Raw genomic sequence first — 57,671 nt, 5'->3', positions numbered from 1 at the left:
ATCGTCGGTCTGGTGCGTCACGTGCTGCGAAATACGGTGCAGTGGGCATCATGATTCATTCCTTGAGTACGGCTCCGGATAATGCGCCTCATACAGGGGCTATGGTTTATGATGAAGCATATCCAAAAATTCCTGCCCTGGCTGTAGGACCCAATGATGCCAAGATGCTTTATGCATTAGCTAAGAAAGGACCTGTCAAAATGCAGATGCAGACCTATGGCTTTTTCTTGCCAGATGCCGATGAAAATAATGTTGTAGCAGAAATTAAGGGATCTGAATTTCCTAATGAGTATATAACCTTGGGTGGACATTTAGATAGTTGGGACGTTAATGAAGGCGCGCATGATGATGGTGCGGGCGTTGTACATACCATGGAAGTTTTGCGTGTTTTTAAGGCCTTAAATTACAAGCCTAAGCGTAGCATTCGATTTGTGTTATTTGCGAATGAGGAAAATGGTGTACGAGGAGGAAATGAGTATGCGAATCAAGCAAAAAAAAATAATGAGAATCACATCATGGCCCTTGAGAGTGATGAGGGTGGATTTACGCCTCGTTCGATTGGTATGACCGCTTCCAAGGAGGCATTTAAGAAATTCCAAGCCTGGTCTACCCTGTTGAAACCTTACGGATGTGAAGTGACTTTTGGTGGAAGCGGAACGGATATCGGGCCTTTGGCGCGGGTAAATCCAGCAACTGTGATAGCAGGTTTAGTACCCGACAGCCAGCGCTATTTTGATTTACATCATGCGAAAACGGATGTATTTGAAAATGTCAATAAACGCGAATTGCTATTAGGTGCTGTTAACATAGCTGCTATTATTTATTTAGTTGACCAATACGGTGTAAATCCCTAATTCGATGCGAACAATTTGTTTATTTATTTTGGCTAGTTTTTTCTTGGTTCATTCAGGTTTTTCAAAGCCGAATCCAAGGGTATTGGTTTATACCAAAAACGGTCCGGGCTATGTGCATGACAATATTGCGTCAGCGGTGGCTTGTTTCCAAGGGTTAGGCAAGGCGCATCAGATTCAAGTTGATGTGTCGGATGACCCTGCCGTTTTCACGGAAGCAAATTTGGCAAAATACCAGGCCTTGATTTTTACGAGTACCAATAATGACGTCTTTGCTACGGATGCCCAGCGCTTGGCTTTTCGACATTACCTGGAGGCCGGTGGTGGATTTGTGGGCGTGCATTCGGTGACGGGAACGGAGCGTAATTGGCCTTGGTTTAAGATGATGGTTGGGGAAACCTTCTCCTGGCATGCTAAATTTCAGCCATTTCGGATATTAACGATTGCTTCAGAGCATCCTTCGATGCAGGGCGTGCCTTTACGCTGGGAAAAAGAAGATGAATGTTATTTTGGAAAAGAATTATACCCAGGCATTCAGGTATTGATGATGCATGATTTGAGCAGTTTGGATGGGAAACAGTCGGATTTGGTTACTCAACATAGCGGTTCGTATAAAGGATATTTCCCTGCGGTTTGGACCCAAAAATTTCAAGGAGGTCATGTGTGGGTGACGACGCTAGGCCATGATAAATCAAATTACCAAGATTCAGTTTATCAAAATCATCTGTGGCAAGGCTTGAAGTTTATTCTGAATTCGGTTAAGTCCATCGATTTTTCACGAGCGAAGTCCGTACGGCACGACGAGGGAATTTTTCTGCATTAACAATAATTTAAAATTCCCTTTTCTAATCCATTTTTTATTGCTTGCGCCAATTTTTCTGGTTCAATTACGCGTATTTCCTGAGCGAATCGTAGAAAGAAATTTTCTACTTCTTGGTCAATTTCTAATGTCAGTTGGACCAATACACTCGACTCATTTTCTCGACTAATTTGTTGGCTTGCATGAATAGGATATTTTTCAATGTAGTTCAGCATCCAGCTATCTTTCTCCATCCGACAGGATATGTTCATCGCTTTTTGGCTATTACTTCTAAATAACCCGAGGCAATTTTTGAAATAATCAGCAGGACGGAATTCCGGATGAATACGCACACGAGGTTGTTCTTGTATGGAACTTACTGAAACAATGCGGTCTAAGGCGTACAATTGAAGCTTCTCTAGCTCAATTTTTATGTGGGTAGTATCTTTTTCTATGGCTTGGAAAAGTACATACCAACCGGTATACCAGCCATTGTTGTATTCCTTCAACATTAATGGAATACCTCGTGTTTGTTTCAGTTTCGACTGAGCGCTTAAGCCTCGGTGGGAAAATAAAACGACTTTTTTTGCGTGGATATTTTCTAAGATAATTGGGATTAAATCAGCTCCCGAACGTTCGCCATCTTTTACGAGTTCAATCGCCGACCAGGCTAGCATATCGTGGTTTCGCGCCATACTATTTTCCAATGCTATTGCGCGTAGTTTATTGACAAGTCCCTCACCTGCACCTCCACTAAATAAGTGTTTATTCTGTTCAATTGTCGAGGCGATTTGGCTTAATTCTTTATCGGAGATGCTCGGAAAGGCCGAAATATCATCTCTGATTAGGTAGAATCGATTCTGCGCGCGAGAAAATTTAATCAGTTCTCCGGCCGTATCATGTAATTGTGGATAGCGAATTTGAAGGAGCTCTTTAAGATCTTTTATATCTCGACTAAATGAACGTTCAGCGTAGTTAGCAATATCAAACTGTTCCGACAAATATGCTGAAATCGACGCATAGTTCACCTGAAAGGATTTTTGCAAGAGTAGGCTATTGATTTCGCGAAGGCGTTCGGATGGGTGCATCTTTTTTTTACCAATATCGTAAATTTCTTATAAGTCGCCAAATTTTGGCGGACAACAAATCTAATTTTGGTTCAAGAAAAACAAAAAGATATGAATATGAACAGCATCAAAACCCTTGCCTACAGCTTGTTGATTATTTTCCTTTTCAGTTATGTGAGCGAAGGAATTTTATTGGCCTTTGAATTAAAAAAAACACGTCGGAATAACTGGATAAAAATTGTGTTGATCGGGTTATTATTGGTGAGTACACTAGCCTTGCTTTGGGCACCTTACCAGGTATTCGGTCAAACAGTTGCTGATGGATTATTTACGTTAGCATTTACCGTTTATGCTGCAGTGATGGTGATTGGGGGTGGTTTGCGTGCTTTGGCAAGGTAGTGAAGCTACGTAATACTTTGCGTCTCTACATTAAAGCTTTCATTGCGAAATACAGGACCGAAGGACACATCAAGCAGCCACATCCTGTATAAAATGTCGCTGTCATCGCACCATAAGGTACTAATTTAGGATCTGTTGAGGCGAGACCAGCTGCTACACCACTTGTGGTTCCCATCAATCCGCCAAAAATCATCGCGGATTTGGGATTATTTAATCCGATATACGGTGCTATAAACGGTGTTCCTATCGTTACTAAGATGGATTTAACCACACCAGCAGCTATACTAATGGCGATAATATCGGAGCTTGCTCCAACGGCGGTGCCTGTCACTGGTCCTACCACAAAAGTACATGCGCCTGCGCCTATGGTCGTGAGACTTGCTGCATCAGTAATCCCAAACGCTAAGGCAATGCCTACTCCCGCAATAAATGAGAAGATTACGCCAAGAAAAAGTGATAAAATGCCAACTGATCCCGTTTTTTTGATGACAGCGAAACTAGCTCCCATCGCCGTGGATACAATGGCAAAATCCCGAAACATGGCTCCCCCCATGACTTTGAATCCTGCTAAACCTGCCACATCAGCAATGCCATTTTTTCCTCCTGTTACTACCCCTCCAATGTACGCGATAACCAAACCTAAAAAGATGGCAATTGCTGACCCTGGTAGCTTTTTACGGGTCAATTTGACCGAAATTCCTTCAGAAATATAAACCAAAATACCCGTCACTAAAAACGCTACGATTAATCCATTCTTATCCAATAACTCGATAATATATTCCATGTTATTCTGCTTTTGATTTGGAAAGAATGGGCATAAAGATTAAACACAATGCGACTGGCAAAATACCCGCTAGTAACGCTAAAATGCCATTATGAAACGCTACACGCACATTTTGTACGGCCGACATGGCTACGATTACTGGGATGTACATCTTGCTCCAAAACATAACCCCCTCTCCCATTTCAACATGGAATACATTATGTTTTTCTAATTCGTTTTGAGAAAAAATCAGGAGCAACATGGCAAAACCAACGCCCCCTACATTATTATTGATTCCAATAAAATGCCCGAGGCTTTCTCCTATGATTTGACCGATGATGTAACAACCAGCTAGTAAAGCTACTCCGCGTATTAACATATTATTGAATTAAATGGACAACATCTTTTTTGGTGACTTTCCCCATTGCATTACGAGGTAAATCTGCTAAAATCACATATTTTCGCGGGGTTTTGTAAGCAGGCATTTGTTCGCGCATCCACGCATGCAAAGCTTTATCATCTATCTGATTTTTCGTTACAATGGCCGCCGCAACTAGCTCGCCCCATTCATCATTAGGTAGACCTACAACTGAACAATCGGCGATTCCAGGGTATTGGCGCAATACCTCCTCTATCTCCAAGGCAGATATTTTATAACCTCCTGATTTAATGATATCTACAGAATTTCGGCCCAAAATTCGATAGCCTCCCAATTCATCTATCGTTGCGATATCCCCTGTCATAAACCAGCCATCTGCCGTGAAGGATTCAGCTGTGGATTCAGGTTTATTCCAATATTCCTTAAAAACCGTTGCTCCTTTCACTTGAATTTCCCCTTCATCTGATAAGCGTACGGATACGCCTGGTAAAGGATATCCAACATGTCCTGCTACGCGTGGTCCATCGTAAGGGTTACTCAACGCCATCCCGATTTCCGTCATCCCATAGCGTTCCAATAACAAATGCGTCGATATATTTTTCCATCGCTCCATCACCGAAACAGGCAATGCCGCTGATCCTGAAATCATTAATCGGAGTTTTGCCAAAGAATTTGTTGCCGCATTTTGTTCTACTTTTGGCAAAGCTTCCCAATACGTTATCAGTTTGAAATAGATAGTTGGCACTGCCATGAATACATTGATTCTTTGTGACTCAATAAGGTCGAAAATGGCTTTCTCGCTAAAATTGGGCATGAATTCACAGCTTGCCCCTGCCCACAAGGAACATGAAACTACATTTACCACGCCATGGACATGATGCAAAGGTAAGACACAAACCGTTGAATCATCGGAAGACCATTTCCATGCTTCAATTAATGAGCTTATTTGTGCGTTTAGATTAGCATGAGTACTTACAACTCCTTTGGGTAAATTCGTCGTTCCGCTGGTATATAAGATCATCGCACCGCGCGCATCATCTATTTCAGGTAAAGCTTTTAGCGTTTTTGCTTGGTCATTTTTACCCAATACGACTAGTCTACACGCTAATTCATCGGCTAAGTCCTTCAGCGTTTCTTCAAACTCCGGTGAAACAACTATCACCGATGCCCCTGAATTCTCGATGGTATAGCGCAATGATGGTAATGGATAACTTAAACAAAGTGGAACCACAATTCCTCCTGCTTGCCATATACCCCATTGAACGCGAACATAATCGAATCCCGGGTTAACCATAAATGCCACACGCCCCTCAGCTAAATCATCCGTTTCTTCTAAAAGTAATTGAGCAAAGTTGGCCGATGCTTGATGTAATGCTGCATAGCTATAGGATTTCCCATTGGAAATTATGGCCGTTTTACCGGAGAATGGAAGGGATTTATTAAAAATTTGAATCATGTTTTTTAAGTCGCTAGCCACAAGTCGCTAGTCCATTGTTACTAATTACACCCACCTACTATCTCTATCCTCTTACCTCTTCACTCTCACCTCTTACTTCTTCACTCTATAATCTATTTCCTGCCACTTTTCCACACGCGGTATCCAAACCTCTTGCACAAATCGATTGTGAATGGGATGGTTAGAATAGAGATCATAAGCAGCTTGGTCCTCAAAATCCATACCTAATCCATGCGTGTACGGATTGGTAGCATTGAATTCAAGTAGGACTTCAAGATTCATGACGCCAGGTATTTGAGCTAGCTTCCTTGCTTCCGCAATGAAATAAGCTTGCTCCGTTTCCGAGGTCTCCGACTTGAATTTTAAAAATACACTGTGATGTAACATACCTTGTTTGTTTATCCCCAGATAAAGTCTGGGCTTAACGATTTATTTTTAACTTCAGCCTTTAGCTTGCGGACTAACGTCCAGCGTCTAACGTCCAGCGTCTAACGTCTAGCGTCTAACGTCTAACGTCTAGCGTCTTCCGTCTACCGTCCAGCGTCCAGCGTCTAACGTCTAGCGTCTAACGTCTAAGGTCTAGCGTCTTCCGTCTACCGTCCAGCGTCTAACGTCTAGCGTCTAGCGTCTAACATATTTGCCATTAATCTCCACGCCCCTGGTACCCCAGCAGGCAATTGTCGGAAGAATACAAGTCCCGTGTAAATAAATTGACCTTTTCCGTAACGAGCGATGGCAATATTACCCTTTTGTTCCGATTCACCCGGATCCGTAAACGCTAAAGGAAACGTAAAGTTTGGATCAGATGATTCAGCTAAGTAAATGCTGCGTTCCTGAACCCAATCAGCAAAATCTGATTCCTTTATCTCATTTGGCTTGTGAAAAATAGGAAGATCCACAAGGAATTTTGGTGCCGCTTCCTCTTTGGTAATTCGGTTACGGGTAATGGCCAACGGGTATGGACCCATTTGGCTTTTTAATGGACCTAAATTACTTTGTGTGTTGTACTGAACCACATAATTACCACCATTCTCCACATATTTCATTAATTCCGCATGGGCATTGGATAAGTAATCCACGGTATTATGTGCCCGAACACCCGTCAAAACCACATCATATTGAGCTAAATTAGACGCCTTCAAATCAGATTCAAGCAGGTAATCCACCTGATATCCCATTTGTGTTAAACTCTCAGGAACCTTATCTCCTGCCCCCTTAATGTACCCAATGCGCTTGCCCGTTTTCTTAAAATCAATGTGCAGTAAATTGACCGAAACAGGCGAAAAATAACGCTGTACTGGAATATGTGGGTAATTTATACTTTCCATTTGTAAAGAATCTACCCAATTTCCACGGCTTGTCTCATAGGCCAATTGCAATTTCCAGGTCTCCTTACCATCAAATTTTTGATCCTTCTCACGCACAGTAATGGAAACATTTTGGCTCATTCCCATTGCTAGTCCTTCTGGAAGATCCAATGTTCCCAAACGAGTTCCCGCTTGATTTAACACATCCACTTTCCCTGATGCGATAGCTCCCATCGCCTTAATCTGAATCTCAAATGACTTCGAATCGCCCGAACCCTTCGGTAACAAAATATTGGGATGATTAATTTGAAATATACTACGAGGCGTAATCGCAATCGGTTGGGAATATTCGCCTTTAACCGGATCAACTACGAGTTCTTGGATAGGCCGACTGATCTGTAATTTTTCACCTTCAATGGTTAAAAATGCATGTACCAATAATGCAGGATCTGGTGCTGCTTGGCCAATCTTCTCTTGATCCTTCACCACAAAATGCCCAGTTTCTTTGGTATTAACTAACCAATATGGCTGCGTAATTGATTGACGAATCTGTTGCGTATGGTTCCAATTTACGCGTTTGTAAGGAACAATTGACTCCTTTAATACGGTATCTTTTTCGCCAATAGAAAGTTTTAATGACGTCACATGAACCGGACTACGCACAATAAATTCCGTTTTAATGTTCATGGCATCTCCTTGTGCAATAGTTCCACGATTGGTACTTCCCGCGAAATGTATTCCGGCTGCTTGAACAATCCACTCATCAATCTGCTTAATTTTCTTTGCCTTCAAATACGAATCATCCAATTTATTTAAGGATTTGCGTACTTGAATCATATCTGGTATGCTTAAATAAGGCTTTTCCGTTTGGTAATTGCGAATAATAAGCCCTATCATGCGCTCTATTTCTGCGCCGGCATAACTACTTTGCCAGTGGTTCGTTACCCCCTCTTGAATCGAATTTTTAGGTGCAACACCTCCCAAGGTTTGAAAATATTCGGTCGATTTTCCATGGTCTACCGCAAATCCGAAACCCTGAGATTTATGTTGGCTCCTACTAAACGCAGCCAGCTCCCCCGTGCTTTGTCCTATGCTGGGTAAGAAATTGCCAATTTGAATCTTGAATTGATCGTCTGAAACTGTCGAAGAACTACCAAATCGAAAGGTATTCCAAAGCAAACGAGTCGCTTTCCAAGGTTTAATATCCCCTTTCAATTGCTCTGGAAAGCGTTTTGGATCTGCAGCTGCTTGATAGGCCTCAATCGCTAAGACTGCAGACGCCGAATGGTGCCCATGTCCCGCGCGTGCATCTGGCGGAAAACGGGTGAATATGATGTCTGGACGTAATTTCCGAATGACATACACTAAATTGGAAAGCACCAATTCTTTATTCCAAAAACTCAACGACTCATCCGTTGACTTCGAAAAACCAAAATCGAAGGCCTGCGAAAAGTGTTGATTTGCGCCATCGATTCTTCTTGCAGCCAATAACTCTTGTGTCCGAATGAGTCCTAATGGAATGCCTTGCTCATCGCCAATGAGATTTTGGCCCCCATCGCCACGCGTGAAAGCAAAATAATTGGTTTCCCAATGTTGTTCTTGGGCGAACCAGGCCAACATATGTGTGCTTTCATCATCCGGGTGCGCAGCAATGTGCAAAACAGTGCCAGTTGACTCAATACGCTTAAGGTTTTCTAATAATTGAAGACCATTTTGTGCCCAAACGAAACATGGGGCTAATAATAGGGTTAGAAGTAATTTTTTCATGCGTTTAATTCATTACGTGACCAAGGTTGACGATAGTTTCTTGCTAATAAGGCTGTTGCCTCAGGATCATTGATAACGGTTTTACTGGTAGGATCATAGGAAAGCGGTCGGCCTAATTTCATTGAAACATTCGCCAATATACACGACGCCGTTGAAATATGACCTTCCTGAATATCAGCTATGGGCTTTGTGCCTTTGTCAATGGCAGCTAGGAAGTCCAACATATGTAATCTCGTTGCAGGTGCGGCATTTAATTCGATACGGTCCTCCGTTAAATCTTCGGGGTATTTTTCTTTTTCAAAGACGCATTCCCCATGTAATTTTTGAGCTTTAGGGTCTGTAGGCGTGAAATCATATTTCATCGTACTCATCCGCAAAGTCCCTTTTTCGCCATATATCGTAAGTCCCCATGGATATTCAGGATCTGGGGGTGTTCCCCAAGTACGGTGCTGCCATACACAATTCAGCCCATCATATTCAAAAACAGCCGTTTGCGTATCAGCAATGTTAGATTTGCCTTCTTTTTGCACATAGATTCCACCTTCAGAACTAATGCGCTTAGGCCAACCGAGCCCTAACATCCAGCGAGCTGTATCAAACATGTGAACGCACATATCGCCCATGATGCCGTTTCCGTATTCATTGAATGTTCTCCACCAGCGGGTATGTGGTAAGCCGTCGTAAGGACGAAGCGGTGCTGGACCTGTCCACATCTCATAATCAAAAAAGTCGGGCACCGCTTGAACAGGTGGATTGCCATTATTGCGCATATGGTAATAACAATACATTTCTACATGGGCGATTTTGCCCAACATCCCCGTGTCGACTATATCCCTTTTGGCTTGAATTAAATGGGGAGTTGACTTACGTTGTGTACCTACCTGAACCGTTTTACCATATTTTCTGGCTGCTGCTACCATGGCCTCACCTTCTAACACATCAACTGAAATGGGTTTTTGAACATACACATGTGCGCCTGCTTTCACCGAATCAATCATTTGCAAAGGATGCCAATGATCCGGACTTCCAATGAGTACAATATCAAGCTGATTTTCGGCCAATAGTTTTTTGTAATCCCCGTATAATCGTGGCGTTTTACGGGATTTCTGTCTTGCTGCCACGAGTTGGCCAGCTTGTGTTAACATATTGCGATCGGGATCGCAAAGCGCCACAACCTCAACTGGAACAACTTGCATAAGGCGGAACAAATCACTTTTCCCATACCATCCAGCACCGATTAATCCAACGCGTAATGGTTTGTCAGGATTTACCAAATCAAGTCCATAAGCTCCAAATGATGATAATGCCAAACTGGCCGATGCTCCTTTCAGGAAATGTCGGCGGTTGATGTTGAATGTTTTCATAGGTTATTTATTTGTCAGTTTTCTATTTTTTGTCCTAAGCTTTTGCTTTGGGAACCCTAGGTTAAATACTAGGATATTTTAAGGTTATCCATAAATTTTTCACCTCTTACTTCAAAACGCTTCACGCTTAATTCAATAAAATGCTCACAACCCCCTCTTTCGGAATCTCAATTCCCCATTGTTTATTGCCTAAGCTTATGGCCGTATTGACCATTTGATTTGTTTCATTTTGGAGTAAAACGGCAACTTGATTGTCGGGACGAATGACTGCTACCCCATTTACTCCTTTGGGTAATTCGTTTAATTCTATCCGTTTCGAACCCGTAGGAATAAATTTTGAAGCATGTGCCACGATGTAATAGGCTTGATTTCGAATGAAGCTCCCATCTGCTTGAATGGTTATGGCTCCTTTGCATTCAGTACAGCCACCGGGCGTATGTGGTCCCCATTGTGGATCGTTTGCCAGATTCCATTCCAGCGCCGTTTTAGCATCATGGCTAAGAGAGCCAATGATTACATTTTTAATATGCCAATTAAAATCGCCGGCAAAATCGCCTTTTGCTCCCGTCCATTGTTCTGTAAAATAAACATCCTTATCAGGATGCGCTTTTCTTAGTGTGCTCAAAGCTGATATATCCCCATTATACAAATGGAAAGCAGATCCTGCCACATATTTTCGAGTGATTGGATCATTCAAAATTTCAAGCGGATATTCAGGTTTGTCGCAATTGTGGTCGTAAGCAAGGATTTTAGTTTTCAAACTGGCTTTTTCAAATGCAGGTCCTAAGTGATTTTTGATGAAGTCATTTTGTTGGGAGGCTAACATCAACATACTTGGATTATTTCCGGGGTGTAAGGGTTCATTTTGAGGAGTCAAATAGTCCATAGCAAGTCCAAGGGCTTCCATCGATTTCAGGTATTTGACTAAGTATTGGGCATACACCCCGTAATATTGAGGTAGCAGTGACCCCCCTTTTGAATTTTGATTATCTTTCATCCAAGCAGGTGGTGACCAAGGGGTTGCCATTAACTTTATGCTTGGATTTACTTTTTTGATTGCTCGTAACAAAGGAATTAGGTCGTTTTCTGATGGTTTCAATGAAAACCGGGCTAGCTTTTCATCTTTTTGACCATCGGGAACATCAGCATAAGAAAATACTGATGCATCCAAATCACTGGCTCCCACAGCTACACGTAAAACCGATATACCAATGCTATTGTCTCCTGTTCCGAATAGCTCATTTATTAATTTCTTTCTATTATCTGCTGGTAAAGCCTGAATGAGTTGAGCACTCCCGCCTGTTAACGTGTAACCAAATCCATCGATGGATTGAAAATATTTTTGAAGGTTAATATTAATTCCTTGTTGAGCCGCAGTCTGAGGAGTTAGTGCTTGTTTAACCAGCATTTTTTGGCTAGCAGGATTTGATACCCAAACTTGGCTAAAGCCCGTAAATGAAACGAAGGCCAAGACTATGGTATACAGCCAAACAAAAGCTTTCATGGAATAGGTTTAAATTGTCTTCAATATATTCAAAAAAAATGAAAATACTGTAAGGTAATGTTCAGTTCAAACATCAAAGGTCCAACGTCCAAAATCTAAGGTCAAAAAAAAACGCCTCATAAAGGCGTACGATTAAACAAGCAATAAACTCAATAAATTTATCTATTTAACTTTTTTGTGAGCAGCTGCCTTGTGATTTGAAACTGGTTGGTGAGAATCTAGCCCTATGATATGCACTTTTCCACCTTGCCGCTCATAATCATGTTTAAAATGTTCCAAATTTTCCATCACGGAATGATCGACCAAATTGGTTTTAGACAAGTCAATCGTAACTTGGAAGTTGGCAGGGATTGCCTCCAATTTTCTTTTGATACCCAAGAAATTCGTAAATACTGCTGCGTCAGAAATTTCAACTAGGTACGCGTCATTGGTAAAAGAAACCTCCGTAGGAGCTTTAAAAAGGGCGCTTATGGGCTTTCCATTAAAGAGATTAACTAGAATTTCGGTCAAAATACCAGCACCAATCCCTACTAATAAATCTACGCTCAAGGTAAATAATATCGTTACCAATAAAATCAATAATTGTTCTATTCCTTTTTCAAACGTGTTAATGAATTCTTTAGGATGTGTTAATTTAATTCCCACCGTAATTAACATCGCAGCTAATGCCGTATTCGGTATGAATTCTATTAAATCAGATGCCAATAAGACGAAAATTAGAATGAAAAATCCATGAAAGAAATTTGCCCACCGAGTTTTAGCCCCATTGGCTATGTTGGCTGATGAACGTGCTACTTCTGAAATCATGGGTAAGCCACCTAAAAATGCTACGAGGGTATTTCCAATTCCCGTGGCAATTAAATCTTGATTAGCATTCGATTTACGTTTGAATGGATCCAACATATCCATGGCTTTAACCGTTAATAAGGACTCCAATGAACCTACCAAAGCAAACATGATGACAAATTTGATGAAGGTTCCCGTTTGGGCAAAACCATCAAAGCTTGCATTTATCTGGATGCTGTCAAACAAATTTCCTATTTGAACCAATGCCTGTTTAGGTTGAGAGGTTTGGAAGTTCAAAATTAATTCAGCCGGAATCGCAAGTAATAATACGACTAAAGGTGCTGGTATTATCTTAAGTTTATTATGCTTTATAAAGGGCCAACTCAGCATGATAACTAAACTAATGCCTCCGATTAATGTAGCTTTTGGGTCCAAATTAGCTATAAATTCAGGAATAGACGCGAACAATTGCAAGGGCTCTTTGCCTTTTGTTAAGGCTGGATTAACATCCAATAAAACCGGTATTTGCTTTCCAATGATGATTAATCCGATGGATGCCAACATACCATGAATGGCCGATAAAGGAAAGAAATCCATCAATTTCCCAAGTTTAAATACGCCAAAAAGGATTTGTAACAAACCGGCAACAACCATCGCTCCTAATGCCAAATGCCATCCAGTATCTCCACCACCAAATTCGTTAACTGCTCCCGCAACGACAACGATTAATCCCGCGGCAGGTCCTTTGATTGTCAAACGTGAACCGGCAAACATACTAACAACCATTCCGCCTACAATGGCGGTTATTAATCCCATAATGGGCGGAAATTCAGATGCTTTCGCGATACCTAAACTCAGAGGTAAGGCTAATAAAAAGACAATAAACCCCGAACTAGCATCCTGTATGAAATTTTCTTTTAAGCCCGCGAAACCATCTTGAGGATCCGAATTATGATTTTTCATGGGTAAAGAAATTAATTAATAGCAAATTGAAAATGCCGGATGTCTTTTGAACTTGTTTGTACAAAAATACACTGATATGTGCAATTTTAAGCTAATCCTTCCAAAATAAAACTTTATAATAATAGCATTTTGTAGGATTCTTGCCTCTCAACCAATCATGAGTAGCTTACCTGAATCAACTAGATTCCCTCATGCGTATTTTTTCTTAACAATTGAAATGCAAGTTTATGATAAGATATGCACTTGAAAATATAGATTGTAAAACGGTCTTTATTTACATCATTAGCTCGCTAAATATACTTTGCCAAACCTAAGCGGTTTGGCAAAGTATAATCTCACTTGTAAATAGCTTTTATTTTAACGAAGATAAATATTCCACCACATCACGAATTTCACGTTTGCTTAACATCGAGCCCATTGCTGGCATCGATGAAGGATAATTTTCACGTGTTTTAATCCGACTTACCGCTATGCGTAATGGCTCTGCTTCATTCGTTTTCAACTGAATTTCTTTTTCCGTTTCTGAGATTAACGTACCATTCACTTCCTGCCCATCCGTTAATGTCAATGATATCGTTCCGTATCCCGGAGCAATACGCGCACTTGGTTCAACTAAGGCTTGCAATAATTGTTCACGTGTTAAGCGACTTGCAATACCTTTTAAGGTCGGCCCCACATTACCCCCTTCACCTCCTACATTATGGCAACGAACGCATTGTGCGGCTTGATTTCTATTAAATATAAAATTACCAGCTTGTAAATTTCCTCCATACAAAGCATCCTTGTATTCATCTGTCAGAGAACCTTTCACTTTTAATGCGTCTAATTTCGCAATCAACATCTCCGACTTAGTAGCTTCAACGGCCTCCATTAAATCCAATTTAATGCCCGCTGGTAGTTTTCCCTGTGTCATGCGTACAATCAAATCAGCTAATACATCCGATGTATTTGCTGCATCCATTTTAGCCATACTTTGAAGTACTTGTTGCTGCTCATTTACTGTTGCCTTTTCAAAGATTGGATTTACCATAGCCGGTAATTGAGTTTTCGTTATGGCAATTTTATCCAAAGATCCCATCGCTAAACTGCGTACTGAACGACTTGTGTCCTCCATACCCTTTTGAATCAGAAAAGGTAAATTCACATCCTTCAAATTGATCAATGAGGTCAATTGCCCTCCCCGTACTTTTGAATTTGGATGATTCAAGAATAATTGCGTTTGCTCAGCAGAAACATCCTTAATACCCAGTTCAGCCACTAATTGGCCTGTTGCCTGCAAAACTGCCGCATTCTTACTACGAATGAATGACGGAATGATTGGTTGGATTTTAGCGACCACATCTTGCGCGTTGCGGTCCAACTTACCTCTATGCCGTCCATCGACACGGTCTAATACCGATGGGTCTCCCCAGGTACCTAAGGTTGCAATTGCTTCTGCACGCATATCATCTGGTATATCATTACGTTGTACATAACGTACTAATAAATCAATTTCTTTCGCCGTGCCTACGCGCAAACAAGCATTGATTGCCCGGCGAATGATTACTTCCGAAGTAATCGAAGGATTAGCTAATAAACCTGCCAAAGCTGGCAATGCCGCAGGTATTGATAAATCATCATGTACAGCACGTGCCGCTTCTGCCACAATGTACATGTCTGGATCCGTTAGAAAGCGTGCCACCTCTGGACTCGCTAATCGTCTCAATACCAAAACCGCCGCAATACGCAAGGAGCGATTTGAAGAAGTAGCTAAAGCCGCCATAGGCTCCACTTGACCTATCCGACTTAATGCTAATACCGCTGCATGGCGGATGTAGACATCCTCATCTTTATTTTGCTCAATCAAATTTAATAATCCCGGTATAGCTGCAGCCGCTTCCGTACGTCCCAATGCCTGCGCCGCAAAGAATTGAACGCGCGGCGAAGTGGACCCTAAAGCTTTAATAAGCTCTTTTTCGGCACCTTTATACCGCACATCCCCTAACACCTTCAATACTTGTGCCTGAATTTCTACATCTGAATCTGACAAATAGCCCACTAAACCAGCAGCGACGGCATTGTTTTTCGCGGCCAACTGCCCTATTCCCCATATACCATGAATACGCGCAAATTGGTTGTCTTTCTGAGCAATTGCTTTCCATAATTCCATGGCTTGACCGCGTGCGACTAATTCAAATTGTGCCTTTTGGCGAACACGCATATCCTCATACTTTAATAAGCCCGCTAATGTTGGCAAGTCTGCTTTACCATAATCCATTTGAATGTAGGACTTCGTTTTTGCGCGTTCTGCGGCTAAATCATTTGACTTTTCATCTACATCCAACTTCCAAACACGTCCAAAATTCTTGATATCCCAGCCTGTAACCCAATCCGCTGCATATAATGCACCTTCAGGTCCAAAACGAATACCAGTAGGTAAAATACCACTCACGACATCAACCTCTGATTTGAAATCAAAAGATGCTCCCTTCGGCTTTAAATCAAATGACCAAATGTGTGAGTTATTCGCATTACCTACAAATTCAACTAAAAAGAACTTATTTAACCACTTTTTCCCTAAGGCAGTACCTGGATTGTAAATCATTCCCGTAGGTCCATTGTGGTAATTGCGAATAGGTGGAATGATGTAGGCCGCCTGCCCTTCCCAACGCGGGATATACAATTTCTCATCCATCCATACCTTGTACAAATTGTTCTTTGGATCCGTGTACTTGCCGTACTGCCAGTTGGATCGCCACCCAATATCAGCCCCCTCCACAATATGCACTAAACGCTCACTTTCACCTGGGTGATCACCGTCGTTATCCGAACTGATGATGTTTCCATAGTGATCAAATACAAATTCATGTGTATTCCGAATACCGGAAGCCACAATTTCTAAATCGGTACCATCCGCATTCGAACGTACCAAAACACCCGAATTTGGATTGGGTAGGTTACGTCCATCCACTGTCGTTATATTCGCTCCAATGTCTCCAATCTGCCAATATATTTTTCCGTCAGGTCCTTCGATAACACTCGACATCCCATGCCCTCCAAAACCGATATGTACCGCAAATCCCGTTGCTATGGATTTGGGATTGGTCCAAAGCCCCCGCTTATGCAGATTATCTAAACGCCATAAATCGGGACCGATGGCCACAAATGCATCCTTTTTACGAACCAGTAAGCCTCCTGCAACATCCGTAACTTCTTGATTGAATTCATTTAAAATTCGGGTGCTTTGATCCGCGTAACCATCTCCATTTTTATCCTCCAACTTCCAAATTTCATCTTTCTCGATCGTTAGATCATGCCAATCATGGATGCCATCTCCATTTAAGTCTGGTAGCCAGGCATTTTTCTCGGAGTTCTCAGGGGAAAATGTCCGACGCAAGAAGGCTCTTCGATCTTCGACAGTTTGAAAACCAATAGATTCAGTCATCCAATCGCGATGACCGCGAATATCAAACTCAGATACTTTTCCCCGATTTGTACTAATTAAATAGACTGCTCCCTGGTCATCAATATCGATAGCCACAGGATCAGGAGCTAAACTGTCAGATGCCCAGCGTGTGATGTTTAATCCACCAGTAATTTTTATGGGAAGTTTTTCTTTGGCTGTTTGAGCTCTTTCTGCTATCTGATCTTGGTCTTCAAACAATACCTGATACGTTGCTTTTTCTAATGAACTTGTACAGCTAATCGACATAAGCTGCATAAGTCCTGCAGCTATTAAAATCTTTTGTTTCATAGGTCTAAACTTAATTATCTTCATCCATCATGCTTCTACGCTGTTTAGCAGCTTGCTTGGTGGTGTTTAATCGGTAGTTAAAAGTAATATTTATTTGTCTTAATCGTCCCTGCATTTGACGATTTGTATAAAAAGTTTCTCCTAGTGTTTCAGTTCGCATGATTCTTGAGTTAAATACATCCAATACATTTACACTCAATGTCCCCTTTCCTTGCATAATATCTTTTGTTGCCGATAAATCCATCCAAGCTATGTATCCGCGGGTTCCTTGTGCCGTTTCTTGCGGTGCTTCATAGTTCGCCCGAACTTGAGCATCAACCCCTCCTCCCAACTTTATGCGCGACGTGTGCCGAATAAACCATGAATAGGTATCAACTAAATAAGCTGAATTAATATTACTCGCATCAATTTTAGCTCTAAATCCATTGAAGCTTAAATCTGCTTTGTAGTTTTTTGACACGTTAAATGAGCTCGTCAACTCTACTCCCATCGATTGTTGGTCTGCAAAGTTCTCTGGCAGACTTCTCGCAAATCCCTGTGCATCAACCGTTCTTATCTGATCTATTTTACCCGTTGTATATCGATAGTAAATGGATGAACTTAAACTACCCGCGTCAAAATATTTTAAATGTCCCAAGTCAAATGAATTCGTGAATTCAGGGTTCAAATTGGGATTACCCGAAAAGAAGTTTCGATTATCCGAAAAAGTCACAAATGGACTTAACTCATTGTACGTCGGCCTGCGAACGCGTCGAGAATACCCCAATTGAACCGAACTATTGGTATTCATCGTATACGTAAAATGGGCACTGGGGAATAAATTCGCATAGTTCCGCGGGTTTTTTTCTTGGGTCTGTTTCAATTCCGTTTGAATGTCAGTTATCTCCCCTCTTAAACCTATTTGGTAAGAAAACTTATTCTTTTTATTGCCTAAAATTAAATAGGCCGCTGAAATATTTTCTTTGTACTCAAAAAGATTTTGAAGTCCAGGAATCACCGCAAAAGTACCATTGGCCTGCTGCTGGGTCACTACGTAATCATTAATCATATCCCGAAAGCTTGTCCGCAATCCCGTTTCTAGTTTCCCATCTTTTCCCAACGGATTTACATAATCGGCTTGTAAAATCCATTGACGCTCGTATTCATCATTCAGCGCCTTTTGTACCAATGAATTTGCTGTAAATGGCGTTCCGTCGCCGAATTTACTTGTTTGGGTATATATTTGATCTGATTGTTCCCAATAATCCAAATAACGTAGGTCAGCAGTAAATTCCTTTCCTTTTTTTACAAAAGATTTTTTAAAGGTTAATGCGTATTCAGCATTCGGTTCTGTTTCTTTTTCATCTTGTTGGCGATAGGTGTCTGAATATACTTTTGATAAGGTTTTGAGATAGTCTAAATAGTTGAAATCCGTAATTCGGCGAACATGCGTGCTGCGGAATATATAAGAACCAGTTAAAATGGTCTTGTCATTGAAGAAATAATCTGCCCCTCCCCGAATATTGTTGACTAAACCGGTAACATTGTTCTGACTCGTTTGCTGAAGGTAATTGGTTTGATCGCCTACATAAACCTCTTGATATAGTTTACCTTGTCCGGGTGTCCTGCGATAGAAAAGTCCATAATTCAAGAAGAAATTCAATTTGTTCTTTCGGTAATTTATGATAGCAGTTCCTCCGAAGTTTTCAGGATACCCCAACGTACTTTCGATAGCCCCATTAAATCCTTGATTTTGGTTTTTCTTAAGCACGATATTGATAATACCTGCCATTCCTTCAGCCTCATATCTTGCGGAAGGATTGGTGATGATTTCCACCTTATCAATTAAATTGCCTTGCAAGGATTGTAAACCCGATGATCCATTGATTCCAACAAGCGTTGATGGTTTACCATCAATCAAGATTCTAACATTCTCGCTACCCCGTAAACTCACTCCGCCTTCGCCACTCACTTGAACAGAAGGTAAATTACCTAGAATCTCAGCTGCTGTAGCCCCTTTATTTGCTGCATCCGTACCTACATTGAATATGCGTTTATCTAACGCGAGTTCCATGCTGGCTTTTTGGCCTTTAACCGTGACCTCATCTAGCGTTTGGGTACTTACTTTTATTTGAATCTGGCCCAAAGCCGTAGTTTTACTAACCTGAACTTGTTTCAAGGTCTGTGCCTCGTATCCTACACTTTCGATTATCACATCATATACACCTTGATTTACTTCGATGATAAATTCACCTTTTTCATTGGCAATTGCACCCGAAATAAGTTTAACCGGATCCGCTGTTTGTATTCGAATACTTGAAAAGGGAATTGGATTGGAGGTGTTCGCTTCGATTAATTGGCCAGTCAATTTTCCTTTCGGAACATTTTGACTAGCTGCAAGAAATGTGAATCCAAGAAAAAAAACGAGATAAAGATGTTTCAAAGTATAGGTTTAAGTAGGGTTGCAAGTTAAAAAGACATCGGCCAACAATTTATACCTATTTGTCTGTTTATGTTGGAGAATTTCCGCCTTTTGTCGAATTTGTACCTTTAAGCATGGATAAAACCCACATATTTGAAAAAAAATTTAACCCGTATGAAAAACAAAAACCTCATTAGCCTAACCGTATCCATTGCCTTTTTTATTTTGGCGAGTACAGGAATCTTACTTTACGTCAAGCAAAAGGCTCATTTTATTGAAATGACACATACCATTTTTGGAATGCTGTTCATTAGCTTCGCGGTATTTCACATTATGAATAATTGGGATTCCATTAAGGCCTATTCAAAAGATCGTAAAACAGGTTCAATTAAAAAAGAATTAGTAGTTGCCTCATTGATTACGGGAATTATTTTAGTTCTGTCAGTGACTGAAGTATTAGAACCTATCGCTGAATTCGGTAAGATCTTTGCAAGTGGGGATAAACGCCCAAGCACAATTAATTTTGCTGAGAAGAAAACCCAAGATTCTACCAGTGGTCAGCCTGTAGTGTTATTGATTCAAAAAAATAAAGGAGCGTCATCCTCCAGCCTATCCGTTGAAGTAGCAGATACAACAGGAAAAGTCCTTGAAACCTTAGTTGCGCCTGAAAAAGAAATGAAGGGTCCCCCAGCTAATTTATTGCTTCAAACTAAAATTGCCTCTCCAGTCCCATTTGATATTATTTTTACTTTTTCACAGGAAGGAAAAACATCAAAGGTTAGTCGTCGTGTAAAAACGATGGATTCTGGAGTTCAAGGATTAGCAAAAGAAGACGGATTAATAGAAAGAGCCTACTTGGACGTCCAATAATATATACTATTCGGTAATAAAGGCACGCCTCGGCGTGCTTTTTTTGTTTTAAGCCACTTAGAGTTTCAGCTAATTTTCTATTTTTGTTTAAACCGCGTCGACTATGAAAAAAATTCTCCTACTTCTACTGGTTTCTACTAGTCTATTTGCAACCCCCGAGTTAACTCGTTGGAAGGCCCAAGCGAAACGTGTCACTATTTACCGTGATAAATTTGGCGTTCCACATGTTTATGGAAAGTCTGATGCTGACGCTGTTTTTGGTATGCTTTATGCCCAATGTGAAGATGATTTCGGTCGTGTGGAACGAAATTACATAGAGAAGTTGGGCCGCCTTGCCGAAGTTGACGGAGAGAAAGAATTAGCCAATGATTTATATCTGCGTTTAATCATCGATCCCGATGAAGCGAAGGCAGATTACCAAAGCAGTCCTGCTTGGTTGAAGCAATTATTAATTGCCTATGCCGATGGAATTAATTATTACCTATATAAGCATCCCGAAGTAAAGCCTGCGCTTCTTACGCATTTTGAACCTTGGTATCCTTTGTTATGGACGGATGGGTCTATTGGTGCTATATCAACTGGCGATGTTACAGAAGAAGAGGTAGGTCAGTTTTATGGAATCAATACGCCCTTGGCCTTCCGTGTTAAGGAATCTGTTCCTGATGAAGACTTAACAGGTTCAAATGGTTTTGCCGTAGGAAAGTCCTTATCCAAATCTGGAAATGCCATGCTTTACATCAATCCGCATGTAACCTTTTATTTTCGGCCTGAGATACATGTAAATAGCCAAGCTGGCTTACATGTGTATGGAGCAGTAACTTGGGGACAATTCTTCGTTTATCAAGGTTTTAATGAATATGGTGGTTGGATGCATACATCCAGTCAAGTCGATGTCGCAGATTTGTATCAAGAAAAAGTTGAAATGCGTGAAGGAAGCCCTTATTACTTGTTAGATGGCAAATGGCTTCCTATGCGAGTTAAAAAAATCAGTTTACGTGTCAAAGGAGAATCCAATCCTCGAGAAATTACCAGTTACTATACGCATCGTGGTGCCGTAATGGCAAAACGAAATGGGAATTGGATTTCTGTTCAATCGTATAATCGTTCGTTAAAGAGTTTAGAACAAAGTTGGCTTAGAACCAAAACCACCGGTTTAGCCTCCTATCAAAAGGTCATGGACCTGTGTGCGAATACGTCCAATAATACAGTCTTTGCCGATAAAGAGGGTAACATTGCGTATTGGCATGGCAATTTTGTACCTAAGCGTGATCCGGCAAAGGATTGGAGTTTGGTTCAGGATGGCAGTACTTCTGCTACTGATTGGAAAGGATTACATGAACTTAAGGAAATTGTGCAGGTGGTGAATCCGGAGTCGGCTTGGATCCAAAATTGCAATTCTACTCCATTTACGGTTTCGGGTACTTCGAGTCCGAAGCGAGCTGATTACCCCGTTTACATGGCACCTGATGGGGAGAATTTTCGAGACCTTAATGCGGTTCGCTTATTTTCAAATGCGAACAAAATGGATCTTGAGGATTTAATCAAGTTGGGTTATGATCGCAGGTTAACTGCTTTTGAAATACTCATTCCAGCTTTGACGAAAGCCTATCACGCACAACCTCGTCCTGAGCTGAAATCTTTGGTGGATACCCTGTCGGCTTGGAATTATGAGGCTGATGTGAATTCAATCGCACAACACCTTGCGATTCGTTGGGCAAATGCCTTATTACCAGCTATCCCGCGAATAAAGCAATTCGGTGGAGAAACTGACCCTGTGATAAATTTCACAGGTTTTACGGCTAACGCATCGCCAGACGTATTGTTGAATGCATTGGTTCAAGCTAAAACAAGTATCGAAAAACAATTCGGCAGTTGGATTGTGTCTTGGGGGGAAGTAAATCGCTTTCAACGTATTGCCAATACACAACCTGGCGTTTTTGATGATAATAAATCAAGTCTGCCCGTTCCATTTACCTCATCTGCTTGGGGCCAATTGCCTTCATATACCAGTCGATCCATACAAGGATCAAAAAAATGGTATGGAATAAACGGTAACAGTTTTGTTGCAGCGGTTGAGTTTGGTAAAAAAGTGAAAGCTTATAGTTTGTTGGCCGGTGGCCAAAGTGGCAATGTAAATTCTACCCATTTCTTTGACCAGGCACAAATGTATTCGGAAGGGAAATTTAAGCCGGTAGCATTTTATTTTTCAGATGTCAAGAAAGTAGCTGTGGAAGAATATCATCCATGATAAATTTTGCTTGAATAGTTGTAAATTTGTTATTCAATTTTTATCATGTCAGCAACTTCTTTTCCTCTTCCTGCGCATTTTGAAGCCATTTTTCATGAGGCTGCGATTGGAATTATTGTGACAAATTCCGCCTTTAATATGATTCTTTCGAATGAGTATGCGCACCGACTTTTTGGGTATACGGAATCTGAGTTGTTAGGTCAAAACATTTCAATTCTTATTCCCAATCATTTAAAAGGAAGACATGAGGGACATTTAAGTAAAATTAACCATACGCCTGTATCTCGGCCAATGGGTCTCGGTTTAGATTTGAAAGCCAAACGAAAGGATGAATCTCTCTTCCCAATCGAGATTTCATTAAGTCATTTTAAGACAGATGATTACATCTATTACATCGCTTTTGTCAGTGACGTAACGCTCAAGCGTAAAGTGGAAATGGAATTGATTTTACGGAATCAAGAAATTAATCAATTGAATGAATCTTTGGAAGCTGAAGTTGAATCGCGTACATACGCGCTTCAAAACACCTTGGAGAAACTAGAGATTCAAACCAAAGAATTGGAATCGTCTTTACAAAAAGAGATTGAATTAGGGGATTTGAAAACCCGTTTTGTTTCCATGGCTTCGCATGAATTTAGAACACCTTTAACCTCTATCTTATCATCTGCTTCTATCATTGAGAAATATAGCCATACTGATGATCAAGCAAAGCGAAGTCAACATATACAACGAATTAAGTCTTCTGTTGCCCATTTAACGGAAATTTTGGAAGAATTTTTATCAGTAGGAAAATTAGAAGCTGGAAAGGTGGAAGTTCGACCTGATACTTTTAGCGTGGAAGAATTTTTAAATGATCTTGTTACTGAGGTGGATGGTATGCGGAGGCCCGGCCAGCAGATTGTGGTTCAAAGCGTTGGCCATTTGGCAGATTTTGTTTCAGATACTTCCATGTTACGAAAAGTACTTTTGAATGCTTTATCGAATGCACTTAAATTTTCTCAAAAAGATGTTTTCTTAAAAGCGAGGCTAGAGGAAAATAATCTTCTTATGGAGATTATAGACCAAGGAATAGGCATAAGTGAAGCGGATCAGAAGCATTTGTTTGAACGCTTTTTCCGAGGTGGTAATGCGAGCATTATTCCTGGAACAGGTTTAGGTCTCCATTTGATGGATCGGTATATGCGCCTATTGGGAGGAGAATTGAAATTATCGAGCGTACTCGGTCAAGGTACGACACTTCACATTACGTTACCCCGATTATCTTATGCCAACTAAAATCTTAATCATTGAGGACAACATCAATATTCGTGAGAATACGGCTGAATTATTAGCGTTGTCAGGTTATATTGTTGAGACAGCCACTGATGGAATTGAGGGAGTTCGATTAGCTAAAAGCATTTTACCCGATATTGTTATTTGCGATATTATGATGCCCAATCTCGATGGATTTGGGGTATTACAGGTATTTTCAAATCACCCGGAACTAGCTCGTATTCCCTTTATATTTTTAACGGCAAAGACTGATCGAGCTGACATGAGAAAGGGCATGGAAATGGGCGCGGATGATTATTTAACCAAACCTTTTCAAGAAGTTGAGTTGTTAAAAGCCATCGAGTCTAGGTTGAAAAAACAGCGGCCTGCAGTTCTTCCAGTTACCGAAGTGAATCATACTGATGTTGTATTTGCAGAGGAGGCGCTTGAATTTTTGGATTTTGAGCAATATAAAGCGGAGAAGAAGCAACAAAATTTAGGTAAAAAAGCATTGATTTATGCAGAAGGTGATACACCGCATCGTTTGTATTTTCTGGTGAAAGGAAAGGTTAAAACTTATCATACAAATCGTGAGGGCAAATATTTTATCACTTCATTTGTTAAACCGGGTGAATTTTTTGGCTTTGTAGATATCCTAGAAAATCAACCTTACCGTGAATCTGCGGAGGCTTTGGAAGAGGTACAGGTAATAAGCATTCCCGTGCGTGAATTCACTCAGAAATTAAACGAAAATATTCATATAGAAATTCAGTTTAGAAAAGCGCTGACAGGCTATTTGTTGAAAAACGAATCCATTTTATTCTCTATGGCTTATCAATCTTTGCGCAAACGTGTGGCGCTGGCTTTGGTTGAATTAGTGAAAACCTACGGGGATTCACAGTCTAGTCCCATTTCGATGCGCTTGTCTCGTGAGGATTTAGCTTCTCGCGTTGGTACTGCTACTGAATCCGTCATCCGAACCTTAAGTGATTTTAAAAAGGAAGGTCTAATCGATGTCAAAGGTGCAGAAATGACGATTCTAAAACCTGATGCGTTGGCAAATCTAAAATACTAGGAAAAAGGATGACAAATAATCGGACTTAAAGGCGAATGCTGTAAATAAGTTGATTGCGTCATAGCTATTCCCCAGGCACTTCTAAACAACAGAATGAGGGCTATTCCCCATCCCATGAATTGAAAAACGGAGCCTAATCTCGTAATCTTCTCCAATCCCCAGATACTTACTTTCAGAGCTGGTAAAGTGGCTATCCCAAAAGTGACCATACTTAAAGCGCCTAGCCAAGCATTTGATTGCAATAAAGCAATGCTCAATCCTCCCAATACTAGACCACAAGGTACCAATCCATTGCTCATTCCTAAGAAAAAATACCCCATTGCTCCAAGTCTTTTGCCTAGTTGAATAAGTACATGGCCAATCGAACGATGTAGTAATTTAAACAAGTTGTCGCTCAATTTCTTACGTAACACGAGTAGCAATATGATACCCGCAAATAAGTAATATAGATGCCAAAACGTTGGGAAAAGCCAAATAGAGCCCATTTTTGCTACAAAAAAACCCAATATTCCATACATGCTTAATCGCCCCATCGTATAAATCAACATGCGACCTGTTTGATTACTTCTTTGCTCAATTTGTTGCATAATGGGGCCGCACATGATGGCACAATGCCAGCTCCCGGCTAAACCAATAAAAAATGCATAATACCAGGAGTTCATTTGTTTTTAGGAATAACAATTCGATCTTCTTGTAAATAACTTTTTCCTTCAACTGACCATCGTATGGTTCTTTTCCAGGGTCCTTCGACTAAAAAGACCGTTGAAAAAGTCCAGTTTAAATTAGTGTCCTTTTTCCAGGTGAGCGATTTGTCTAGACGCGCATTGGAAGGTCGGAAAAATTGCATGTTGGCGGAATCACACCCTTCAGGCAATTGAATCAACATATAGTGATCATTGGCGATTGATTTTAGCTGAACTTGGTGTTGCTTGGGTATTTCCTGATTCTCTTGGTTCATCTTCTCTTGAAAGGCCTGCCCATCTGCATAATAGTTTTCTCCTACTAATTCGATTTTTTCATTTGACATATTGATGTAAAAATAGGCCATAAATACGCCGAAAAGTATGAAGGTTACCATGATTCCATGACCCCAATGATACCCTTTATTTGCTTGATTATTAATCATTTGGTTGAATAAAGCTTGTTTTTAATGTTTCTTCTTTTCCTTGATTATCTTGGATATGAATGGGGATTTTTTCTCCCTGTTTCCACGATCCTATGGTTGTCCTGATAAAAAATTCGGTTTTTACCTGTTTCCCCTTTTCAATTTTACCTAGCTTCTGTCCTATCCAAATAAGTTCAAGTGGTTTGTCAACACGTACAGTGAAAGTTTGGTCCTCCATAGATTTATTTAGAATCTCCAAATTGTATAGATTACTCACAGTTTGTAACTTTTCATCTACCTGGAAAGTCATTCCTGGCGTTCTCAATAAGGTTGATTCCCAACTTTTTCGTGTGATTAGCAGATAGGTCAAAATGCCAACAATCAATACCAATACACTGGAATAAGCTCCAATTCTGGTTGTGAATTTCAATTTAGTGCCACTATTTACCCCATTATATGAATCATAGCGAATCAAACCGGTAGGTTTGTCAATTTTTTCCATGACGGCATCACAGGCATCGATGCACGAAGTACAACCGATACATTCGAGTTGGTTACTCCCATTTCGAATATCAATGCCCGTTGGGCAAACCCGAACACACCAGTGGCAATCAATACAATCCCCTTTTGTTTCCATTTTGACCGCTTTTCCTCTTGGCTCTCCACGGACATGATCATATTGAACTAGAATGGAATTATTATCGAGTAGAACACCTTGTAAACGTCCATAGGGACATACCACCATGCAAACCATCTCCCGAAAACGAGCGAATACCAAGTAGAATATAGCAGTAAAAATGAGCATGACTATCAGCCCTTTTATGTGTTCCCTGGGATTACCCGTAACGATTTGAAGCCATTCCGGTTTGCCAATGATGTACATGAGAAAGGTATTGGAAATCGCAAAGGCTACTAGTATAAATAACGTATGTTTGCTCCCCTTTTTGGCTATCTTTTCGTTTGTCCATGTGGATTCATTCAATCTCCGTTGAGCTTTATCATCTCCCTCAATCCAATATTCGATTTTTCGAAAGAGCATTTCCATAAATATGGTCTGCGGGCATGCCCAGCCACACCAAATTCTACCAAATAAAACAGTAAAAAGGCTGATAAATATCAAAAAACAAACTAATCCGAGTGCAACCAAGTGGAAATCTTGTGGATAGAATGGTACCCCCCAAAATATAAATTTCCGCTCTATAACATTAAACAAGAAAATAGGCTGGCCTTTGTGTACAATCCAGGGCAATCCAAACAAAAGCGTTAACAACAAATAGGAAAAATAACTTCGTAATTTATACAATTGACCTATAATTCGACCGGGATAAATCCATAGCCGTTTCCCATCTTTGGTCTGATTATAGAGATGATTACGAAAATCATCATTCGCTAAGTTGATTAGTGACATAAAAAAGAAGGTCCGATTTCCTCGGACCTTAAGGGTTAATTAAAACTGAGGAGGTTCTTCCCTTAGGGTGCTCTTATGTAGCATTTTGTATAAAGGGCAAATTCGAACAAAACCAGTAATCGCGATTATCGTTGATACCACATAAACCGCTATTGACAGATTTTGTGGAATCACGTTAGCATAAGCTAAAATGATCAATACGACTGCCAAAGCAATGCGTACAATACGGTCCATTTTTCCAACATTCTTTCTCATAAGTATAAATTTTAAGTTTAGTTAATTTCTTCACCTTGAGGTTCCTTAGCCCCGGGAGGATTTGTACCCTGTAAGGTTAGTACAAAAGATGCGACCTGCTGTATTTGGATTGGATTTAATGATTTTTCCCAAGCTATCATGCCTTTTTCAGGAACGCCATGTTTAATGGTTTTGAAGAGGTCTTTAATTCCTCCTCCATGAATCCAAAATTTATCCGTTAAATTAGGTCCTACGCCCCCTTGGCCTTTGTCTCCATGACAAGCTACGCAATTCATCGAATAAATTTGTGACCCTTTTGTTAAATCTTTTACCGTTGAAAGTACTTTTGCATTTTCCTCATTAATGGTTTGAGCAAATTGTTTCATGTAAGACTCTCTTGCTTTTTCAGCAGCTATAACTTCGGTTTTATATTCGGTCTCCTGGATGTTGCCATCTTGATAAACATGGTAATACGCGCCATAAATAAGCCCGAAGATGATGGATGAATAAAACAAATACATAAACCACGGTGGTGTAGGGTTATCTAATTCGGTAATTCCATCATAGGTATGCTTCATCAATAGGTCCTGTTCTCGGTCCAAAGGTTTTAAACCTTTGAATTTTTCCCACCATGAGGCCTCTTGCTTTATCAAATGACTCGATTGCTTGACCAGGTTATTTAATGCTGAATTAAGTTGTAAGGTGACAACCAAAATGATGATTCCCGTTAAAAAGATCAAAGTAATCAGCCAAATTTCCATGAATGTAAATGCCATAATATGCTAATTTAAAGTCTAATGAGCTTTTGTATTATTTTTCAAAAGGTAGGTTCTTCATTCGATCTACATGTTTTTTATCCATCCAAATCATATAAATAGCTACCGCAGAAAAAAACACCATGAAGGTCAATAAAGAAAATATCATGTAGGAGTCTGCTCCTGGAATATTTGAAATAAATTGTTTGAACATAACCTTATTTTTTAGCGATATCGGTTCCTAAACGTTGTAAGTAGGCAATCAAGGCAATAATCTCCTTGTCGGCCGAAACCTTAATTTTTTCCTTTGCCAAACGTGCTTGAATCGTTTTTGATTGTGTGTTCAAATCCGCCACAGCATATATAATTTCAGCATCCGTATAAGGAACACCTAATTTCTTCATTGCAGTCAATTTATCTTGTGTTTGGGCTGTGCTAAGTGATTGTTCGTATAACCAATCGTAGGCTGGCATAATCGAACCTGGCGACATGGATTGTGGATCACGCATGTGATGATAGTGCCAAGAATCCGGATATTTACCTCCTTCTCGATGCAAATCGGGTCCAGTTCGCTTTGATCCCCATAAAAATGGATGGTCATATACAAATTCACCTGATTTAGAGAATTCTCCGTATCGCTCTGTTTCGGAACGGAATGGCCTTACCAATTGTGAATGACATCCTACACAACCTTCTCGTATGTAAATGTCACGCCCCTCCAATTCTAGCGATGTGTATGGCTTCACGGCGTCAATCGTAGGAACATTGGATTTAACCATAAAGGTTGGTACCAACTCGACCAATGAACCTACCAAAATCATGATTAATGAGGCTACGAGCAATTGAATGGGTTTGCGTTCAATCCAACGGTGCCAGTGAGCACCTTTTTCTACTTCCACGATGAGCGTTAAAGGGGCTGATTCTGCTGCTTCATTTGCCAGAAGTGAGCCTTGTGCCATGGTTTTGAATAAGTTGAAGGCCATGATGATAGCCCCTACTAAATACAAAGTTCCTCCTACGGCACGCATGATATGCATGGGTAATACTTGTAACGTTGTGTCCAAGAAGTTCCCGTATTGCAGTGTGCCTTCTAATGTGAATTGTTTCCACATCATCCCTTGTGTGAAACCAGATATATACATTGGAATCGCATACAAGGCTATCCCAAGGGTAGCAATCCAAAAGTGGACTTTAATTAGTTTTTCAGAGAATAAAGTGGTTTGGTATATTCGCGGAACCATCCAATACAATATGGCAAAAATTAAAAATCCATTCCACCCTAATGCGCCTACGTGTACGTGTGCAACAATCCAGTCGGTAAAGTGTGCAATCGCATTGATGTTTTTTAAACTCAACATCGGTCCCTCAAATGTTGCCATGCCGTAACACGTAATACCAATTACCATGAATTTTAATAGAGTATTTTCGCGAACTTGATCCCATGCACCACGTAATGTCAATAATCCATTAATCATACCTCCCCATGATGGAGCAATCAACATGATTGAAAAAACAACTCCCAAGGATTGAGCCCAATCAGGCAGACTTGAATACAATAAATGATGGGGCCCTGCCCAGATATATATAAAGATTAATGCCCAAAAGTGCAGAATCGATAATCGATAAGAATACACCGGACGATTAGCCATCTTAGGTAAATAATAATACATCATGCCTAAGAATGGTGTGGTTAAAAAGAATGCCACAGCATTATGACCATACCACCACTGTATTAAGGCATCTTGTACCCCTGCATAAATGTAGTATGATTTGAATGCTGAAATAGGTAACTGAATTGAATTTGTTACATGCAGCACGGCTACTGTAATGAATGTGGCGATGTAAAACCAAATAGCTACGTATAAATGACGTTCCCTTCTTTTGAAAATCGTACCAAACATGTTTATGCCAAATGTTACCCAAATCAACGTGATAGCAATATCAATAGGCCATTCTAATTCAGCGTATTCATGCGATGAGGTGATTCCTAACGGTAATGTTATCGCGGCAGCAACTATGATTAATTGCCATCCCCAAAAATGCAGACTAGACAAGAAATCACTGAACATGCGAGCCTTTAATAAGCGTTGTAAAGAGTAATAAACCCCAGCAAAGATGGCATTTCCTACAAAAGCAAAAATTACGGCGTTGGTATGTAAAGGTCGGATACGACCAAATGATCCATATTGTGTAATGTTTGCAGCTGGTTCAAATAATTGAGTAGCGATGATTACGCCTACCAACATGCCTACAATCCCCCAGATTATCGTAGCAATGGAAAAGTTTCGAACAATCTTATTATCATAAGAAAACTGCTCTAAATGGGTAGAATTTGTGTTCATAAACGGTTATTATTTTTTTGTACTCTTTTCGTCAAATAAAATGCGTATTCCGGGGGTTATTAAATCATCTTGTTGGCCCGTGCGAACCGACCAAATAAATGCGAATAAAAAGCCTACAGCCATAAGTAAACTTAACCCAATCATCACATACATAATTTCCATATCACTTGATTTAGATTTCCAAAATTCATTTTATTGAATCATTAAAAACATGAGCACCATCATCTTTTGACTATGAAAAACATGATTTTAATCGATTGCCTTTCCAATTCATACCAATGCTAGCAATAAAGAGCATACTTAGTGAGTTGACGGGCATCAGAATCGCGGCAATTAATGGTGATAAGGTACCTTGGACAGCAAAACTTAAGCCCACTAGGTTATAGACAATCGAAAGAACAAAGCTTGCTTTTATCAAGATGAGGCCAAACTTGGCGAATTGTAGAAATGTAGGTAAATGAACTAGTTGTAGTCCTTGTACTATTGCGTCACTGGAGGGAGTAAAATGTAAATGATCTTCGGATACCGCAATCCCTACCTCAGCTTGTTTTAATGCCCCAGCATCATTTAATCCATCCCCAATCATTGCAACATGCTTTCCTTGCGACTGTAAGGTTTGTATAAATTTCATTTTATCCAGTGGGCTACACTCAAATTGATAATGTGATTCATTGGTAAACCAGTCCAATAAGGTTCCAGCGTGCTGCTTTTTATCCCCAGATATAAGATATACATCATAGTTGGCCTGAAGTGTATGAATCATATATTCTATACCTTCTCTATTTTGCCATGGGAATTCAATGTAGCCGATTCGCTCCTCACCTATTCGAATGAATAATTGACTTTCTGATCGGATAAAATCTTGTTTGACAGCTAAAGCATGGCCAGTAAATTGTGCGTTACCAATTTGATATGCGCGTTTATCATAAATGCATTCAATGCCTTTTCCTATTTTTTCATTTATAGATTTTAAATCTACGATTTGTACGGGATACGTTTCGCGCAGATACTTAGCCAACTGACGCGATAAGGGATGGGTAGATTGATTAACCAACGAATAAATGATGTTTATTTCAGAGGTCCTTAAATCACGCACCAACTGAAATTTTGGTTTCACATCTTGATGCAAGGTTAATGTTCCCGTCTTATCAAAAACGATTGTATCTACCTGAGACATCCGTTCAAAGGCTTGAATATCCTTTACAAAGAAATTGAATTTAGCTAACCATCGAATTCCATGACCCAAAGCAAAAGGATATGAAATTGCTAAAGCACATGGACAAGCAATTACCAGTACACTGACTACTGCATTTTGCCATTTGCTAGAATCATTCAGTACCCAATAAATCCCAACCAATGTAGCTAAACTTAACAAAATGAAGGTGAAATACATCCCAACTTTATTGGCAAAATTTTCCCAGTTTTCGGTTTTATGGTTTGGGTCTTTGAAGGCTTGCTGTTCCCACAATTGTGTCAAGTGACTCTGATTAAGTGCTTTTTTGATTTCAATTTCAATAAGTTCACCATGATGACGACCACCTGCATACATAGAGTTGCCTGCCTCAAGATTGATGAATTCGCTTTCTCCCGTGACAAAGCTGTAATCCATTTGGCTTTTGCCTTTTATTAAAATCGCGTCAGCTGGAATGATTTCTTGATTTCGAATGATCAGTCGATCACCTATTTCTATCGCTTGTAATGGATAAGTTTGCTCAACTCCTTTGATAAATTTGCTAATGACTAAAGGGAAATAAGCTTTGTAGTTACGCTCAAATGACAGAAAATCAAAGGATTTTTGTTGGAACCATTTGCCAATCAACAGAAAAAATAATAAGCCAGAAACCGAATCAATATATCCGGCACCGGTATGAGAAAATACTTCATAGACACTTCTGAAATATCCAACCAATATTCCCAATAAAATAGGTAATTCGATGGTTAGCTTCTTGAGCTTTAGATGAGCCCATACATTCGTAAAATAATCTGAACCAGAATAAAATACCGCAATTGTGCCTAAAGCTATGTTGATATAGCCAAAAAGACTTTTTAAATCACCTGATTCAATCCCTAAATATTCGGGAAAGCTGAATAACATGGCATTTCCCGCACAAAATCCAGCTATGCCCAATTTGACAAATAACGGATTTTGTTGGCTTGTATTTTTTTGATTTTTTGCTTCTCCTTCGGATGTAATTAAGGGTTCATAGCCTAAACGCGCAAGTAAACTAGCAAGTTCACCTAAGTTTGTTTGGCTTTCAGTAAACCAAAGAGTCAATTCTTTCTTTCCAAAGTTTAAATCTGATTTTACTACAGCAGGTTCGATCTTGTTTAAATTTTCTAACAGGTATAAACAAGACCTGCAATGGATAGCGGGTAAAATAAAATGAACTTTGGAAACACCCTGGTTTGAGAAACTAATTAATTGATCATGAAAATGGGGATGGTTTAAGTAGTCAAAATTGTGAACTGATGGAGCCTTGCCTGGATGAACATCACAGGAATAATATTCCCCTAAGTCATTTCCTGAAAGTAATTGATATACCTGATGGCAGCCATGACAACAAAAGTCTTTACCCTCGTGCGTAATGACATCATCTTGACAGTTTTCACCACAATGAAAACATGTGGTAAGGATACTTAGCTGCGGAGTTTCGAGTTCAAGCACGTTGAATACATTAATTTATATCACAAAGGTGGGTTTAGGAACATTATTTTTTTGTGATAAAGTGCATGTATTAACCTGATGATTATCATAAATCACCTCCGTTTAGGATAGTACTTTTGAGCTGTCAAAAAGACATGACATGGAACAATTGTTGGAAACAGGGAAAAAGGTATTGGCTAGTGGTATTGAGATAAAATATCTTGCCGATGAGTTTTTGTTCCGCTATGGTCAAAAGGCTGAGTTTGTTTTTTATCTACATAGTGGCTCAGTTCTCTTGGAATGTCCCGATGATTTTGAAGGCTTAATCACCATGAATAAACCTTTTTTTATAGGGATAGATGAGGCGATACACGGCAAAAAGTATGCATGTACCGCAATGACGACTGAAGTATCGGAGTTTTTAGTTTTTGAGAGAGCTTATTTTAATCAATTAATAACTGAATTTGAACAAGCCAAGGAATATGTTGAAATCATGAGATTAGCGTTTTCAAAGCATATAAATCAACAGACATCAAAATAATAAGTTTAGAGTGGTAAGTTATATGGGTGTAAGCTCCTGCTAGACTTTGTTTAGCAGGGCTTTTTATTTTAACGGGCTATCTTTTTCTTTTTTAAGTGTGTTGTAGACCAAATTATCCATAAAACCATTCAGCCATTTATTTAAAAAGACTGTCAGTTTGCCTTGAAAGGTCAAAACTAAGGTTTTCTTCCGTGTTACATATGCTTTGTATATTTCCTTAGCGACCTCCTCTGCTGTCATCATTTTTTCTTCCTCTCGCATACTTTCTCCGGAAATACTTCCATCAGAGGTCAAAGAGGCATTTCTAATATTGGAGGCGGTGAATCCGGGACATGCGGTTAATACATGAACCCCTGTGCCAATCAATTCCGTCCGTAAAGCCTCTAAAAAACCATTCATTGCAAATTTAGAGGCGGAATATCCCGTTCTAACGGGAAGTCCCCGATAACCAGCGATGGATGAAATACCTATAATACCTCCTTGAACCATTTTTAGATGTGGTAATGCAGCATGAGTAGCATAAACGGTACCCCAGAAATTTATATCCATTACCTGCTTTAGTACCTTTAAATCTACCGTTTCAAACATGGATCGCATGGAGATTCCAGCATTATTGATTAGCAGGTCAATCCGGCCGAACGTATTTACAACTTCTTGAATCATTGCGCGCGTCTGTTCCTCTGAACTGCTATCGCAAACTATTGCATGTGACAGAATTTGTGCCTGCGTCAATTCAGTTGTAGTCGTATCTAAATTAGTTTTATTTCGACCTGTAATGACGATGGTATAACCTTGATGTCCAAATTCAAACGCGAGGGCTTTTCCAATCCCTGAACTAGCTCCTGTAATGATAACAACGTGATTCTTCATACGAATTTATTTCATCACGAAGTTAAGGTTTTATCTTGAATTGGTTGGCTTGCCCACATAAAGCCGTATTTTTGCGCATATTTTAATCACATGAGTAAGAAAAAAGAAAAGAAAGCGCCCGTGGTGTTGGAGAAAATTTCCATACTAGATTTTGCTGCCGAAGCTAAATGTATAGCTAAAGTACAAGATGAAGTCATATTTGTTCAAGGGGCAGTCGCGCCAGGTGATGTAGCAGATTTACGTATACTTAAATCTAAAAAGAGCTTTAAGCAGGCGCAAGCAGTAAATATTCAAGCGCTTTCAACGCATCGTACAGAGGTGGCCTGTAGTCATTTTGGAATTTGTGGTGGATGTAAATGGCAACACGTTTCTTATGCTTCTCAATTAGCGTTTAAAGCCCAACAAGTAAAAGATAATTTGACGCGTATCGCAAAAATTAAATTACCCGAAATCCACCCTATATTAGGCTCAGAGGAAACCTATTATTATCGGAATAAGTTGGAATTTACCTTTTCCAGTGCAAGGTGGCTTACCGAAGAGGAAATTGGTAAAGAAGATTTAGGATCTATGCATGCGCTCGGTTTTCACGTTCCTGGTCGTTTTGATAAAATATTACCAGTAGATCATTGTTATTTACAACCTGATCCCTCCAATGCTATTCGAAATGGTTTACGTGATTTTGCCGATGCCAATAGTATATCATTTTACGAATTGAAATTCCAAAAGGAAGGTGCACTTCGAAATTTGATTATTCGAAATACAGTGACAAATGAATGGATGGTGACTGTTCAATTTGCCTATGCGACCGAGGAAGAAATTAAACTTGTGATGGAGTTTTTGAAGTCTTCATTTCCTATAATTACGTCCTTGAACTATGTGATTAACCAAAAAGGAAACGATACTTTTCACGACTTAGAAGTTGTTTGTTACCATGGAAAACCCTTCATGGTGGAGACAATGGAAGATTTGAAGTTCCAAATTGGTCCTAAATCATTTTTTCAAACCAATGCCAAACAAGCATTGAAATTATATCAGTTGGTGCGTGAGTACGCTGAATTACAGGGTAATGAGGTCGTTTATGATTTGTATACTGGAACAGGAACAATTGGCTTGTTTCTATCAAAGCATGCATCAAAAGTCGTAGGGCTTGAATACGTAGAAATGGCTGTGGAAGATGCACGCGTTAATGCCCAGTTAAACGGGATTAAGAATGCAACTTTCTTTGCGGGTGATATGAAGAAAGTCCTGACTGAGGAGTTTATTGGTATTCACGGAGCTCCTGACGTAATCATTACTGATCCACCACGCGCAGGAATGGATTTAGATGTTGTGAACCAAATCTTAGCTGTTAAACCCCAAAAAATCGTATATGTAAGTTGTAACCCAGCAACCCAAGCGCGCGATTTAGCTTTATTGGATGTAGCTTATGATGTAGACGTAGTACATCCGGTTGATATGTTCCCGCAAACGCATCATGTGGAGAATATAGTAAGATTGATCATTAGACATTAGACGTTGGACATTAGACTCTGGACATTAGATTTCAATTTTTTTACTAACGTCTGAAGTCTAGAGTCTAATGTCCAACGTCTAATGTCTAACGTCTAGCGTCTAATTAAAACGGACTATTTAATGGATCATAATCTTCCTCCGGAGGTAAGTTCATTTTACTCCCTTTAAAAACAGCATCTCCTCCCCCTTGTTCAAAATTGGAAGTTTGATCACCTAATTTACTTAGGTCATAATTGCTGCCCCCTTCTGCTCCGCCAAAGGGTTGAAAGTCTAAATCACAATATTTGGTGAATTTACCGATGAATTTCAACCACACGCTATCCAATGAACCTGAACGGTTTTTTGCCATGATGATCTCTCCCATTCCAGCTAAAGAATTTCCATTTTCATCGGCTGTAATTTGATAATACTCGGGACGATAAATGAACATTACCTGATCCGCATCTTGCTCAATGGCACCTGATTCACGGAGGTCAGAAAGTTGTGGTTTTTTGTTTCCTCCACGCGTTTCTGTGGAACGATTTAATTGCGAAAGTGCAATGACAGGCACGTCAAGTTCCTTCGCTAATTGCTTCAATGCCCTTGAAATTTGGGCAATTTCTTGTTCACGATTACCCATTCCTGCTTTTCCTCCAGTGTCTCCGGTCATTAACTGAAGATAATCTATGACAACCAGTTTGATGTCTTTTTGAGCTTTTAATCGGCGACATTTTGCACGGAGTTCAAGAATAGATAATGCTGGAGTGTCGTCAACGTATATTGGAGCCTCGTACAAACGTTTAATTTTAGTATGTAATTGTTGCCATTCATGCGGCTCCAATTTACCTTTTCTAAGTTTTTCTGCATCAATTTCAGCTTCTGCGGAAATTATACGATTTACCAGTTGAACAGCACTCATTTCTAATGAGAACAGGGCTACAGCATGCCCCCATTCAACAGCGGCATTACGGCAAGCGGATACGACAAAAGCTGTTTTACCCATACCCGGACGAGCCGCAATGATGATGAGTTCTTGTTTTTGCCAACCAGACGTTAAACGATCTAAATCCGTAAATCCAGAAGGAATACCTGTCATGCCACTTTTCTGTTGTTGTTTTTCTTCTAATTCCGCAACGGCTTTTAAGAGGATGTCGGACATACTCTCATAATTCTTTCGAATATTGGACTCAGCAATGGTAAATAACTCCTGTTCCATGCGATCCAAAATTTGGAATACATCAGAGGTATCTTCGTATGATAAGCGTTGAATTTCAGAGGAAACGTGAATTAATTGGCGCTTAATATATTGCTCAATAATGATACGCGCATGAAATTCGACGTTGGATGTGGAACTTACGCGCGAAGTTAATTGAGCCAAATATGCGGTTCCTCCAGCCTTTTCTAAATCTCCAGTAGATTTTAGGTAGTTATTGACTGTTAATAAATCAACGGGTTGCGATTGCTGAAACAACGCCTGGATTGCACCAAAAATTTTATTGTGCGACTCTTTATAAAAACTATCCGGTTTAAGTAATTCAATAACATTCGCTAAAGGTTCTTTTTCAAGCATCAAAGCACCTAACAATGCTTCCTCTAAATCTACTGCTTGAGGGGGCAATTTACCTAAACCTAAATCACTAAGCCTTGATGGCATATTTGACCTGTTTGAGGTATTTAGACCTTGTTTGCCCTTGCTGAAAGTTTGCGATGTGTTATTCGAATCCATAAGTACAATTTTACAATTTTTTATCAAAAATATCACGTAGTTGGTGATATAAAATTTCAATCTTTTTCTATTTTAGTACTTTCATTCCACTTAAAAATCTTGCCTACTTGTTAGAGAAAATCATTTCCTTGTCGGATATCTCCTTAATTGAATTTTTGGGAGTTTCAAATTCCAATTTTCAGTTATTAACTGAAGCTTTCCCCCAAACCAAACTGATCGCACGTGGTGACCAACTGATAATTCGTGGCTCTGACGATCAAATGGCATTAGTCGAGGCCATCGTTAATCAATGTATTCATCATTTGAATAAGCACAATACATTTACGGCTGTGCATATGAAGGCCTATATTGAGTCCATTTTGAATCCAACAGGAGAAGAGATGGAGACCCCTTGGGTTGAGGATAAGGATGTATTGCTTTTTGGAAATAAAGGCATTGTAATAAAAGCAAAAACCCCTAATCAGCGTAAATTAGTTGATGCTGCCATTAATAACGACATTGTCTTCGCGATTGGCCCTGCGGGCACGGGAAAAACATATACGGCGGTTGCCCTTGCTGTCAAAGCCCTAAAAAATAAAGAAGTAAAGAAAATTATTATTACGCGTCCAGCCGTTGAAGCTGGAGAAAATTTAGGTTTTTTACCTGGTGATTTGAAAGAGAAAATTGATCCGTATTTAAGGCCAATTTATGATGCATTGGATGACATGATTCCAGCAGAGAAACTTAAGTTTTACTTGGAAAATAGGACGATTGAAATTGCTCCGTTAGCCTACATGCGTGGTCGGACCCTGAATAAAGCATTTATTTTACTGGATGAGGCACAAAATACCACTTCTATGCAAATGAAGATGTTTTTAACGCGTATGGGCATTCAATCCAAGACCATCATTACAGGAGATAAATCACAAGTGGATTTGCCCAAAAATCAAACGTCAGGTTTAGGTGAGGCAGAGCGTATTTTGAGTGGAATAAATGGAATTTCATTTGTCGAGTTGGATGGCTCTGATGTGGTTCGCCATCGATTGGTCCGTAAAATTATTGAGGCCTATGGCAAGCAAGATAAGTAAGGTTGTTCAAGCGGTTTCGCAGGAGCAAATTTCTGAGGTCTTTGAGATTCGAACGGAGGTATTTGTTCATGAGCAAAAATGCTTGCCATCAGAGGAATTTGATGAGTTAGATGCTCAAGCGGTACATTACCTCCTACTGGAAAATGAAAAGCCCGTGGCAACCGGCCGATTTCGTAAGACGGATAAAGGAATTAAAATTGAACGCATCGCTACACGGAAAGCCTATCGTGGAAATGGCTACGCAAGTCAAATTATTAAATTTTTGATTCAAGAATCCAAAGTTGTCTATCCTTTGAATTCATACTTTTATTTACATGCACAAGTAGAGGTTATGCCTTTATATCAGCAATTAGGATTTCAGCCGTATGGGGGAACTTTTATTGAGGCGGATATTGTTCATCAAGCCATGGAGGCCATTTTTTAGCCAATTTTAATTTATCAATATGTCAATCAAAGCTATCGAGGCGGTGTATCCTCCTGGTCCTGCTCACTTCGTAGGAGATGGATTTCGTGTTCATAATTTTATACCCAGTCGGCATGGTCTCGATATGCAACGAATGACGCCATTTATCATGATGGATTATGGCGCAAAATTTCATTTCCCCCCTTCTGATGCCCCTAGAGGTGTTGGTGTACACCCTCATCGTGGTTTTGAAACGGTTACGATAGCTTATAAAGGCCGTGTTGCCCATCATGATAGCGCAGGTGGTGGTGGAATAATTGGCGAAGGTGATGTTCAATGGATGACAGCAGCTTCAGGAGTTCTGCATAAAGAGTACCATGAAGAATCATTTAGTCAAACGGGAGGCGATTTTCAGATGGTGCAATTGTGGGTAAATTTACCTTCAAAAGATAAAATGTCGGCACCCAAATATCAGGCTATTGAAAATACATCAATTCCTAAAGTGCTTGTAGATAATGGATATGTCGAGGTAATTGCCGGCACATTTAATGGTTTAGACGGCATAGCTTCCACATTTACTCCCATTCATTTGTTTAATGCACATTTGCAAGCAGGTGGAAAGACGGTATTTTCTTTTCCAGCTAATTACAATACATGTTTAATTGTTGTAGAAGGTGAAATTAAGGTTAATGATTCCGATGAATGGGTAAATCAAGATCATTTTGTCTTGTTTGAAAACGAAGGTGAAAATTTTCAAATTGAGGCAAATGAAAAATCTATTGTTTTAATCCTGAGTGGTGAACCTATTCATGAGCCTATTGCGGCCCATGGACCTTTTGTAATGAATACGCGACAGGAAATTATGCAAGCTTTTCACGATTTTGAAGCTGGTAAATTTGGGGTCTTAGATTAAATTAAAAAAGCTGCGAAAAATGCAGCTTTTTTAATTATCAGCGTCCAATGACCAACGTCTAGCGTCTAAAGTCTAGAAAGGTAAATCATCACCACTCTCAGCGGCTAATGGAGGGAAATTATTGGCTGGAGCTGCCGCCGTCGCTGATGGTGCCCATCCTGCATTATCTTGAGTAGGTGCTGGTGCAGAAGCGCCCGAACGATCTAGGCGATACGCGCGAATCTCGGTATACCAGCGCTCATTATATTCTCTAGATTCCACATTGAATTGAACTTTCACAATTTCGCCTTCTTGTATCGGTGCCAAATCTTGCGTTTTATCTCCCCAAACCGACATACATACTTTTTTAGGGTATTGATCCTGTGTCTCTAAAACAAACTCTTGTTTAACCCAGTTTGTTCCATTTCTGCCTGTTCCTGTAACCTCAGACATTTTCTTAATAAGTTTTCCGCTTAGTTCTAAAGCCATTACTTGATGTTTTTGAATGATTGAATTGTTGGCAAGTAAGTAAATATTTGGTAATTTTGCTAACCGTTTTTGGCGATGTGGTGAAATTGGTAGACACGCTACTTTGAGGTGGTAGTGCCGCTTTAGGTATGGGAGTTCGAATCTCCCCATCGTCACGAAATTTTTGTTTAATCTGTAAATCATGTTGAAGATGAAGCCTTACAGTGTCTTACTTTACTATAACTATACGCCTATTCCCAATCCAGAGGAATATCGTGTCAAACACCATCTTTTTTGTATTGAAAATAACCTGCTCGGGCGCGTAATTGTTGCCGCAGAAGGTTTAAATGGAACGATTTCGGGCCTGAAGGCCGACTGTGACGCCTACATGCGATGGCTTGAAAACGATCCCATTTTTGCTGGAACAGATTTTGATTTCAAAATAGAATCTCACGATAACCATACGTTTAATAAGCTTCATGTTCGCGTGAAAGCAGAAATTGTTCATTCTGACTTACCGGTGAATCCACGCATTAAGACGGGTAAACATCTTAAGCCGAAGGAATTTAAGGAGATGTTGAAAAACGATCCCTATGTAGTCTTAGTCGATATGCGTTCTAATTATGAGCATGAGTTGGGTAAGTTCAAAGGTGCCTATACCTTCGATATGGAGAATTTACGTGATTTACCTGAGCATGTACAAGAGATTGAACATTTGAAAGGTAAAAAGGTGATTACGTATTGTACAGGTGGGATTAAGTGTGAAAAAGCGTCAGCTTATTTGTTGGAGAAAGGTTTTGAGAATGTGTACCAACTCCACGGTGGGATAATTAAATATGGTTTGGAGGAAGGTGGTGAAGACTTTGATGGTTCTTGCTATGTGTTTGATAACCGGGTAGCCACACAAGTTAATTCAGTTAATCCAGCGATTATATCAACATGTTTTGTTTGTCAAGAAGCATCTGACCACATGGTGAATTGTGCTAATCCGGAATGCAATGAGCATTTAGCGATTTGCCCCAGTTGCTTGAAGAAAATGGAGGGTGCGTGCTCACAAGCATGTAAAGAACATCCGCGAAAGCGTCCTTACAATGAAAAAGGATATTATTCCAAAAATTCGGTGGGTTATTCTCCGGAACTTGGGTTCAAGTCCTTTGGCAGAAATGAAAAAATTGAAAAGAAAAAAATGGCTCAATCATGAGCCATTTTTTATTTATTTACTTCCTCGACACGGAATCGTGTAATATCCTTAATTAATTCCAAGGGCATGGGTAAATGATACGGGAACTTTACAGCTCCTTTAGACCCTTCAAAAGCATTTAATCGTTCTTGAAAAACCACCAAGGGTTTCGGCGTGGGATAAAATCCCAAGTGATTGTTCCAGGCTGCAAAGTGAACCAAGTTCTTTTTGTATTTGAAAGTAGGCATTCCATACGCCATGATTTCTTCCGTTCCCTCTGGAACAACGGATCGAATGGCATCTCGCACTTCGCGTAAGATTTTCTGCGTGGCTTCCGGAAATGTATTGATGTATTCTTCCATAAATTAGGCTAATTGACGATGTCTGACAAACAAAAATAATGGGAAGGCAAATGCGAAGCCTATCAAAACAGTTGCCGCTAGGTAAAGGTAAAGGTATTTCAATTTAATGCGCATTCCTTCCACGAGCATAAAAAAGGTTCCAGCAATGGCGCCTGTCCAAAAATCACATGTTAAACTTCTGGCGTACGAATTTGGAGTCCAGGTACTTTTAACGAAATCGATGACATCAAAATTTCCTTGATTCGCTTGCATGCCTTCGAAAACATAATAAAAAGTAATACCGCCGCCGAGTATTGAAAGGACTAAATAGAGGTAATGTGCGTTTTTCATTGTATTGATTTTAAAGTGATTTTTCTTCCACGTAATTCGATGATATCATTTACTTGTTTACCCATTAATAATTCCCCAAGGGGTGAGTCGGCAGAAATGGCATAAAATGCTGTCTCTCCGCATGTTAGTTTGCCTAGACCAACGGAAACGTAATAGTTTTCGGCATCCGTGGTAATGAAACTGCCAATTCCTATGCGCGTCTTATTTTCAATTAGACTGATTCGTTGCATTTGGGTTAATTGATTCTTTTGCATATCCAACGCCGCACTAATTTTATCCATTTCCCGTTGCATCATTTCTCTGCCCGTTTCAAACTTATCGCCTGCACTACTTTTGGTGTCAGAATCACGAGATTCTTTGGCCAACAGAAAATCTTTTCTCCCCTGCTCCATCCGCTTTTCTAGATGTTGGAGAATAACTGAATGAATTTCTGACTTCGTACAAACCATATAAATGAAATAGTTTTCGAAAATTATCAATAATTTCGCGGATGACCTATTTCTCACCGACTGACCTAATCATAAATCCAGATGGTAGTTCCTATCATTTAGCGATTCGTCCGGATCAAGTACCAGACCAACTTATACTCGTTGGCGATCCTGAACGGGTTCCCAAAGTCTCCCAATATTTTGATCGGATTGACACAAAAATACATAAGCGTGAGTTTGTGAGTCATTTTGGTGAACTGGGTGGTCAACGAGTTGGTGTTATTTCCAGTGGTATTGGAGCGGATAATGTGGAGATTGTGTTGAATGAATTAGATGCGTTGGTGAATATAGATTTTGAGTCACGCCTGGAGAAATCAGTTAAAAAATCCTTGAATCTGATTCGTATAGGTACTTCTGGGAGTATCCAATCTGATATACCTGTAGATACTTTTTTAGTTTCGGAGGCGGCCATTGGCTTTGATAATTTGGCTCAGTTTTATGGATTTGAATCTGAAAAAATGCTTTCATCTGATAGTTTAGCGGATTGGTGCAAATCAATTCATTATCCATTACCTGTTTATGGCGCACGAGCAAGTGAACTGCTCATTTCAAAATTCAAAGCTATTCAATTGCATGGGTATACCCTAACGGCCCCTGGTTTTTATGCGCCACAAGGAAGGACTGTTCGTATGAATTCTATGTTGCCCAATTTCTTGCAGGACGTTGCAGCAAATGCATTTGATGGTCATTTGATTACTAATATTGAGATGGAAACCGCTGCCTATTATGCATTTGCAGCTACGATGGGACATGAAATGATTTCGCTTAATGCCATTTTAGCGAATCGAATAACACATGAATTTTCAAAAGATCCAGAAGGTCAGATTCAAAAACTTATTGAGCTGACTCTAGATTCAATTGCATCACATAATCGTCCATAACATAACCATTACCTATATCTAGGACCATTTCTTTAGCTCGGAAAAATCCCATTTTTTCGTAAAACTGAACAGCTGAATTGAATTTATTTACGTTTAATTCAATCTGCTTCACTCCTGCTTTTAATCCGAATTCTTTAATGAATGCAATGATTTGACTTCCGACGCCTTTTGATTTTTGGTCTGGATCAAGATAGATTTTGTGCAATTTCATTTTGCTGGGTTCTGAAATTTCCATCGCGAAATATCCAATCACTAGATCTACTTCTACGGCCAAAAAAAACGCTATCTGTGAACCGATTTGTTTCATTAAAACTTCTGTTCCATACATCATGTCCAACATGTAAATGGTTTGTTCCTCAGTTAAAATATGGCCGTAGGTGGGACGCCATGCTTTTTCAGCGATTCGTTGGATAACTGGTATATCAGAAATGACTGCTTTTCGGAAATGCATAGACTAATTTAATGCGCGCAAATTTGTAAATTGCTTGCAAATATACAATCTATGAAGCCACTTATTTTAATTGCTAATGATGATTCTATTTCATCCAAAGGTATTCGCGTTTTGACCGAAATAATGTCGGAGTTGGGTGAGGTAGTTGTCATTGCCCCGGATACCCATCAATCCGGCATGGGACATGCCATTACGATGGGTGTTCCTTTGCGTGTAACCCAAACGCAAGATTTTGGTTCACTGGTGAAATCATATAAATGTTCAGGAACGCCGGCTGATTGTGTTAAAATTGGAAAGCATTTGATTTTAAAGGATCGTACCATAGATTTGGTTGTTTCTGGGATTAATCATGGTTCCAATGCCTCAATTTCTGTATTGTATTCAGGAACCATGTCGGCAGCCATCGAAGCAGCCATGGAAGGAATTCCTGCGATTGGTTTTTCATTATGCGATTTTAAATCAGATGCCGATTTTAGTCATTGTCATGATTTTATCATAAAGATAAGCCAACAAGTTTTGGCGCATGGTTTGCCTAAAGGCTTGACCTTAAATGTAAATTTTCCTGCGAAATCGGATGTCGCTCCAAAGGGTATCAAAGTGGTTAAACAAGCTGATGCTGTATATCGTGAGCGTTTTGCAGAGCGTAAGGATCCCTATGGTCAGTCTTATTATTGGATGGATGGAGATATCGAGCATTTCGATAAAGGGAATAATACAGACCTGGATGCGCTAGAAGAAAATTACGTCAGCATTGTTCCCATTAAATATGACTTGACCGATTATGACGAATTACGTGAGATGCAATCTTGGGACCTTTAAGGCATAGGTTAATAAAGTAGTTATCGATAAGATATCTTTAATTTCCCCGTTTAATGCCATATTGATGGCTTCTTGAACGGGGATTTTTTTGATTTGTAATTTTTCAGTTTCCTCAGGTTCAGCCTCTGAGATTTGTAATCCAGTGGCTAAATACATACTAGCTCTTTCATCTGTAACCGAATTTGAGAGGTAATTTTCGCCTAACAAACTCCACTGAGTAGCCACCAAGCCCGTTTCCTCCTTTAACTCGCGTTTGGCGGCATCTAATGGCGATTCATTCAAGCAACCGCCTTCTGGCAATTCCCATGAATAAGCATTAATGGTGTATCGGAATTGGCCCACTAAATAGGTGTAGCCTTCTGCATCAAGTGGTAAAATTGCGATAGCATGGTTTTTAAAATGCACTTTCCCGTAAATCCCTGGACTACCATTCGGTTTGATTACCTCATGATGTTCTAATCGAATCCAATCATTTTCGTAAGGAGTACGTATGCTTACTGTTTTCCAAGGGTTTATTTCCTGTTCCATTCGACAAAAATACTATCTTTGCTGAGATATTTATTACATGAAACAAAGGCTAATTATTTTCTCGTTTGTATTGAGCTTGCTGATTATGTCAGCCAAGTTCTATGCTTATTATGCGACGGGTTCAACGGCCGTTTTAACTGATGCATTGGAATCCATAATTAATGTGGTTGCCGCTGCATTTGCTTATTATTCAGTTTATTTGGCTTCTCTTCCGAGGGATTTAAATCATCCTTATGGTCACGGAAAGATTGAATTTTTTGCCTCTGGATTAGAGGGCGTTTTGATATTGTTAGCCGCTGCCTATATATTCCTTCATGCTTCACAGCATTTAATTGCAAAGCCAACTTTAACTTCAATGGACCTTGGATTAAGTGTTTCCCTTATTTCTGCCATATTAAATGGATTAATGGGCTTCTATTTAGTTCGGGCCGGGAAGTCTTCTCATTCACCAGCTTTGGTTGCGGATGGTAAGCATTTAACCTTAGATGCCTACAATGGAGTGCTTATTGTAGCTGCCATTGCATTAACTTTATTTACCGACTGGATTTGGGTAGATGGAGTTGCTTCAATTCTCTTTGCTCTGCTCATGTGCTGGCAAGGAATTCGATTGATAAGAGAGGCCGTGGCGGCATTGATGGACGAAACCAACCCTGCTGTGTTCAATAAAGTTATCGATTGGATTATGCAACATCAAAAGCCAACTTGGATTGATTTGCATAATCTACGGATTCAACAATATGGCGGTGATTTACATATTGATTGTCATCTTACCCTACCGAGGTATTGGGATTTAAATCGGGTTCATGATGAAATTCATGATTTCGAGGTAACGATGGCAGAAGTATTTCCAACAGAAATTGAGATTTTTGTGCACGTGGATCCTTGTTTAGATGCCTGCTGTTCGCATTGTGAAATATTGGATTGCGCAATTAGAAGCCAGGCGTTTACCAACAAGATTGAATGGAATGCCAAAAACATGGCTTTAAACCAAAAACACTTCAACGAACTTTAAGCCGGTTTCAAACTACCCATACCGCCGTCAACCCCAATAATTTGACCTGTAATCCACGAATTCTCTGGATCTAACAAGAAATAGGTAAGGTTTGCAATATCCTTAGATTCGCCTACGCGTCCTAAGGGATGACGTTTACCACTTGCCTCTATTTTTTCTGGTGAATTAAGTAAAGCTGCAGCTAAGGGTGTATTTGTTAATGAAGGTGCAATGGCATTTACACGTATGTGAAGGGAGGATAATTCTGCCGCAAGTGAGCGCGTAAGTCCCTCAATCGCACCTTTTGAACTAGCAATTGATGCATGAAATCCCATGCCAGTTTGTACAGCAACTGTACTGTACATGACGATGGAACCGCCGCCATTTTGTTTTAGATTAGGTAAATAGGTTTGAATCACTTTTACAGCGCCGAGTACATTGATTTGAAAGTCTGACTGGAAATCCGCTTGGGTTAGTCGGTGAAAAGGTTTCAATACAATACTTCCTGGGCTGTAGACAATGCCTGCTATCGGTCCCTCGATTGTTGGTAATGAATCTTCAGAAGCAGCATCCCAAACATGATTTTCGCATGCTGGATTTTCTGAACGAGCAATATTGATTACACGATGCCCAGCACCAATTAATTTGGTGGCAGTAGCCTCACCAATGCCATGACTGGCGCCTACAATGATATAAGTTCCCAAATTGCTTAGTTGTGAAGTGAGTCTAAAAATTCACGCTTAGTATTATCTTCTTGAAATTTACCTCCGTAATAAGAGGTAATGGTCGATGTCGCATCATCTTTAACGCCTCTAGAAGAAACGCACAAGTGTTTTGCATCAATGAAAACAGCCACATGCTCGGTCTTTAAAACTCGCTGTAAGTATTTAGCGATTTGCATGGTTAAACGCTCTTGGACTTGTGGACGTTTTGCAAAATATTGTACAATGCGATTCAATTTTGATAAACCAATTACTTGTCCAGATGAAATATAGGCAATGTGGGTTTTTCCCATGATGGGTACAAAGTGATGCTCGCAGTTTGAGTAAAAACTGATGTTCTTCTCAATTAGCATTTCATTATAGCCGAATTTATTTTCAAATAAAGCTACTTTAGGTTCATTGGCAGGATTTAATCCATTAAAGATCTCTTCCACATACATTTTAGCTACACGCTTTGGTGTGCCACGTAATGAGTCATCTGTTAAGTCTAAACCTAAAGTCAACATAATCTCACGAAAGTGAGACTCAATTTTAGCAATCTTTTCTGCATCAGAAAGAACAAAAGCATCCTCCCTCATCGGTGTTTCGATTGAGGTGGCTACGTGATTGTCTCCAATTTCTTCGTCTGTCAACAAGAAACGGTCGGTATCAATTAGCAGGGAATTCAACGAAATTTCTTTCTGTTTCATATAATTTAATTTTTATATCTAACTCATCTGATATGTTAGGTCTTAATTTATTGTAAATCACAAGGGCAATGTTTTCTGCCGTTGGATTTAAATTGGCGAACTCAGGCACATCTAAATTTAAATTTCGATGGTCAAATTTTTTACAAACTTCTTTTTGTATTAAATCCGACAATACCTTGGTATCGATAACATAACCAGTTTCGGGATTAATTGTTCCCGTAACTTGAATAATTAATTCATAATTATGCCCATGGTAGTTTGGATTGTTGCATAAACCGAAAATTTCCTTGTTTTTATCGTCGCTCCAAGCGGCGTTATGTAAACGGTGGGCAGCATTAAAATGCTCTTTACGGAAAATACTTACTTTAGGTTGCTCGCTCATTTTTTTATAAATCTTATAAATTTACAAGAGTAATTTCATTAAATTTCATTTTCAACATCTAAAAACCTATTTATAAATTAATGAAACGGAGAAATTTTATTGCCAAATCTCTTGTCTATACTTCGGGAACAGCGTTATTGCCCCATTTGTCTCAAGGACAAACTATACAACAAACAAAAGTACGATTAGGTTTCATCGGTGTTGGTCTTCGTGGAAGAAATCACCTTGAAATGGCGTTATATCGAGACGATGTGGAGGTTGTTGCGATTTGTGACATTGATCCCAATGCCATCCAGATTGCTCAAAAGATGATTACAGACAAAGGTCGAAAAGCAGCTGTAAGTTACCAAAAGGGGGATCATGATTTCGAAAACTTAGCCAAACGTTCAGATATTGATGGTGTTGTTATTGCCACCCCATGGGAATGGCATGTTCCAATGGCCCTCGAAGTGATGAAACAAGGTAAGTATGCTGGCGTAGAGGTTTCGGCCACCGTAACACTGCAGGAATCTTGGGATTTAGTCAATATGTACGAGAAGACAGGTTCTCATTGCATGATTTTGGAGAATGTATGTTATCGACGAGATGTCATGGCAACCTTAAATATGGTTAGACAGGGTATGTTCGGTACATTATCTCACGTACAATGTGGTTACCAACATGATTTGAGAGAAGTTAAATTCAATGATGGTAAACAAGCCTATGGTGGAGGTGTTGAATTTGGTGCTAAAGGTTTCTCTGAGGCGAAGTGGCGTACGCAACATTCCATAGATCGTAATGGTGACCTCTATCCCACGCATGGCTTGGGTCCTGTGGCTGAAATGTTAAATATTAACCGCGGAAATCAATTTGCTTATTTAACATCCATGGCATCGCCTGCTTTGGGATTACATCAATACATTGAAGAGAAAGGTGGTAAAGATCATCCGAATGCGAAAGTGAATTTCAAATGTGGCGATATCGTTCAAACGATGATTAAATGTCATAATGGGGAAACCATTTTGATCACGCACGATACAAATTTACCACGGCCTTACTCTTTGGGATTCCGTGTTCAAGGAACGAAAGGAATTTGGATGGACGACAATAAGTCTATTTACCTTGAAGGTATTTCTGCCAAACCACACCGCTGGGAAGAGTTTAAGAGTTACCAAGAAAAGTATGATCATCCTTTGTGGAAAGCTCGTGCAGCTGATGCAGAAAATGCAGGTCACGGGGGGATTGATTTCTTTGTGCTAAGAGCATTTATCGAATCAATCAAGGCAAAAGTAGCTCCTCCAATCGATGTGTATGATGCAGCGGCTTGGTCTGCTATTTCTCCTCTATCTGAGGAGTCGATTGCCAAAGGCTCCGCTCCTATTCAAATACCAGATTTCACTCGTGGAAAATGGAAAACCAATAAACCAATTTTTGCTTTAAACGATCAATACTAAACCTATGACTAATTCTAAACAATCCAATGGCCCATTAATCATGATCGGAATACTCTTTTTTGTATTCGGATTCGTAACCTGGGTGAATTCGGTGCTTATCGCATTTTTTAAAAAGGCCTTCGATTTAAATAATTTTGAATCTTTATTGGTGACATCCGCTTTTTTTATTTCCTATTTTGTCATGGCAATTCCCTCTTCTTGGGTTTTAGCTAAAACCGGTTTTAAAAATGGTATGTCTTTCGGTTTGTTAGCCATGGCGATTGGAACCATTTTATTTATTCCCGCCGCACAAGTAGCTAATTATCCCTTATTTTTACTAGGCTTATTCGTTATAGGAACAGGATTGGCTTTATTACAAACAGCCTCAAATCCCTATGTGACGATTTTGGGTCCTTCTGAAAGTGCAGCCCAACGAATTTCTGTAATGGGTGTTTGTAACAAAATAGCCGGTATTTTGAGTCAAGTAATTTTTGGAGGTCTATTGTTGACTTCTGAAAAAGAAGCTGTCAAATTAGAAACGGTGATTATGCCTTATGGAATCATGACTGCCATATTAATCGCCTTAGCTCTTTGGGTTCGTTTTTCTTCATTACCTGAAGTAGAAGCTGAAGAAACGAATGAAGAGAAAAGTGCATCGAAATCCAGTGTGTGGGCATATCCAAATTTGGTACTAGGCCTAATTGCCTTCTTTTTATATGTTGGCGTTGAAGTCATCGCAGGTGATACCATTATTAATTATGGCGTTTCTAAAGGGTTTAGTATGGAAGTTGCAAAATCCTTTACGAGCTATACTTTATACGGCATGTTGGCGGGTTACATTGTTGGGATTTTCTTCATTCCAAAATATTTGAGCCAACAAAAAGCATTAAACTATTCAGCTATTTTGGGGATTTTATTTTCTATTGGCGCAGTTGTTTTAGATGGATATTTATCTGTTTTATGTATTGCCTTATTGGGTCTTGCAAATGCTTTAATGTGGCCTGCTTTATGGCCATTGGCGATCCAAGGTTTGGGTAAATTTACCAAGATTGGTTCGGCTTTGATTATCATGATGATTTCGGGTGGAGCTTTGATTCCTTTGGTTTATGGTTCACTTGCCGACAGGCTTGGCGATACCCAGACCGCATATGCGATTATGATTCCGTGCTATTTATTTATTCTTTTTTATGCAACAATTGGGCATAAAAAGAGTTCATGGTAGTAGAAAGATAAATTTTGAAGCCCCATCTTTCCATTGGTAGATGGGGCTTTTCTTTGTAAATTTGTTTTATGGCTCAACTATTTGATTCTCCTAATGCCCATTTAATCATTGATGGTAATCAATACGCTCCGTCGCTTTGGTCTTATCAACGTCGCGAAACGATTCCAGTTCAAATAGGCGATTTATACATGGGTTCGGATTTTCCGATTCGTATTCAGTCCATGACGACAGTGGATACCATGGATACCCAAGGTTCAATTGAGCAATCTATACGAATGATCGATGCGGGGTGTGAATTGGTTCGAATTACAGCGCCATCTGTTAAGGAGGCCCAAAATTTAGAAAATATACGACAAGGTTTACGCGCTAGAGGCTATAACACGCCCCTTGTTGCGGATATTCACTTTACTCCCAATGCTGCAGAATTAGCCGCTCGTATTGTTGAAAAGGTTCGAATAAATCCAGGTAATTACGCTGACAAGAAGCGTTTTGAAACGATTGATTATACCGATTCATCCTATCAAGCTGAGTTGGATCGGATTCGTGATAAATTTTTACCCTTAGTGAAAATTTGTAAAGAATACGGTACAGCCATGCGGATTGGCACTAACCATGGTTCTTTATCTGATCGTATCTTAAGTCGATATGGGGATACGCCTTTAGGTATGGTGGAATCAGCGTTGGAGTTTTTAAGAATTTGTGAAGATGAAAAGTATTCGAACATCGTACTTTCAATGAAATCTTCCAATACCCAAGTGATGGTTGAGGCTTATCGATTGTTAAGTAAGAAATTAGCAGACGGAGGATTTAAAGCTTATCCAATGCACTTAGGAGTTACCGAGGCTGGAGAAGGCGAAGATGGACGGATTAAATCAGCTGTAGGTATTGGTACGCTTTTGGAAGATGGCCTTGGTGATACCATTCGTGTATCTTTAACTGAGGACCCAGAGTTTGAAATTCCAGTTGCTCAAGAATTAATGCGTCGTTACCAGTTTAGGGCAACACATAGTACACCAATTGACCCGATTCACGTTGAAAAACCCTTGATTTCTCCGATTAATCCTTTTGCGTACGAAAGACGTCAAACAAAGGAATTAGCTAATTTTGGTGGACATCAAGTTCCCCGCGTTATTGCCGATTTTTCTCAAATGACTCGAATTCAAATGGAAGATTTGAAATCCATTGGTCATTTCTATCTTCCAGAGCCAGATAAATGGGCAATGAATGATTTGGGGGCTGATTATATTTACACGGGTAAGCATGGCATTGATTTCATGTTGCCCAACGGCCTAAAACAAATTGTTAATGCTGATCATTGGGATGGTCATTCACACGTTTTTCCATTTTTCACGCTTGAACAATGGATAAGTACAAAATCAAGGCATCCAGAATTAAATTTTATTTTAGTTGATGCTGAAGCCGATGCGGGTGATTTATCCACTTTACACGTATCTGATATATCCAAAGCCGTCTTGGTCATTCAATCAAGCAATGCACATCAAATGGCTGCGCTACGTCGTTGTTTTTTTGAATTGCTTAAGTTGAAAGTTCAGGTACCCGTTGTCATTAAATTAGCTTATTCAAACGTCGATGAGAATCAATTGCAATTATTTGCACCCACAGACGCTGGGGGATTATTGATTGACGGTTTTGGTGATGGCATTATGCTTTCCATGCCTTATATGCAAGACAAGAACGCCCTTTTAAATGCTACTGCATTTGGTATCTTGCAAGCAAGTCGTGTTCGTATTTCTAAAACGGAATATATATCCTGCCCTTCTTGTGGACGTACGTTATTCGACCTTCAAGAAACAACGGCAAAAATACGCCAAGTAACTGACCACCTTAAGGGAATCAAAATTGGTATTATGGGTTGTATTGTAAATGGCCCTGGTGAAATGGCTGATGCCGATTATGGTTATGTTGGAATAGGAAAAGATAAGATTGCACTTTATAAGGGCCAGGAAGTTGTTAAAAAATCGGTGCCTGCAGATTCTGCAGTAGATGAGTTAATTTCATTGATTAAAGAACACGGGGACTGGCGAGAGCCGTCTGTAAACGAATAAATATGAGCAGATTAAGAGAACAATTTAAAATAGGCGAAATCTTCACGTATTTCATTCGTGTATTTCAAAAACCTAAACCGGGTGCACCTACAAATTTTAACATTCGCACAATGCACACAATCAATAGAATTTCTATTGTGATGTTTTTGTTTTGCGTGTTGGTAATGCTATATAGAGCATTTCTTCGTTAATTAGCGCATTCCGAATTTGCACCAATTTTCATTCGCGAATTTTAAAGCAGCTTTATCTTTTGTTTTTGATTTAACAAAATCACATAAGTATTGATATTCCTTTGGTCCTGGAGCGCTCGGAAGTTCGTTGATAAGGTTTTCAATCACTTTTATAGCGGCCATTGCCTTTTTTTGTTTAAAAAGCATGTTACTCTCTGCCATCCAGATTCGGCGAACAATTGATCCTTTGTCTATTCCCGCTTTAGCCATTTGCGATTTTAACTTGACTATTTCATTACTGGTTAATTTATTCACTTGAGAACTTGTCAACACAATTTGAAATACATTTTCGTAAATCATTTTAACTAATGATGGTTCTGCGATGCGATTGTATTGTGCTTGATGGCCTACAAAATATTCAAACAAGGTGTTGTTATTATTCATCATAGTGAGCTGCATCATATTTAGCGCACTCTGATTGATGTATTGCGTTGTAGGGAGCACTCTTATTAACTCGTTCACCATTTTGATGTTGGTAGCCGTGTCGGCGGTTATTCGAGCAAATTGGGCATAGTTATTAAGAAAGGCGACACTTCGCTCTCCTGCTTTGAATTTATTGGCAAAATTTGAAGCCTGTTCAGTCGGATTGGCAGCTTTTTGGGCGATCCCGTTTACATTAATAACGGAATTTTCTTTTTCGCCAAATGCTTTTGCTTGTACCAATTTCATTGTTTTGGGATCAAAAAAGAGAAAAGTTGGCGTTGCGTTAATGACAATCTTCAATTTTTGTAGAATCTTTTGATTTTCTGGTTGACGGATATCTAATTGAAAGCTTATAAAACTTGCATTATAAATATTCCCAACCTGAGGCTGAGAAAAAGTTCCTTTAAATGAATTGCAAACGTGGCAATCTGGCGCATATACTTCAACAAATAGTAGTTTGTTTTGCTTTTTAGCTGCATTGATTGCTGTGTTCAAGTTGCTGGTATTGAGGAAGTTAATTCCTTTTTGTGCGAAAGTACTTGAAGTTGAAATTAGTATAAGGGCAATACCTATTATGCTTCTCATGTGATGTATTTATTGGCCTTGAGAGGCCGCTGTAATTTCCTTCTTTAAATTTTGGGATAGTTTTTTACAAACTTGTTCTACTTCTAAAGCAAATTCAGAATCGCCGGTTGCTTGCAATGCGGCATCGCCAACGGTACCCATGATTTCGATGAAAAAACGTTTCATGTCCACTACCTCCATGTCCTTTGTCCACAGAGGTAGTGTTAAAGTACCTTTATGATAGGGGTCCCATGTTGCCACTAAAATTGCTTTAGTCTCCTCGATACCTTCGTTTGGATTATCGGTTGCTGACCAAGATATTTGCTCAGGAATGTTATTGTCGTCTAATTGTATTTTGAAATTGATTTCTGATTGTTTCATTTGGGCTATTGGTTTTTCGATTCATCTGCGTGTTTCCAAACCAAATAAATCGTATTTTCGTACAAAAGTAAGAAAACTAAATGGTTCGAGCAGAAATAATTACCATTGGCGATGAGATTCTCTACGGTCAAATTCTTGACACAAATACGCAGTGGATTAGCTTAGAACTTGACAAGATTGGTATAAAGACCATTAGAAAGTCGTCTGTTGGGGATCAAAAGGATGAAATAGTACAAATTTTAGTTGAGGCACAAAAACGCGCCGATATTGTTTTTATCACTGGCGGACTTGGTCCTACTAAGGATGATTTAACCAAAAAGATTTTAGCTGATTTTTTTGCTTGTCCCCTAGCCCTTCACCCTGATGCTTTACAAGATGTTACTGATTTTTTCGCTAAACGGGGGCGAGAATTAAGTGAACTTAATCGTGATCAAGCATTATTACCTACGAAATGCACCTTCATTCCAAATAAACAAGGAACTGCACCAGCTATGTGGTTCAATGAACTGGAAACGGTTTGGGTGTCAATGCCCGGCGTTCCTTTTGAAATGAAATCCATCATGGAAACAGAGGTTCTGCCTCGGATTAAGGAATTTTTTAAACTTCCAGTTATTGTTCATCAATTAAGGAAGGTGGTGGGAATAGGTGAATCTTATTTGTCTGATTTAATTCAAGATTGGGAATTGCAATTGCCTTCTCATTTAAAGTTGGCCTATTTACCATCATTGGGTATTGTAAAATTGCGTTTGACGGGCTTTGGTAAAGATGAGGATCATCTTAATGCCGACATTGAAGCTGAATTTGAAAAAGTAATGCCATTAATAAAATCCTATGTATTTGGACGTGAACGGGATGAATTAGCAGCTGTTGTAGGTCAAATCTTAATGGATCAACATTCGACCTTAGCCGTAGCAGAAAGCTGTACGGGTGGTTATTTAGCACATCAATTTACACAGTATGCAGGTAGCTCTGCTTATTTTCAAGGGGGAGTAATCAGTTATGCGAATGATGTTAAGATAAAGCAATTGGGTGTTGATGAATTAATAATTAAAAATGAAGGAGCTGTGAGTGAGTCTTGTGTTAAGGCTATGGCCGAAGGTGCTCGAAAACATTTAGGAACTACGTTTGCTTTAGCAACCTCAGGCATTGCAGGTCCTGATGGAGGAACGAAAGACAAGCCAGTAGGAACTATTTGGATTGCATTAGCTCATCCGGATGGTGTTATTGCCAGAAAACTAACGCAAGGGGGTACACGTATGCAAAATATACATTTAAGTTCGTTAACAGCAATAAATTTGTTGCGCAGGTATTTATTAAACGATTTGGCAGAATAATATGGCAATCACAGAAATTATCATGCCCAAGATGGGTGAAAGTATCATGGAAGCGACTGTTTTAAACTGGTTAAAACAGCCGGGTGATTATGTGGAAGCTGATGAGTTTATTTTGGAGGTTGCCACAGATAAAATTGATACTGAGGTTCCATCACCCGTATCAGGTGTTTTAAAAGAAATTTTAATTTCAGAAGGTCAGGTGGCAACTATTGGGAAAGCAATTTGCATCATTGATGCCAATAGCGAAGTAATTGAGGAGAAGAAATCATTTGATGCCTTAGATGTATTTCATACGGAACCAGATTTGGCGGCATTAACTGAATTAAGTTTAGGCCAAAATTTGGATGTTAGTACCGATAAGTCAAATCCTTGGGTTTCCCCTTTGATTAAGCAGATATGCCAACAAGAGAAGGTTTCTCAGCGCGAATTGAGTGAGATTAAAGGTTCTGGCATGGACGGTCGCGTTACGAAAAAGGATGTTTTAAATTACATTGCTGTTCGGAATTCAAAACGCATGATTGCATCAGGAACCTTGAGTCAGGGACCAGGCTTGCGTCTGCCAGGCGATGAAGTTTTTGAAATGGATAGGATGCGCAAGATGATATCTGAAAGGATGTCAGATTCCAAACGAATCTCTCCACATGTCACCTCTTTTTTAGAAGCTGATATTACTGAATTAGTTCAATGGAGGGAACAAAATAAAGCCAAATTTTTAGAAAAATACAAAGAACCGATAACCTATACGCCACTCCTATTTATGGCTACCGCCAAAGCGATTAAGGATTTTCCTGGAATAAATATTTCAGTTGAAGGAAATTATATCGTGCAGCATAAACAAATTAATATCGGAATGGCAGTTGCCTTGCCTAACGGGAACTTGATTGTGCCAGTCATTCACAACGTTGATGAATTATCCTTATTGGATTTGACAAAAAAGGTAAATGATTTATCGAATCGCGCTCGTAAAAATAAATTAACACCGGCCGATTTGGAAGGAGGTACTTATACCATTTCCAATATTGGTGGTTTTGGTAATTTAATGGGAACCCCTATCATAGTGCAGCCGCAGGTTGCCATTATGGCTTTTGGGGTTATTGAAAAGAAACCAGCTGTTATTTTTGGACCTACTGGTGAAGACCAGATTGCTATTCGGCAGAAGATGTTTATTTCACATTCATATGACCACCGAGTTGTGGATGGTTCATTGGGTGGAGGTTTTGTTAAGCGTGTGTCGGATTATTTAGAGAAATTCAATATCGATTTTGATCTATAAATCAAAAAAGGCTA

Annotated in this window: 55 protein-coding genes and 1 tRNA gene (1 of these 56 running past the window's edge); 23 read left to right on the top strand and 33 right to left on the bottom strand. The window is 39.6% G+C overall.

Going from position 1 to position 57,671, the window contains the following annotated elements; all coding sequences use genetic code 11:
* Window positions 1-854 carry the 3' portion of a M20/M25/M40 family metallo-hydrolase gene (locus ACIQZ2_RS05995; protein WP_395767942.1) on the top strand. Its footprint begins 520 nt before the window's first position, so 854 of the gene's 1,374 nt are visible here — the last part of the coding sequence; its start codon lies off the left edge, out of view; the stop codon is at window positions 852-854.
* Between the two features lie 4 nt (window positions 855-858).
* Window positions 859-1,674 (top strand): ThuA domain-containing protein, encoded by an 816-nt coding sequence (locus ACIQZ2_RS05990; RefSeq protein ID WP_395767941.1) that lies wholly within the window; start codon window positions 859-861, stop codon window positions 1,672-1,674.
* Here the strand turns inward: ACIQZ2_RS05990 and ACIQZ2_RS05985 are convergent.
* The gene (locus ACIQZ2_RS05985) at window positions 1,671-2,738 is read right to left on the bottom strand and encodes a helix-turn-helix transcriptional regulator (RefSeq protein ID WP_395767940.1); all 1,068 of its coding nucleotides are present in this window, start codon (window positions 2,736-2,738) and stop codon (window positions 1,671-1,673) included. The genes ACIQZ2_RS05990 and ACIQZ2_RS05985 overlap by 4 nt on opposite strands.
* 96 nt (window positions 2,739-2,834) lie before the next feature.
* On the opposite strand from ACIQZ2_RS05985, the gene ACIQZ2_RS05980 reads away from it, so the two are divergent.
* Window positions 2,835-3,116 carry a hypothetical protein gene (locus ACIQZ2_RS05980; protein WP_395767939.1) on the top strand — a complete coding sequence of 94 codons (282 nt, stop codon included), beginning with the start codon at window positions 2,835-2,837 and terminating at the stop codon, window positions 3,114-3,116.
* Between the two features lie 25 nt (window positions 3,117-3,141).
* Here the strand turns inward: ACIQZ2_RS05980 and madM are convergent, their stop codons facing one another.
* The 10 genes from madM to ACIQZ2_RS05930 form a co-directional block, all read right to left on the bottom strand.
* Complete coding sequence (madM, locus tag ACIQZ2_RS05975) at window positions 3,142-3,900, bottom strand: malonate transporter subunit MadM (RefSeq protein WP_395767938.1); 759 nt, start codon at window positions 3,898-3,900, stop codon at window positions 3,142-3,144.
* Between the two features lies 1 nt (window position 3,901).
* Entirely contained in the window at window positions 3,902-4,258 is a 357-nt protein-coding gene (madL, locus tag ACIQZ2_RS05970) for a malonate transporter subunit MadL (protein WP_395767937.1), read from the bottom strand.
* Window position 4,259: 1 nt separating this feature from the next.
* The gene (locus tag ACIQZ2_RS05965; RefSeq protein ID WP_395767936.1) at window positions 4,260-5,714 is read right to left on the bottom strand and encodes an acyl-CoA synthetase; all 1,455 of its coding nucleotides are present in this window, start codon (window positions 5,712-5,714) and stop codon (window positions 4,260-4,262) included.
* A 93-nt stretch (window positions 5,715-5,807) separates the two neighbouring features.
* A complete protein-coding gene (locus ACIQZ2_RS05960) occupies window positions 5,808-6,101 on the bottom strand; it encodes a Dabb family protein (protein ID WP_395767935.1) in 294 nt (97 codons plus the stop codon).
* Window positions 6,102-6,328: 227 nt separating this feature from the next.
* The gene (locus ACIQZ2_RS05955) at window positions 6,329-8,788 is read right to left on the bottom strand and encodes a PIG-L family deacetylase (protein WP_395767934.1); all 2,460 of its coding nucleotides are present in this window, start codon (window positions 8,786-8,788) and stop codon (window positions 6,329-6,331) included.
* Entirely contained in the window at window positions 8,785-10,152 is a 1,368-nt protein-coding gene (locus ACIQZ2_RS05950) for a Gfo/Idh/MocA family protein (protein ID WP_395767933.1), read from the bottom strand. The genes ACIQZ2_RS05955 and ACIQZ2_RS05950 overlap by 4 nt, the downstream gene beginning before the upstream one ends.
* A gap of 127 nt (window positions 10,153-10,279) precedes the next feature.
* Entirely contained in the window at window positions 10,280-11,656 is a 1,377-nt protein-coding gene (locus ACIQZ2_RS05945) for a glycoside hydrolase family 30 beta sandwich domain-containing protein (RefSeq protein ID WP_395767932.1), read from the bottom strand.
* A gap of 162 nt (window positions 11,657-11,818) precedes the next feature.
* Window positions 11,819-13,405: a SulP family inorganic anion transporter gene (locus ACIQZ2_RS05940; RefSeq protein ID WP_395767931.1), complete on the bottom strand. Its 1,587-nt coding sequence runs from the start codon at window positions 13,403-13,405 to the stop codon at window positions 11,819-11,821.
* 352 nt (window positions 13,406-13,757) lie between these two features.
* The gene (locus tag ACIQZ2_RS05935; RefSeq protein ID WP_395767930.1) at window positions 13,758-17,138 is read right to left on the bottom strand and encodes a HEAT repeat domain-containing protein; all 3,381 of its coding nucleotides are present in this window, start codon (window positions 17,136-17,138) and stop codon (window positions 13,758-13,760) included.
* A gap of 10 nt (window positions 17,139-17,148) precedes the next feature.
* Entirely contained in the window at window positions 17,149-19,560 is a 2,412-nt protein-coding gene (locus tag ACIQZ2_RS05930) for a TonB-dependent receptor domain-containing protein (RefSeq protein ID WP_395767929.1), read from the bottom strand.
* A gap of 153 nt (window positions 19,561-19,713) precedes the next feature.
* On the opposite strand from ACIQZ2_RS05930, the gene ACIQZ2_RS05925 reads away from it, so the two are divergent.
* From ACIQZ2_RS05925 to ACIQZ2_RS05910, 4 genes are all read left to right on the top strand, one after another.
* Window positions 19,714-20,409: a DUF4405 domain-containing protein gene (locus ACIQZ2_RS05925; protein ID WP_395767928.1), complete on the top strand. Its 696-nt coding sequence runs from the start codon at window positions 19,714-19,716 to the stop codon at window positions 20,407-20,409.
* Between the two features lie 103 nt (window positions 20,410-20,512).
* Window positions 20,513-22,657, top strand: a complete 2,145-nt coding sequence (locus ACIQZ2_RS05920) for a penicillin acylase family protein (RefSeq protein ID WP_395767927.1) — start codon at window positions 20,513-20,515, stop codon at window positions 22,655-22,657.
* 45 nt (window positions 22,658-22,702) lie between these two features.
* Entirely contained in the window at window positions 22,703-23,932 is a 1,230-nt protein-coding gene (locus ACIQZ2_RS05915) for an ATP-binding protein (protein ID WP_395767926.1), read from the top strand.
* Complete coding sequence (locus ACIQZ2_RS05910) at window positions 23,922-24,983, top strand: response regulator (protein ID WP_395767925.1); 1,062 nt, start codon at window positions 23,922-23,924, stop codon at window positions 24,981-24,983. Before ACIQZ2_RS05915 ends, ACIQZ2_RS05910 begins: the two co-directional genes overlap by 11 nt.
* Here ACIQZ2_RS05910 and ACIQZ2_RS05905 read toward each other — a convergent pair.
* The 9 genes from ACIQZ2_RS05905 to ACIQZ2_RS05865 form a co-directional block, all read right to left on the bottom strand.
* Window positions 24,980-25,645 (bottom strand): sulfite exporter TauE/SafE family protein, encoded by a 666-nt coding sequence (locus ACIQZ2_RS05905; protein WP_395767924.1) that lies wholly within the window; start codon window positions 25,643-25,645, stop codon window positions 24,980-24,982. The two genes, ACIQZ2_RS05910 and ACIQZ2_RS05905, sit on opposite strands and share 4 nt — an antisense overlap.
* Window positions 25,642-26,109, bottom strand: a complete 468-nt coding sequence (locus tag ACIQZ2_RS05900) for a FixH family protein (protein ID WP_395767923.1) — start codon at window positions 26,107-26,109, stop codon at window positions 25,642-25,644. Before ACIQZ2_RS05900 ends, ACIQZ2_RS05905 begins: the two co-directional genes overlap by 4 nt.
* The gene (gene ccoG / locus ACIQZ2_RS05895) at window positions 26,102-27,496 is read right to left on the bottom strand and encodes a cytochrome c oxidase accessory protein CcoG (protein WP_395767922.1); all 1,395 of its coding nucleotides are present in this window, start codon (window positions 27,494-27,496) and stop codon (window positions 26,102-26,104) included. Before ccoG ends, ACIQZ2_RS05900 begins: the two co-directional genes overlap by 8 nt.
* A gap of 39 nt (window positions 27,497-27,535) precedes the next feature.
* Complete coding sequence (locus ACIQZ2_RS05890) at window positions 27,536-27,751, bottom strand: DUF2892 domain-containing protein (RefSeq protein WP_395767921.1); 216 nt, start codon at window positions 27,749-27,751, stop codon at window positions 27,536-27,538.
* Window positions 27,752-27,768: 17 nt separating this feature from the next.
* Window positions 27,769-28,491, bottom strand: coding sequence for a cbb3-type cytochrome c oxidase N-terminal domain-containing protein (locus ACIQZ2_RS05885; RefSeq protein WP_395767920.1), 723 nt, complete (start codon window positions 28,489-28,491; stop codon window positions 27,769-27,771).
* Window positions 28,492-28,540: 49 nt separating this feature from the next.
* Window positions 28,541-28,699: a hypothetical protein gene (locus tag ACIQZ2_RS05880; protein ID WP_395767919.1), complete on the bottom strand. Its 159-nt coding sequence runs from the start codon at window positions 28,697-28,699 to the stop codon at window positions 28,541-28,543.
* 4 nt (window positions 28,700-28,703) lie between these two features.
* Window positions 28,704-30,827: a cytochrome-c oxidase, cbb3-type subunit I gene (gene ccoN, locus ACIQZ2_RS05875; RefSeq protein ID WP_395767918.1), complete on the bottom strand. Its 2,124-nt coding sequence runs from the start codon at window positions 30,825-30,827 to the stop codon at window positions 28,704-28,706.
* 9 nt (window positions 30,828-30,836) lie between these two features.
* Window positions 30,837-30,989 (bottom strand): cbb3-type cytochrome oxidase assembly protein CcoS, encoded by a 153-nt coding sequence (ccoS, locus tag ACIQZ2_RS05870; RefSeq protein WP_395767917.1) that lies wholly within the window; start codon window positions 30,987-30,989, stop codon window positions 30,837-30,839.
* 70 nt (window positions 30,990-31,059) lie between these two features.
* Entirely contained in the window at window positions 31,060-33,492 is a 2,433-nt protein-coding gene (locus ACIQZ2_RS05865) for a heavy metal translocating P-type ATPase (RefSeq protein WP_395767916.1), read from the bottom strand.
* Between the two features lie 139 nt (window positions 33,493-33,631).
* Here ACIQZ2_RS05865 and ACIQZ2_RS05860 point away from each other — a divergent pair, with 139 nt between their 5' ends.
* Window positions 33,632-34,012, top strand: coding sequence for a cyclic nucleotide-binding domain-containing protein (locus ACIQZ2_RS05860; protein WP_395767915.1), 381 nt, complete (start codon window positions 33,632-33,634; stop codon window positions 34,010-34,012).
* 63 nt (window positions 34,013-34,075) lie between these two features.
* Here the strand turns inward: ACIQZ2_RS05860 and ACIQZ2_RS05855 are convergent, their stop codons facing one another.
* On the bottom strand, window positions 34,076-34,882 hold the full coding sequence (locus ACIQZ2_RS05855) for an SDR family oxidoreductase (RefSeq protein WP_395767914.1): 807 nt from the start codon (window positions 34,880-34,882) through the stop codon (window positions 34,076-34,078).
* 90 nt (window positions 34,883-34,972) lie between these two features.
* Here ACIQZ2_RS05855 and rlmD point away from each other — a divergent pair, with 90 nt between their 5' ends.
* Window positions 34,973-36,394, top strand: a complete 1,422-nt coding sequence (rlmD, locus tag ACIQZ2_RS05850) for a 23S rRNA (uracil(1939)-C(5))-methyltransferase RlmD (protein ID WP_395767913.1) — start codon at window positions 34,973-34,975, stop codon at window positions 36,392-36,394.
* A gap of 103 nt (window positions 36,395-36,497) precedes the next feature.
* Here the strand turns inward: rlmD and dnaB are convergent, their stop codons facing one another.
* Window positions 36,498-38,027, bottom strand: coding sequence for a replicative DNA helicase (dnaB, locus tag ACIQZ2_RS05845; protein WP_395767912.1), 1,530 nt, complete (start codon window positions 38,025-38,027; stop codon window positions 36,498-36,500).
* Window positions 38,028-38,206: 179 nt separating this feature from the next.
* Between dnaB and ACIQZ2_RS05840 the strand changes: the two genes are divergently transcribed.
* From ACIQZ2_RS05840 to ACIQZ2_RS05830, 3 genes are read left to right on the top strand one after another with little or no spacing between them, the layout of a single operon-like run.
* Window positions 38,207-39,166 carry a PhoH family protein gene (locus tag ACIQZ2_RS05840; protein ID WP_395767911.1) on the top strand — a complete coding sequence of 320 codons (960 nt, stop codon included), beginning with the start codon at window positions 38,207-38,209 and terminating at the stop codon, window positions 39,164-39,166.
* Window positions 39,147-39,590 (top strand): GNAT family N-acetyltransferase, encoded by a 444-nt coding sequence (locus ACIQZ2_RS05835; protein ID WP_395767910.1) that lies wholly within the window; start codon window positions 39,147-39,149, stop codon window positions 39,588-39,590. Before ACIQZ2_RS05840 ends, ACIQZ2_RS05835 begins: the two co-directional genes overlap by 20 nt.
* 19 nt (window positions 39,591-39,609) lie before the next feature.
* Window positions 39,610-40,482 (top strand): pirin family protein, encoded by an 873-nt coding sequence (locus ACIQZ2_RS05830; protein WP_395767909.1) that lies wholly within the window; start codon window positions 39,610-39,612, stop codon window positions 40,480-40,482.
* 72 nt (window positions 40,483-40,554) lie between these two features.
* On the opposite strand, the gene ACIQZ2_RS05825 is transcribed toward ACIQZ2_RS05830, so the two are convergent.
* Window positions 40,555-40,950, bottom strand: coding sequence for a DUF3127 domain-containing protein (locus ACIQZ2_RS05825; RefSeq protein WP_395767908.1), 396 nt, complete (start codon window positions 40,948-40,950; stop codon window positions 40,555-40,557).
* Between the two features lie 71 nt (window positions 40,951-41,021).
* Between ACIQZ2_RS05825 and ACIQZ2_RS05820 the strand changes: the two genes are divergently transcribed.
* Together ACIQZ2_RS05820 and ACIQZ2_RS05815 are read left to right on the top strand one after the other, a co-directional pair.
* Window positions 41,022-41,105: transfer RNA gene (locus ACIQZ2_RS05820), tRNA-Leu, on the top strand.
* 35 nt (window positions 41,106-41,140) lie between these two features.
* Window positions 41,141-42,130, top strand: coding sequence for a rhodanese-related sulfurtransferase (locus tag ACIQZ2_RS05815; protein ID WP_395767952.1), 990 nt, complete (start codon window positions 41,141-41,143; stop codon window positions 42,128-42,130).
* 8 nt (window positions 42,131-42,138) lie between these two features.
* Here the strand turns inward: ACIQZ2_RS05815 and ACIQZ2_RS05810 are convergent, their stop codons facing one another.
* Genes ACIQZ2_RS05810 through ACIQZ2_RS05800 form a run of 3 tightly spaced genes read right to left on the bottom strand, consistent with a single transcriptional unit; the run spans window position 42,139 to window position 43,250 of the window.
* Window positions 42,139-42,471 carry an iron chaperone gene (locus tag ACIQZ2_RS05810; protein ID WP_395767907.1) on the bottom strand — a complete coding sequence of 111 codons (333 nt, stop codon included), beginning with the start codon at window positions 42,469-42,471 and terminating at the stop codon, window positions 42,139-42,141.
* A gap of 3 nt (window positions 42,472-42,474) precedes the next feature.
* Entirely contained in the window at window positions 42,475-42,801 is a 327-nt protein-coding gene (locus ACIQZ2_RS05805) for a DUF2834 domain-containing protein (RefSeq protein WP_395767906.1), read from the bottom strand.
* Window positions 42,798-43,250 (bottom strand): hypothetical protein, encoded by a 453-nt coding sequence (locus tag ACIQZ2_RS05800; protein WP_395767905.1) that lies wholly within the window; start codon window positions 43,248-43,250, stop codon window positions 42,798-42,800. Before ACIQZ2_RS05800 ends, ACIQZ2_RS05805 begins: the two co-directional genes overlap by 4 nt.
* 41 nt (window positions 43,251-43,291) lie before the next feature.
* Here ACIQZ2_RS05800 and ACIQZ2_RS05795 point away from each other — a divergent pair, with 41 nt between their 5' ends.
* Window positions 43,292-44,170: a nucleoside phosphorylase gene (locus ACIQZ2_RS05795; RefSeq protein WP_395767904.1), complete on the top strand. Its 879-nt coding sequence runs from the start codon at window positions 43,292-43,294 to the stop codon at window positions 44,168-44,170.
* Here ACIQZ2_RS05795 and ACIQZ2_RS05790 read toward each other — a convergent pair.
* Entirely contained in the window at window positions 44,124-44,621 is a 498-nt protein-coding gene (locus ACIQZ2_RS05790) for a GNAT family N-acetyltransferase (RefSeq protein WP_395767903.1), read from the bottom strand. The genes ACIQZ2_RS05795 and ACIQZ2_RS05790 overlap by 47 nt on opposite strands.
* Window positions 44,622-44,672: 51 nt before the next feature.
* On the opposite strand from ACIQZ2_RS05790, the gene surE reads away from it, so the two are divergent.
* Window positions 44,673-45,440: a 5'/3'-nucleotidase SurE gene (gene surE, locus ACIQZ2_RS05785; protein ID WP_395767902.1), complete on the top strand. Its 768-nt coding sequence runs from the start codon at window positions 44,673-44,675 to the stop codon at window positions 45,438-45,440.
* Here surE and ACIQZ2_RS05780 read toward each other — a convergent pair.
* A complete protein-coding gene (locus tag ACIQZ2_RS05780) occupies window positions 45,411-45,968 on the bottom strand; it encodes an NUDIX domain-containing protein (RefSeq protein ID WP_395767901.1) in 558 nt (185 codons plus the stop codon). The genes surE and ACIQZ2_RS05780 overlap by 30 nt on opposite strands.
* A 37-nt stretch (window positions 45,969-46,005) precedes the next feature.
* Here ACIQZ2_RS05780 and ACIQZ2_RS05775 point away from each other — a divergent pair, with 37 nt between their 5' ends.
* Complete coding sequence (locus ACIQZ2_RS05775; protein ID WP_395767900.1) at window positions 46,006-46,980, top strand: cation diffusion facilitator family transporter; 975 nt, start codon at window positions 46,006-46,008, stop codon at window positions 46,978-46,980.
* Here ACIQZ2_RS05775 and ACIQZ2_RS05770 read toward each other — a convergent pair.
* From ACIQZ2_RS05770 to ACIQZ2_RS05760, 3 genes are read right to left on the bottom strand one after another with little or no spacing between them, the layout of a single operon-like run.
* Window positions 46,977-47,663, bottom strand: coding sequence for an SDR family NAD(P)-dependent oxidoreductase (locus ACIQZ2_RS05770; protein WP_395767899.1), 687 nt, complete (start codon window positions 47,661-47,663; stop codon window positions 46,977-46,979). The two genes, ACIQZ2_RS05775 and ACIQZ2_RS05770, sit on opposite strands and share 4 nt — an antisense overlap.
* A 5-nt stretch (window positions 47,664-47,668) precedes the next feature.
* Window positions 47,669-48,370 (bottom strand): GTP cyclohydrolase I FolE, encoded by a 702-nt coding sequence (gene folE, locus ACIQZ2_RS05765; RefSeq protein ID WP_395767898.1) that lies wholly within the window; start codon window positions 48,368-48,370, stop codon window positions 47,669-47,671.
* The gene (locus ACIQZ2_RS05760; RefSeq protein ID WP_395767897.1) at window positions 48,330-48,752 is read right to left on the bottom strand and encodes a 6-pyruvoyl trahydropterin synthase family protein; all 423 of its coding nucleotides are present in this window, start codon (window positions 48,750-48,752) and stop codon (window positions 48,330-48,332) included. The genes folE and ACIQZ2_RS05760 overlap by 41 nt, the downstream gene beginning before the upstream one ends.
* Before the next feature lie 80 nt (window positions 48,753-48,832).
* On the opposite strand from ACIQZ2_RS05760, the gene ACIQZ2_RS05755 reads away from it, so the two are divergent.
* From ACIQZ2_RS05755 to ACIQZ2_RS05740, 4 genes are all read left to right on the top strand, one after another.
* Window positions 48,833-50,185: a Gfo/Idh/MocA family protein gene (locus ACIQZ2_RS05755; RefSeq protein ID WP_395767896.1), complete on the top strand. Its 1,353-nt coding sequence runs from the start codon at window positions 48,833-48,835 to the stop codon at window positions 50,183-50,185.
* Between the two features lie 4 nt (window positions 50,186-50,189).
* Window positions 50,190-51,386 (top strand): sugar MFS transporter, encoded by a 1,197-nt coding sequence (locus tag ACIQZ2_RS05750; RefSeq protein ID WP_395767895.1) that lies wholly within the window; start codon window positions 50,190-50,192, stop codon window positions 51,384-51,386.
* Window positions 51,387-51,454: 68 nt separating this feature from the next.
* The gene (gene ispG, locus ACIQZ2_RS05745) at window positions 51,455-53,452 is read left to right on the top strand and encodes a (E)-4-hydroxy-3-methylbut-2-enyl-diphosphate synthase (RefSeq protein ID WP_395767894.1); all 1,998 of its coding nucleotides are present in this window, start codon (window positions 51,455-51,457) and stop codon (window positions 53,450-53,452) included.
* Window positions 53,453-53,454: 2 nt separating this feature from the next.
* A complete protein-coding gene (locus ACIQZ2_RS05740; RefSeq protein ID WP_395767893.1) occupies window positions 53,455-53,643 on the top strand; it encodes a DUF6728 family protein in 189 nt (62 codons plus the stop codon).
* Here ACIQZ2_RS05740 and ACIQZ2_RS05735 read toward each other — a convergent pair whose 3' ends face one another.
* Entirely contained in the window at window positions 53,644-54,690 is a 1,047-nt protein-coding gene (locus tag ACIQZ2_RS05735; protein ID WP_395767892.1) for a thioredoxin family protein, read from the bottom strand. It lies immediately after the preceding gene.
* 9 nt (window positions 54,691-54,699) lie between these two features.
* Complete coding sequence (gene gldC / locus ACIQZ2_RS05730; protein ID WP_395767891.1) at window positions 54,700-55,050, bottom strand: gliding motility protein GldC; 351 nt, start codon at window positions 55,048-55,050, stop codon at window positions 54,700-54,702.
* A gap of 80 nt (window positions 55,051-55,130) precedes the next feature.
* Here gldC and ACIQZ2_RS05725 point away from each other — a divergent pair, with 80 nt between their 5' ends.
* Together ACIQZ2_RS05725 and ACIQZ2_RS05720 are read left to right on the top strand one after the other, a co-directional pair.
* Window positions 55,131-56,384: a competence/damage-inducible protein A gene (locus tag ACIQZ2_RS05725; protein ID WP_395767890.1), complete on the top strand. Its 1,254-nt coding sequence runs from the start codon at window positions 55,131-55,133 to the stop codon at window positions 56,382-56,384.
* A 1-nt stretch (window position 56,385) separates the two neighbouring features.
* Entirely contained in the window at window positions 56,386-57,657 is a 1,272-nt protein-coding gene (locus ACIQZ2_RS05720) for a dihydrolipoamide acetyltransferase family protein (RefSeq protein WP_395767889.1), read from the top strand.
* Window positions 57,658-57,671 lie beyond the last annotated feature (14 nt).

Source organism: Aquirufa sp., assembly GCF_044342065.1.
Classification (GTDB): domain Bacteria; phylum Bacteroidota; class Bacteroidia; order Cytophagales; family Spirosomataceae; genus Aquirufa.
The sequence above is the reverse complement of the archived record's forward strand: the minus strand, read 5'-3'. Positions and strand labels throughout refer to the sequence as shown.

What these genes read in the sequence shown, in the direction of transcription:
- ACIQZ2_RS05990 (WP_395767941.1), top strand. Translation starts at nt 859, where the DNA reads ATGCGAACAATTTGTTTATTTATTTTGGCTAGTTTTTTCTTGGTTCAT.
- ACIQZ2_RS05985 (WP_395767940.1), bottom strand. Translation starts at nt 2,738, where the DNA reads ATGCACCCATCCGAACGCCTTCGCGAAATCAATAGCCTACTCTTGCAA.
- ACIQZ2_RS05980 (WP_395767939.1), top strand. Translation starts at nt 2,835, where the DNA reads ATGAACAGCATCAAAACCCTTGCCTACAGCTTGTTGATTATTTTCCTT.
- madM (WP_395767938.1), bottom strand. Translation starts at nt 3,900, where the DNA reads ATGGAATATATTATCGAGTTATTGGATAAGAATGGATTAATCGTAGCG.
- madL (WP_395767937.1), bottom strand. Translation starts at nt 4,258, where the DNA reads ATGTTAATACGCGGAGTAGCTTTACTAGCTGGTTGTTACATCATCGGT.
- ACIQZ2_RS05965 (WP_395767936.1), bottom strand. Translation starts at nt 5,714, where the DNA reads ATGATTCAAATTTTTAATAAATCCCTTCCATTCTCCGGTAAAACGGCC.
- ACIQZ2_RS05960 (WP_395767935.1), bottom strand. Translation starts at nt 6,101, where the DNA reads ATGTTACATCACAGTGTATTTTTAAAATTCAAGTCGGAGACCTCGGAA.
- ACIQZ2_RS05955 (WP_395767934.1), bottom strand. Translation starts at nt 8,788, where the DNA reads ATGAAAAAATTACTTCTAACCCTATTATTAGCCCCATGTTTCGTTTGG.
- ACIQZ2_RS05950 (WP_395767933.1), bottom strand. Translation starts at nt 10,152, where the DNA reads ATGAAAACATTCAACATCAACCGCCGACATTTCCTGAAAGGAGCATCG.
- ACIQZ2_RS05945 (WP_395767932.1), bottom strand. Translation starts at nt 11,656, where the DNA reads ATGAAAGCTTTTGTTTGGCTGTATACCATAGTCTTGGCCTTCGTTTCA.
- ACIQZ2_RS05940 (WP_395767931.1), bottom strand. Translation starts at nt 13,405, where the DNA reads ATGAAAAATCATAATTCGGATCCTCAAGATGGTTTCGCGGGCTTAAAA.
- ACIQZ2_RS05935 (WP_395767930.1), bottom strand. Translation starts at nt 17,138, where the DNA reads ATGAAACAAAAGATTTTAATAGCTGCAGGACTTATGCAGCTTATGTCG.
- ACIQZ2_RS05925 (WP_395767928.1), top strand. Translation starts at nt 19,714, where the DNA reads ATGAAAAACAAAAACCTCATTAGCCTAACCGTATCCATTGCCTTTTTT.
- ACIQZ2_RS05920 (WP_395767927.1), top strand. Translation starts at nt 20,513, where the DNA reads ATGAAAAAAATTCTCCTACTTCTACTGGTTTCTACTAGTCTATTTGCA.
- ACIQZ2_RS05915 (WP_395767926.1), top strand. Translation starts at nt 22,703, where the DNA reads ATGTCAGCAACTTCTTTTCCTCTTCCTGCGCATTTTGAAGCCATTTTT.
- ACIQZ2_RS05910 (WP_395767925.1), top strand. Translation starts at nt 23,922, where the DNA reads ATGCCAACTAAAATCTTAATCATTGAGGACAACATCAATATTCGTGAG.
- ACIQZ2_RS05905 (WP_395767924.1), bottom strand. Translation starts at nt 25,645, where the DNA reads ATGAACTCCTGGTATTATGCATTTTTTATTGGTTTAGCCGGGAGCTGG.
- ACIQZ2_RS05900 (WP_395767923.1), bottom strand. Translation starts at nt 26,109, where the DNA reads ATGATTAATAATCAAGCAAATAAAGGGTATCATTGGGGTCATGGAATC.
- ccoG (WP_395767922.1), bottom strand. Translation starts at nt 27,496, where the DNA reads ATGTCACTAATCAACTTAGCGAATGATGATTTTCGTAATCATCTCTAT.
- ACIQZ2_RS05890 (WP_395767921.1), bottom strand. Translation starts at nt 27,751, where the DNA reads ATGAGAAAGAATGTTGGAAAAATGGACCGTATTGTACGCATTGCTTTG.
- ACIQZ2_RS05885 (WP_395767920.1), bottom strand. Translation starts at nt 28,491, where the DNA reads ATGGAAATTTGGCTGATTACTTTGATCTTTTTAACGGGAATCATCATT.
- ACIQZ2_RS05880 (WP_395767919.1), bottom strand. Translation starts at nt 28,699, where the DNA reads ATGTTCAAACAATTTATTTCAAATATTCCAGGAGCAGACTCCTACATG.
- ccoN (WP_395767918.1), bottom strand. Translation starts at nt 30,827, where the DNA reads ATGAACACAAATTCTACCCATTTAGAGCAGTTTTCTTATGATAATAAG.
- ccoS (WP_395767917.1), bottom strand. Translation starts at nt 30,989, where the DNA reads ATGGAAATTATGTATGTGATGATTGGGTTAAGTTTACTTATGGCTGTA.
- ACIQZ2_RS05860 (WP_395767915.1), top strand. Translation starts at nt 33,632, where the DNA reads ATGGAACAATTGTTGGAAACAGGGAAAAAGGTATTGGCTAGTGGTATT.
- ACIQZ2_RS05855 (WP_395767914.1), bottom strand. Translation starts at nt 34,882, where the DNA reads ATGAAGAATCACGTTGTTATCATTACAGGAGCTAGTTCAGGGATTGGA.
- rlmD (WP_395767913.1), top strand. Translation starts at nt 34,973, where the DNA reads ATGAGTAAGAAAAAAGAAAAGAAAGCGCCCGTGGTGTTGGAGAAAATT.
- dnaB (WP_395767912.1), bottom strand. Translation starts at nt 38,027, where the DNA reads ATGCCATCAAGGCTTAGTGATTTAGGTTTAGGTAAATTGCCCCCTCAA.
- ACIQZ2_RS05835 (WP_395767910.1), top strand. Translation starts at nt 39,147, where the DNA reads ATGGCAAGCAAGATAAGTAAGGTTGTTCAAGCGGTTTCGCAGGAGCAA.
- ACIQZ2_RS05830 (WP_395767909.1), top strand. Translation starts at nt 39,610, where the DNA reads ATGTCAATCAAAGCTATCGAGGCGGTGTATCCTCCTGGTCCTGCTCAC.
- ACIQZ2_RS05825 (WP_395767908.1), bottom strand. Translation starts at nt 40,950, where the DNA reads ATGGCTTTAGAACTAAGCGGAAAACTTATTAAGAAAATGTCTGAGGTT.
- ACIQZ2_RS05815 (WP_395767952.1), top strand. Translation starts at nt 41,141, where the DNA reads ATGAAGCCTTACAGTGTCTTACTTTACTATAACTATACGCCTATTCCC.
- ACIQZ2_RS05810 (WP_395767907.1), bottom strand. Translation starts at nt 42,471, where the DNA reads ATGGAAGAATACATCAATACATTTCCGGAAGCCACGCAGAAAATCTTA.
- ACIQZ2_RS05805 (WP_395767906.1), bottom strand. Translation starts at nt 42,801, where the DNA reads ATGAAAAACGCACATTACCTCTATTTAGTCCTTTCAATACTCGGCGGC.
- ACIQZ2_RS05800 (WP_395767905.1), bottom strand. Translation starts at nt 43,250, where the DNA reads ATGGTTTGTACGAAGTCAGAAATTCATTCAGTTATTCTCCAACATCTA.
- ACIQZ2_RS05795 (WP_395767904.1), top strand. Translation starts at nt 43,292, where the DNA reads ATGACCTATTTCTCACCGACTGACCTAATCATAAATCCAGATGGTAGT.
- ACIQZ2_RS05790 (WP_395767903.1), bottom strand. Translation starts at nt 44,621, where the DNA reads ATGCATTTCCGAAAAGCAGTCATTTCTGATATACCAGTTATCCAACGA.
- surE (WP_395767902.1), top strand. Translation starts at nt 44,673, where the DNA reads ATGAAGCCACTTATTTTAATTGCTAATGATGATTCTATTTCATCCAAA.
- ACIQZ2_RS05780 (WP_395767901.1), bottom strand. Translation starts at nt 45,968, where the DNA reads ATGGAACAGGAAATAAACCCTTGGAAAACAGTAAGCATACGTACTCCT.
- ACIQZ2_RS05775 (WP_395767900.1), top strand. Translation starts at nt 46,006, where the DNA reads ATGAAACAAAGGCTAATTATTTTCTCGTTTGTATTGAGCTTGCTGATT.
- folE (WP_395767898.1), bottom strand. Translation starts at nt 48,370, where the DNA reads ATGAAACAGAAAGAAATTTCGTTGAATTCCCTGCTAATTGATACCGAC.
- ACIQZ2_RS05760 (WP_395767897.1), bottom strand. Translation starts at nt 48,752, where the DNA reads ATGAGCGAGCAACCTAAAGTAAGTATTTTCCGTAAAGAGCATTTTAAT.
- ACIQZ2_RS05755 (WP_395767896.1), top strand. Translation starts at nt 48,833, where the DNA reads ATGAAACGGAGAAATTTTATTGCCAAATCTCTTGTCTATACTTCGGGA.
- ACIQZ2_RS05750 (WP_395767895.1), top strand. Translation starts at nt 50,190, where the DNA reads ATGACTAATTCTAAACAATCCAATGGCCCATTAATCATGATCGGAATA.
- ispG (WP_395767894.1), top strand. Translation starts at nt 51,455, where the DNA reads ATGGCTCAACTATTTGATTCTCCTAATGCCCATTTAATCATTGATGGT.
- ACIQZ2_RS05740 (WP_395767893.1), top strand. Translation starts at nt 53,455, where the DNA reads ATGAGCAGATTAAGAGAACAATTTAAAATAGGCGAAATCTTCACGTAT.
- ACIQZ2_RS05735 (WP_395767892.1), bottom strand. Translation starts at nt 54,690, where the DNA reads ATGAGAAGCATAATAGGTATTGCCCTTATACTAATTTCAACTTCAAGT.
- gldC (WP_395767891.1), bottom strand. Translation starts at nt 55,050, where the DNA reads ATGAAACAATCAGAAATCAATTTCAAAATACAATTAGACGACAATAAC.
- ACIQZ2_RS05725 (WP_395767890.1), top strand. Translation starts at nt 55,131, where the DNA reads ATGGTTCGAGCAGAAATAATTACCATTGGCGATGAGATTCTCTACGGT.
- ACIQZ2_RS05720 (WP_395767889.1), top strand. Translation starts at nt 56,386, where the DNA reads ATGGCAATCACAGAAATTATCATGCCCAAGATGGGTGAAAGTATCATG.